The sequence below is a fragment of the Gordonia sp. NPDC003424 genome, from assembly GCF_053588655.1.
In genome coordinates this window covers 126,481-184,151 of the sequence record NZ_JBSFQJ010000010.1, presented here as the reverse complement: position 1 = coordinate 184,151, position 57,671 = coordinate 126,481, and the positions used below count along the sequence as shown (strand labels likewise).

Here is a 57,671-nt window from a genome sequence, read left to right as displayed (position 1 = left end):
CTTGCTACCAAGACTACAGTCTGAGCCAGGTACAACATTGTGGACCTTCAGTCCGATGACGTACGGAATTGAGGAACACTTCGACCAAGTCGTATATCATTCCGTTGACCTTGTGCATCATATGCCGGCGATGCCCTCAGAAGCACTCCTCGAGGCTGAGAAACACCTAATCCATGCCGCGGATCACGTGGTCGCAAGCTCATCAGGCGTGGCCGAGCATCTGGAGTCAGTAGGAGCTACAAGCGTTAGGCTCTGGGAGAATGTGGCCGCCGTAGATATCTTTAGCGCTGCTTTTGGTGTAACGCGGTCGCCGACCGTGCTATTCGCAGGAAACCTCACCCCTACAAAAGTGGACTTCGCACTCCTCTCCGAGGTCGCAAACCAGCCGGGGATTAATCTAAGAATTGCTGGCCCGATCAGCATCGATGGGACGACTGCGGGTCGTCATGTCCGGCTGCTCTTTGAACGGAAAAATGTCGAGTATTTAGGAAATCTTTCCCCGAAAGAGTTGGCAATAGAGTGCGGTCGTGCATCAGTTGGCCTGATTCCATACTTGAGGAATTCGTATTCCGCAGGCGTCTTCCCGCTAAAAGTTTACGAATACTTGGCTGCGGGAATGACTGTCGTATCCACGCGGATTCACAGTTTGCAAGAGCGAAACATTCCTGGTGTCGCGGTTGTTGATGCATGTGAGTTCGCAAATGAAGTGAAGATCCGAGCATTCGCATGGAACGTCGAGCAAGCACGAGCATACTCACAGTTCGCCTCAGATCACTCCTGGCCAAGCCGAATCGAACAAGTCGAAAAACTCATACACAAAACCAGCAGTGACGGATGCTAACGAGCCCTAAAATGTTCACTGACATAAGGGCGGACTAACAGCGTGCAACCTCCATCGAGCTCCAGGAGACTCCGAGCTATTCATTATGCAGAAGGATGGCTAGCGGTGAGAAAAGGCACAACGCATCAAGCACGGCGGCGGGTCGAACGGGAGACCGAGTACTTGTTGCTGACTCTTTTCATTTCAGTGGCTTCTGTGGCGATTGTCTGGCGAGCATTCGTTAACGTGTACTCGCCAGCCACCGTACTTGGGCTCGTAAACTGTTGGCTATCGGCGCTGGGATTATGTCTTGCGTGCAGGAAAGGTAAAGGCGGACCGCTCGCGATCACTTTCTACGCCTTCATTTTTGTTTGGCTCGGCATAGCTCCGCTAGCACAGATAAATGCGAGAAGGCTACCCTGGTCCGATTCTGATGTGTCGACCTACTATTTTGCGGCACAAGCACTGACAACCATAGCAGTGCTTGGTTATTCAGCAGGATACGCAACGGCAATTCGCGGTAACCGTTACGGACGGAAGCGCAAGAAACAGGGGATACCAGATAGGTCATCAACTAACGCGTTTAAGCCAGTTCTACCGCTTGCAATCTGCGGACTGCTCATTCTACCTGTACTCAGTGCTTCAGGAGGTTTAGCGGGACGGTTCGAGACGCGAGACAAGCTTACCGCAACCTTCGAAGCGTCAGGACTCACTATGGAGAATGGAAACTCGATTCTACTTTTTGTCCTTAATAGGCTTCCTGCCGCTGCTGCTTTGGCTGCTCTAATGGTTTCGATATTGGCGGTTAAGAACGCGCGGAACTACAAGGGTCCGGCGCGCACTAGAAGCATATTCGCATGGCTCGGTGTTATGATATCGCTGATATTTTGCTCAATTCTCGCGAACCCATACTCGAGTTCTCGGTACGTGGCGTTCGCGGTGATAATGGTCGCCTTTCTTGCGACAGTCAATCTCGGGACTACAGGGATAAGGCTTGCTTTCAGCGTAATCACCGTAATTGGGCTTATCGTTATCTACCCACTCGCTACGTGGTTTAAGCGAGATAGCCTAAGAGTTGGTAGCCCAGTTAGGCTGAGTGACGCTTTCTACAGTGTAGACTTCGACGGGTTTCAGCAGACAATCAACACGTTTGTGCACGTGGAAGAATCAGGATATGCGTTCGGAAATCATATTCTGTCGGCTGCGTTCTTCTTTATTCCGCGCGGAATTTGGCCGGGGAAGGCGGAGCCGGCGAGCCTGGAGATAGCAGAATCTCGTGGCTACTCGTTCGAGAATCTCTCGCTACCGTTGTGGGCCGAAATATATTTAGACGGCGGGCTGATCCTCGTGGTTATTGCGCTAGTGTCGTACGGATATCTGTCGAGCCGGCTCGACCAAAGATACTATGAAGGTAGTGGCCAGTTTGGCCGAACGATCTGTATCGCGCTGGCGGCGTGTCAGCCGGGAATCATCAGAGGTCCATTAGGTGCTCAAGTGGGCTTCTTGGGAGCAGTCGTGCTTATCACCGTTCTGTCAGTCTATGATGTTCGAAGCTTCGGTGGTCTTGCATATCGCCGTTCACGGACGATGCAAGGGTATGTCAATGTCGACGTCTAATAGGTTGAGTCTCGATGGACTCGTAGTAAATGTGGGTATCCGGAGAATTTCCTTTGGAGATGGCGTGGGAGGAATGGAACGGGCAGCCAACCGCCATCTGCGAGGATTGATTTCTGCGGGAGCGACGGTGCGTTTGTTTACGGATGCCGTGACCATAACCGGTGATCTCATTCCCGACGTCGAAGTAGTTCACGTTCCATGGCCGCGGGGTCTTTCAAGGGGAGGGGGCGTCAGCTTTGGACTGGCGTACGCCATGTGGGCGAATAGGCTCGCAAAAATTCTCCAGCTGACTGTCCACCCTGGAGACGTAATTCATTTACACGGGGCTGCCGCAGGCGCGCTGATGTCGGAAGAACTGCGCCGTTCATATATCACGGTTGTGAACCCCCATGGGATGGAAGAATTTGGTGCATTCTCGGCCAAACGTCTATCTAACAGGTTATTCACTCGCAAGATGGTCCGCGCCGGGCGCCACGGCGACCGTATTATTGCCACTGATCTCAGTCTCGTTAGTCGTATCGAAAGAGCGATTAGGCCGATGCCTGGGACCGTAGCAATAATTCCGAATGCAGTAGACGTGAGCGCTCTTGCGAAGCAGGCTGCCAGTGCAAGGCCGGTAGCACTAGAAGGAGTGGATTATACAATCGTCTCGATCGGACGTTTGGTGCAGAACAAAGGATATGATCTTCTCGCCGAGGCGATTGTAGATCTTAGTTTACGAGCGAGGTTGCCGCGAAGAGTCGGCTGGGTTCATTTCGGCGTTGGACCGGAGCGCGCAAAAGTCGAGCGGATCATTGGGCGGCTGCGTGGGCGTGTGTTTTTCGATGTTATCGGCGACGCCTCGGACGACATTGTGCAGTCTACGCTTGCCGAATGTGATCTCTTTGTTCAGCCATCGCGTTATGAAGGTAGTAGTCTCACCACCCTAGAAGCCATGAGTCATGGACGGCAAATCGTGGCGACTGCTGTGGGTGGCATTCCTGAGAAGATTGTCCATGGTAAGACCGGGTACTTAGCGCGAACCGCGACGGTTAGCGACATAACGTCGTGCATTCTGACTGCCCTTCTCGATAAGCGTTCGACCGGCGTCGCTGCCCGTGAACTCGTTACGGAAAGGTTTGGCGTAGACAGCGAACTTCGATCTTATATTGATCTATACCTTGCGCTTTCAAGAGACAATACGAAGGTCCAAGGGGCGTGAGGCGCGGCGTATGGCGGTTAATCTCGGGGGGGTTGCTCGGAAAATTCTTGGGTCTCTTTCGTGAGGTAGTTGTCGCATTCCTTTACGGCACGTCCGATGTAGCCGCCGCTTCCCGGGTAGCGCAGGCTGCAGTGCTGTCTCCGATGAATATCGCGACGACGGATGTCCTAAGTGGTGCTTTTCTCCCGGAACATGCGCGCCAACGTACTATTGACCGAGCACAGGCCTCTTGGCTCTATCGTGGAATTAGAAGTTGCCTACTCTTGTTAGGTGTCTGCTCGGTAGTTCTATATATTGCGTGCGCTCCGCAGATCGTTGGTCTTCTTGTTGCGCGCCCTTCTGACGATTTCTCGGCTATCGCTATTTCTTTGATATCTGCGATGGCTCTGGGTCTTCCATTTTATCTTTATTATATAGTGGGTAGCTATTTGGCGCTTTCTCATGGTGACTATATTCCTAGTACGATAAGGGCGACGGGCCAGAGCGTTGGGTTGATTGTCGGGGCCGTGTTGGCCTACTTGCTGCATCTGCCAGCGCTCATCCTTGGTGGCTTTTCTGGAGCTTATTTTGTTCTTACGATGTGGCTCGCCGTTCGGATCAGGAGAAAAGAATACCTGGTTTTGGACGACCAAGATCGGAAATTCTCATATCGTAGAGCGTTTGGTGCGCTCAGGCTTCTTACGAAGCCTAGTCTAGCGTTGATGTGGATCCCACTCTTCGCCCAGGCGGAAGTGTTGTTCGAAAAACGTGAGGCGAGCACGCTCGGAACTTCAGCAATAGCCGCTGTTGATTATGCTCGCATTATCGCGGAGACGGGAATACTTATTCTCGCTATGCCTATTGGGATGACTGCGCTCGTTGTTTATCCGACGCTTAGGAATGATCAATTTAGAGCTAGTATTTCGAATATCCTTTCCGTATTCTTGCCGGCTTCAATTGCTGGGAGCATCTTGTTGTTCTCTCTGTCGGACCTCGTGGTTAGGACTTTATTCGCCCGTGGCGCTTTCGACACCAGTGCTGTGTCTGAGACCTCGTCTATCCTTCGGGGCTATAGTGTAGGACTATGGGCGCTTCTTGTGAACTATACGATGGTGAAGGCCCTTAATGCGCGGTTCAGAAATTTTGAGGCGATTTTGGCCGTTGCATTGCAATGCGTGGTAACTATTACGATCCGACCTTATGCTGTTTCACACCTCGGTCCGTTTGGGCTTGGACTGTCCCTCTCCGTTGGCGCCTTGGTTGCTCTTCTCTTCGGCCTGTGGCGCGTCGGCGGTTCCACTATTCTTGGGCGTTCTTTGTTATTTCTCTTGCCGTCACTAGGAGTTTTGATAGTTGGTGAGGGTCTAGTCGCTGGCGGAATACCGCGAAGCCTAATGGCGGTTCTTGTATGTTTCACTGCAACGATCAATCTGGTTTTGATACCAACAGTCCGGTCGCTGGTTATCGGACGTATGTTTGCGGACTGGAGGAATAGGTTCCACGGTTCGCACACGGATTCTGATGGCGGGCGCGAATGATTTGTTTACTTCTTGGGACGTTGCGGTCTCGGTGTCGTGGCGGCCCCATCGTGGAGGACTCCAAGTCACGCTCGTGTAATCGTTCATCGGCGACAACTTGTCGAGATTCTCTCGAGGTGGGTCGTCCTGTTCCCTCGATCACGACTACAGGTGCGCGTGTCCGCGGTGGGTCGCTTCTAGCACCGGTTTCGATGATCTTGGCGGACGCGGTGATGGCGGCGCTTCTATCCGAGGGCGCAGCTGGTTTGGGAGTTTTGATCTTATGAGATTCGGTCGTCGCGATGTTTTGCGTTTGGGTGGTCTTGCTGCTGTTGCCTTGGCAGTCTCGACGGACGGAGATTTGCCATTGGAGGTTGAAATAGATCAGGACGTCGATATCCGCGTTTTTCACACTTCTCGTACTACATCGACCGCTGACCTCAATAGATCGCTTTTCTGGAATCGCGGTAAATACGTGGCGTTGCGCGGCGTTCACCTGTGCACCGCCCCGATCCGGATTCATTCCGGTACCACGCTGGATCTATCCCGTTGTCACCTTATTCGTTCCCATAATGGCGAAGGCGATGCTGGGGGTACATTGGTGAATTCAGATCAGGCGGGGGGAAACACCTGTATACGGATACTCGGCGCTCGTCTATCTGCGCCAGATGGATTTAGCGGCAAGCATATAGGTTTCGTGCGGGTAGAGAATGTATCGATAGAGGGTCTCATTATCGATTCGTGCTGTGGGGATTTTATGGCGGTCTTTAGGAACTGCGCTGACGTTCTTGTAAAGGAAGTCAGATGGTCGGGGAGTTCGTATCACGGAGAGGATGGACTCCATCTTTATGGCGTAGTTGGATGTCTTGTGACCGGTTGCATTATTTCTTCCGGTGATGACGCTATCTCCCTCACCGCGAAGGCTAAGGATATAGGTCGGCTGGAAAAGATTAGAATTGAAAAATGTTGCTTGGAATCTGCGATGGCTTCTGCCATCAAGATGCACGTTTTACCGAGTGCGCCGAACGCGTGGATTGACGACGTCGAAATTGTGGACTGTGTTGCGATCGTGGCGGTGGGTTCCGACCCTCATGACGGGTTCAGGCTCCTTGACGCGACGTCTGGCCCGTCGCGAATTGGGTCGGTGCGAGTTGCGAACGTGGATATATTCCTGCAGGGCAACCGCGGTTCTGGGATTCGTGTCCGCGGGATTGATAACCTGGTGCTGCAAGATGTTCGCCTTTCGGGTTTTATTGGTGTAGGAATCTGGATAGCCGGTCAGGGTCTTGGTTCGTCAATGTCTGGTCCAATAGAACTGGATCGAGGGCGTGTTTTTGGATCAGTCGACGCGGATCGCGAGAGCTTCATCCTTCGTCGACTTTCTGAGGTTTTGATCACTGATTGTTCTTCGTTTCATTCCCGTGGGGCAGGCATGTTATTGGACGAGTGTGATTCAGTCTCGATATCTTCTTGCCTTGTATCACAATCAATAGGTCCTTGTGTTCTAGTTAGGGAGTCGACTGGTGTTGTGGTTCGCGATAGCCTCTTTGTGAGCTGCGGTGGAAGTGTGTATCTGGGGAGGGATTCCTATTCAGCCGGTAATTTCGAATCTTCCAATACGATTTCACCTATACAATAGGGTGTTTAGTCGAGTGAGGTTATCTTTCTTGTTGTTTTTCTGAGGTTGCGTAGATCCCGTGGCTCACCCGGGCGTTTTGTAGATGTACTGTCATATAGATGGAGGTAGATAGATGGATGAAGAATTCGTTTCTTCCCGCGCTGTACTCGGGGAGTTGAAAGACTTGTTTTCACGAGGCTGGTGGATCTTGGCCTTGGGGGGGCTTGTCGGAGCGGTCGTTGCCGCAGGCTGGAGTCTCAGTGAGCGCCCGGTCTACCGCTCGGTAGCTACGTTGTACGTCACTTCTAGCCTTGACGGGGCTTCGGCGAGTGCTGCATATCAGGGTTCGATGGCGTCGCAGCAGCGGGTCCTTTCTTACAGTCGGTTGGTGTCTTCGGACGCGGTTGTGCGCAGTGCCCTAGCTGAGTCTGGCCTCTCTATGACTCTCGATACGGCCCTGACCTCTTTGTCGGCGTCGGGTGCGCCTAACACAGTCCTGTTGAACATCTCAGCCACGAGCACCGATCAAACGACCGCGATGCGCTTGGCCAACGGGGCGGCTGTGGCCATGGAGAAGTATGTAAGGGTTCTTGAGACTCCGTCTGGTGGTGGTGAACCGTTGGCGAAGTTGACCGTGGTTACCCCAGCACAGTTGAGTGTTAATCCTGTTTCGCCGCGTACAGGTAGAAATGTTGCGGTAGGGCTTGGAGGAGGTGTTTTCGTTGGTATAGGCGTGCTTATCCTCAGACAGCGTCTTGACCTGAAGTTGCGATCTCAGGAGGATCTCGACGAGATTTCCAGTCTTCCTGTCTTGGGGACACTTCCCGATGATACCGGGCTTTCAGGGCATTCGGTCATTGACTTCGGCGCAGGTGCTAATCCTGTCGCGGAAGCGCTTCGTCGGGTCCGTACGAACTTAGAGTTTGTTAGCGTTGATAGGCCTTTGAGGACTCTTCTTGTGACCAGCCCTGCCGCTGGCGAAGGCAAGACAACTACCTCGGTTAATTTAGCCTCCGCGTTCGCTGAAATGGGAAGGCGTGTTTTGATCGTCGATGCGGATCTTCGGCGCGGATCGATTGGGGAGCTATTTTCTGTTAATTCTCGCGTGGGAATTTCTGACGTTCTGCTTGGCCGTCTTTCGATCCACGATGCAATCCAAGAATCGGATATTCCTGGCCTTTTTGTTCTCTCGCGCGGTTCTGATGTTCCTAATCCTGTGGAATTGTTGAGTTCACAGAGGGCGTCGGATATGTTCTCTCAGGCTTCGGGGCTTTGCGATATTATGCTGATTGATTCGCCGCCCCTCCTTGTGCTTTCTGATTCCGCAGTTCTGTCCACGTATGCGGATGGCGTGGTTCTCGTCGTGCGTGGGAATCAGAGTAAGAAACCAGAGATCGTGTCATCGATTGCCGAACTTGGACGGGCGCATTCAGCCATAGTGGGCGTGATCTTCAATGGCGCGCCTGTTAGCGTTGGGGCATACGGGTCGGAGTACGGCGCACGCGCGGGAGACTCTCTAGATTCTGCCGATGCCGTCAAGAGTTGAACGACCAGTTCTACTGGTCAGGCCGGGTTCCTGCATGATCTTTCAGCGCAAATGCCAGTGTTTCTTCTTTATCTGCGGGTGTCGAAGATCACCTTTTCTAACGACGTCTTCTCTTGTTTTCATTTCTTTTCAATTTGATGCTTCGACTCCGCGGCCGACGGACGTTCGTTGGGTTCAGTGCTTCGACGGCGAGAGCACGGCTGACTCGGCGCCGTGGAAGCGAATCTCAAAGGGGGATTTCCATGTGGCTAACGTGCAGTTCACCGTGGTCGGCAATGTAGCGGTCGAGCAACAAAGGTCTTTGACGATGCTCGGTGTTCCACCAAACGACGCTTGTGCAAGGCGAAGCGCAAGTGGCCCTTCGGTCGGGTGCAGGCACGGCCACTGTGAAGGCGACGTGCCCGCATGCGAGACGTCGAAAATGAGTTGTCGTGACGGTGTCGCGAAATGGAGAAGCGGAGGGAATGTCTCGATACGGGTCGGACTCCCTGCGCTTGCTTGAGGCAGCTCGATCCGCGGAAGGGAGCTTGGACTCGTTGCATTCGGATGCGTCGGCTCGATCGGCAGAATTGGGGGTGCTCCCAGGCGTAGACGTTGAGTCCGTTCGAGCAATGAAGGGGCGCGTGCCTTCGCGCGCGGGGGCTAAAAGTGTTGGGTTAGCGAGAGATGAGGGAGCGGGCTCACGTGGGCGAGCGTACGGATCTATTCAAGATTTTCCGTTCAGCGAGGCACAGAAGTCGTTGTGGCTCATGCAGGAGGCGATACCAGAGCTGCCATTGAACATCGCGCAGTACACCGAACTGGACGGCTACATCGACCCTGACGCGTTCGTCCGATTTGGGAGCGAAGCGGTTAGCAACGCCCAGTTCATGCAGGTCCGATACGAACGCGACGGCGAGAACGTTGTCGGCATCTACGACCCTGCCCTCCACAACACGCCAGATTACTTCGATCTCCGGTCCGAACCCGATCCGCGTTCGGCGGCGGAAGCGCTGATGCTCGAGGACTACTCACGGCCGTTGAATCCGCTCACCGATCGCACCGTCGTTGGATTTCTCATGCGCATCGAGGATGAGAAGTTCATCCTCTACAACCGGGGCCACCATCTCGTCGCCGACGGATTGTCGGCGAAAGACCACATGATCGCGGGTCTGGATGCCTACAGCGCCGGCATCGCCGGTCAACCAGTTGCGCCTTCGGAACCGGTCGACTTTGCGCTCCCCGCCCGCGCCGATGCCGGCTACCGCACATCCAACCGCTTCCAAATAGATCGCAGTTACTGGCGCGAGACGCTCGCAGACATGCCTGCGCCGGCGAGCCTTGCATACCGGAGCGGGACACCGGCCGCAGTCAGCAGACGAATATCAGCTGCGGTTCCAGCCGCGACAATGCAATCATTGACGGAAGCGGCAGAACAGAACTCGACCACGCTCCCTGCACTCATCGCAACAGCACTCTCCGGCTACATAAGCCGGATCAGCGGCAGCGATGACGTGATCATCAACTTTCCGGTCGCCGCCCGGACGACCGCGGCGCTACGCCGCACCCCATTGCCGGTGTCCAATGTGGTGCCACTGCGTACCCACGTCGGGCCCCTAGTCACCGTTTCCGAAGCACTCCGCGGAACCCAATCCGCACTCATGGGTGCACTCCGGCACCAGCGATATCGATATGCAGACATTCGTAACGACCTCGAGGACGCCACCTCGGTCAATCCGCTTGGATCGCGCGGCCTCAACGGCCCAGTCCTCAACCTGATGCTCTTCGACCGCGAATTCCGTTGCGGAGAGGCCACTGCCACCTTTCACGTGCTGACCACCGGCCCGGTCGACGACCTCTCGGTCAACATCTATCCGTCCGCGGGCAGCGGCAACCCGGGCCTCGTCCTCGATATCGAAGCCAACCCCAATCGCTACGATGACGCCGAAGTCGCCGAACATCACCGGCAACTCCTCGCGATGCTGCACACCTTCGCCGACGCCCTCCTAAGCCGACCCGAGAGTTTGATCGACGAACTTCCGCTGGTGGTTTCGCAAGGAGCGCAATCACTCATCGCGCCACGGCCGGCAACGCTTCCGGAACTGCTCGACCAGGCGGTGGCCCGGCACTCGAATGCGCTAGGACTCGACGGGGCAGCGACCGGGGAGGATGTTGGCCTGACATTCGGTGAACTCGATAGCCGGGCAACCGAACTCGCCAGTCGACTCCGGGGGATGGGCGCGCGGCCGGGAACCGTGGTGGCGATCATGGTGGGGCGCGGCGGTGGCCAGATGGTCGCGTGGTGGGCGGTGGCCCGAACGGGTGCGACCATCCTGCTGATCGATCCTGCTCAGCCATCGGCTCGCATCGCGCGAATCCTCGCGACGGCGGAACCGGTGGTGACCATCTCGCGTGACGGCGCTGATCTCGGTGGGTCGATCCTGACACTCGAGGAGCTATCGCGGCGGGAGCCAGCAGTCCTCGATCACGAGCGGCCTCACCTCGACGAGGCCGCGTACCTTGTCTTCACCTCGGGCACCACCGGAGAACCCAAGGGTGTTCCGGTGCCGCACCGAGGGCTGAGCACGTTGGTGGAGGCGTTACGTGGACCGTTCGGCGGCAATGACTCCGGTGGCCGGCTGATCGGGCTCGCATCACCGATGTTCGATGCTGTCCACACCGAACTGCTGGCCTGCGCGACGCTCGGTCTCTGCATGGTGCCGGCACCGGGCCCGACCCCGCAGCTCGGTGACCTCCTGGTCTCCGCGGGCATAACGCACATGATGGCGACTCCGTCGATCATCGCAACCATCCCGGACGCACAGCTACCCGAGCGGGTCATCTCGACGGGGGAAGCATTGCCGCCGGCACTCGCCGCACGCCTCACCGCCGCGCGCACGGCCTACAACCTCTACGGCCCTGCGGAATTCACCCTGTACGCCGTAACCGCAACCCTCGATCCGGGCACGTCATGGGACCGGCCTGTGCCGATCGGATACGCGAACGTGGGTGTTGCCATCCATGTCCTCGACCACCGACTGCGCCCCGTACCGCCCGGGGTGATCGGTGAGATCTACCTCTCCGGACCGCAGACCGCGCGTGGCTATCTCGGCCAGACCGGTTCCACGGCAGCCCATTTTGTTGCGAACCCGTGGGGCGACGGGCAACGTATGTACCGCACCGGTGACCTCGGACGTATCGACCCGACCGCCGGAGCGTTGCATTATCACGGGCGCAACGACCACCAGTTTTCCATCCGTGGTGTCCGCGTCGAGCCGGCTGAGATCGAACGAGCTAGTACAGAGATCAATGGGGTGGCTGAGGTGGTGGCGGTACTCGCCGACACCACCCACGGTCCGGTAATCGACCTCGGCGTCACCACCGACGACAACGCCGACCGGGCGCGGATTCCACACATCCTCCGGCGCCATCTCACCGCGGCTCTGCCGCCGGTCATGTGGCCGCGACGCATCGTCGTTCTCGACGCCATGCCGCTCGGTGACACAGGCAAACTCGATCGCATTGCTGCACGGACCGAGATCGAGAACACCCCCGACGAGCCGACGGCTTATGTTGCGCCGCAAGATGATCTGGAGCGAGTCATCGCCGACGTGGTGGGCGAAGTCCTCGGCATCGAGGATCCGTCCATGGCGGCCGGTCTGCTGGAACTCGGCGCGACATCGATGTCGTTGCTGCACATCGCTGCTCAGTTGAGTTCCGGCGAGAACGTGGAGATCCGGATCGGAGACCTCGCCGTAGCTGCCTCTGTGGCAGAGCTCGCTGACGTGGTTCGCTCTGGTCGTCCTGCCCCGGCTGCGCGAGAAACTCCACCCCGGACATGCTTCCGACCCAGCCGCGCCCAACGCGAGATCTGGCTGCTCAATCGCGTCGAACCGACCTCGCCCGTCTATCACCTGCCGGTCCGCCTCACGCTTGCGGCGGGAATCACCGCGGAGAACGTGCGTGCGGCGCTGCTTGATGTCGCCATCCGGCACGAGGTGCTGCGCAAGGTATTTGCGGCGGATACCGACGGAGAGCCCGTCGGGCGGGTGTTGGACGTCGACCGGGTGGCAGAGAAGCTTCCCGTCAGTGTGGGACGTCTCGATGAGCCCGGGGTGCGGGCTGCCGTGGATGCGCCGTTCGACCTGACGACTGCGCCGCCGTGGCGGGCGGTGATCGATGAGACCCTTCGAGACGCTCGCTCGGCTAGCGCCTCGCGGGCTCCTCAGGAACCGGGGGGCCTGAAGATGGTGTTGGTCGGTCACCACGTGGCGCTTGATGCGTGGTCAATGCCGCTTCTCCTCGCTGACTTCGCCACCGCGGTTCGGGCACGCCAGGCCGGAGTCGAGCCGCAGTGGGCCAGCCCTGCGGACTCGTATGGTGGGCACACCGCAGAGGACTCAGATACCGCTGCGGCAGAAGAGTATTGGGCTGGCGCGCTTGACGGCGCTCCCGAGCACCTCGCGCTGCCCGAACCGGCCGTTCCGGCACAGACTGGGCTCACCGCCGGAACCGCCACCTACATGGAGCGGACGATCGATGCGTCGGTGTGTCGGGCGGCCACAGATCGCGCGACCACTGCGGGAACCACGCTGCACAGCGTGTTGCACGTTGCTCTCGCCGCAACCCTCGCCCAATTCAGTGGGACGGACGACACCGTCGTCGCGGTCCCGATCGCTGGCCGCTCGAGCACCGATACCCTCACTCAGGTCGGAATGTTCGTGCAGACCGTGCCGCTGCGGCTGAGGGGGGTATGTGATCATACTCTCGCCGAATCGCTTGTGGCATCAGCCGATACGCTTGCCGGCGCCGTCCGTCACGCGGACGCCGCGCCGGCAAGTTTGCCGGACGTGATCCTCGCCTACGAGTCCGAGGATCCGCAGCTGGTGGATACCGAGGTGGTCGTGTCGAGCGAACCGTTGCGCACCGGGGTTGCACGCACCGCACTCGAGTTCACCGTCGCCCCTGACGGCGCGAACGGTCTCCACGTAACGGCAACCGTTGCGGAACATCACATTGACGTCCAGGGCGCCACCCAGATACTCGAAACCTTCGTGGCGGCCGTCGCCGGACTGGCGGACGCGGACCCGGAGAGCATGGTTCGGGAGTGCCTGCCAGCTGTCGACCCGCCTCAGGCTGTGGCGCGACAGACTCCGCGCATTGATCCGATCTCTGCGCTCCGCCGGTCTGCCGTCGAGAATCCCAATGCCCCAGCCATTCTCGATGGATCGGGGACGGTGACGTATGCCGAGCTGCTTACGCACGCCGAGGAGGTGGCGACTCGCCTTGCTGCGGTCGGTGTCCAGTGTGGGGACGCGGTGGCTCTGCGTCTGCGCCGCAGCGCCGACACACTAGTTGCGATGGTCGCCGTGCTGATGGCCGACGCAGCCTATGTTCCGATCGACCCGATCTACCCGAAGGCGCGCATCGACACGATTCTGCACGACGTTCGTCCGGTGGTGATCGTTTCTGACGGTGGTGGTCCCGACGACGCGCGACCGGCGGAGGGGACCGCTTCGGGCGGAGCGGAACGCGCTGCTCGACCGGTGTCGAGGTTGAACATCTCTCCGTACCCGCAGCACCAGGCACGACCCGAGCGAGATACCGACCTCGCCTACGTCATCCACACCTCCGGGTCGACCGGCACACCCAAGGGCGTCCGTGTAACCCGCACGAATCTGGCCGCGATGCTCGGCGCGGCGCTCGACGTGGTCGGCGCGCGCGACACCGACGTCTGGAGCTGGGCGCACTCGTACGCTTTTGACTTCTCGGTCTGGGAGATCTTCGGCGCGTTGGCCTCCGGCGGATCGATCGCCGTGATGGACACCGCCACCGTCCGAGACCCGGCGGAATTCGTTACCGCAGTGGAACGACATGGCGTCACGATCCTCTCGCAGACCCCGACGTCGTTCAGCCGGTTCATCGACCCCGAGGTGCGGCGGCACATCCGCGGTACCGAGTCGGCGACCGCCGCGCCATCACTGCGCTGCGTCGTCTTTGGCGGAGAGGCGCTCGACCCCGCGTCGTTGCGATCGTGGGCCCACCGCAATCCCGGGGTGCGGCTGATCAATATGTACGGCATCACGGAGACCACGGTGCACCTCACGTGGAGCGATGTCGATGTCGACGACGAACGAAGCATCATCGGCGTGCCACTTGATGGTGTCGGCCTGCACGTGCTCGATCAGCGCGGGTGGCCGGTCCCGGTTGGTGGCCGGGGGGAGCTGTGGGTCTCCGGAACGCAGGTGGCATCGGGCTATCTCCGGTCGGCCGAGTTGACCGCCGAACGCTTTGTCGCCCAACCGGATGGCACTCGCCGGTACCGTACGGGCGACATCGTTCGGCGTATCGATGGCGAGCGACTGGCGTATCTTGGCCGCTCCGACGACCAGGTGCAGATCCGCGGCCATCGCGTCGATCCGGCTGAGGTGGTGGCCGCGCTCCACGATGTTGACGGGGTGAGTGACGTACGGGTGGTTATCCAGCCGGGTGCGCAGCGCGGTGACGAGCGGCTGGTGGCCTTTGTGCTGGCGGGCGATCACGCGGGCGAAGCACACCTGCTCGCCGAATGTGCCGCGCGGCTACCGGCGCACGCGGTGCCGTCGCGGATCGGTGTCGTGACGCGATGGCCGATGACCGACACCGGGAAACTCGACCGCGCCTCGCTGCTTGCGTCGCTGGGGCAGGTGAGCTCGTCGGCACGTCCGCTGACCGCGCCGGAGGAGATCGTTGCCGCCGCGATGCACACGGTGCTCGGCGACGGAACTCTCGACCTTCTCGGCCCGCACACGAGTTTCTTTGCAGCCGGGGGTAGTTCGTTGTCGGCGGCTCGGTTGGCGGCTCGGCTGTCCAGTGGTGAGCAGCAGGTGTCGGTGGCCGACATCTTCGACAACCCGACCGTCGAAGGCATCGCCCGGCTGCTTCAGGCGACGTCTTCGGGCGATCCAGTTCCGGCTCTGGACGCGCATGAGGTTCTGCCGCAGCATCTTCCGCTCACGCCTGAGCAGGAGGATCTTTGGCTGAGGTGGCGGGCAGATCCGGAGTTCACTGGGTATCTGCTGCCGGTGGCTGTGCCGTTGGGTGATGTTGATCCGGGTCGTGTCCGGCGCGTGCTTGAGGTGATGGTTCGGCGGCATGATGTTTTGCGGACGAGTTTTCCTGAGCGTGAGGGTGTGCCGTATCAGTGGTGGTGGGATGATGCGGCGTTGGGTCGCGAGTTGGCGATGGTGTTGCGTGGTGGGGTTTCGACAACGCCGCCTCGGCTAGCGCCTCGGGGGCTGCTCAACCAGCGGGGGGATGGGGCAGACACCTCGGGTCTCGATCGCCGGGTCCGACAATTGTGCCGGCCTATCGATCTGACGGAGTCGCTGCCGTGGCGGGCCGAGCTCGTCGAGCAAGACGGTGGGCTGTGGCTCCTCGGGGCGATCCACCATATCGCTGTCGACGGTGAGGCTCTCGACATACTTGCCGCCGAGTTCCACGAACTACTCACCACTGAGGGCCATCCCAGCGGTCGGCCGCCGATCGACTACCGCGACTACACACTTTGGCGACAGACCGTCCTCGAGCAGCGTCGGCCGCAGCTCGTCGAGTACTGGTCAACGGTGTTCGACACCCCGCCCGAGCCGCTGCACCTTCCGGAGATGAATTTCGCTGCAGCGCTGGGCAGCAACGACGGTCAGACCGCGCATGAGGTAACCGCGGTGCTGACCGCGGCGGAAACCACCGCGCTCGATGCGCTCGCGGGGGAATGCCGCACCACGCCGTATATCCTGCTGCACACCGTGATCGCCGCGGTCCTCACTCGAACGTCGGGCGCGGATTCCATCACCATCGGAGCGGCCGTCACCGGACGCCTCGACGACCGGCTCGCCGATGTCCCCGGCCTCTTCGCCCGCACCATCCCGCTGCACACCCGCATCGACCTCGACCTCCCGTTCCGACGACTCCTCACCGACGTCACCGTCCAGGACCTCGCCGCCATCGCGCACGCCGACCTCCCGCTCGCCGAGATCGCCGCACTCGCCGACCCCGCGCATACCGGAATCGGTCACGCACTGTTCGACGTCATGTTCGCCTCGGTCAACCCCGCCGTAATGGACCCGCTCGACGGACGACCGAAACCCCCGCCGCTCTTCGGCATCGACATCCAGGAATTCCGCAGCGACATCCGTCAGCACCTGACAATGACCTGCCGCGCCGCCGTCGCCGCCGCACCGACGCTCACAGCGCTCCTCAATCGCACCATCGAGACCCTGCGGGCCGTCCTCGCCGCCCCAGACGCCCCGACGATCACACACCTGACACCGACGCTGCCGACCCTCGCCCCGCCCACACCGTCGACCGTGATGTTGGCCGACCTTCTCACCGCGCACATGTCCACGGCTCCCACAGCGACCGCGATTATCGATGCTGCACAACATTTTCCGGGCCTCGGCGATACGATCACCAACGCCGACCTCGATCGCCTCACCACCGCGCTGGCCCGCCGCCTCGTCGCCATGGGCATCGGACCTGGCGACGTCGTCGCCCTCCACCTGCCCCGGTCGATCCACTCGGTGGTCGCCACGATCGCGGTCGCTCGCGCCGGGGCCGCCTTCGTTCACGTCGAGCCCACCGACCCGGCATCGCGCCGCCACATGCTGATCGCCCGGTCCCGCGCCCGCTGTCTGCTCACCACCAGTGAGCACGATTTTCCACACTCAGATTCGGAAATCGACGTCCTCTTTGCCGACGATCTGACTGCTGACGCTGGGCCCAGCTTCGACTCGGCCGAGCGCAGACGTCCGCTCCACCTCGACGACCTCGCCTACCTGACCTTCACCTCCGGCACCACCGGCACACCGAAGGCCGTCGAGATCACCCACCGCGGGCTCGCCGACTGGGCGCACGCCACCGCGTCGCGCCTCGGGCTCACCGCGACGGACCGCATGCTGCACACTTACGCCCCGACATTCGACGCCTACCTGATGGGTATCGTGCCCGTCCGCGTCGCCGGCGCGACCATCGTCATCTGCCCGCCGGATGTGGTCGCCGACAATGAACTCGGGGACACCCTCGAGCGTATGCAGGTCAACGTCCTCCTGACCACACCATCCGTGCTCGCCACCCTCAACCCCCACGCGCCAACATCGTTGCGACACATCGTCGTCGGCGGAGAAGCGCTCCCACCGAATCTGGTCCGCGACTGGCCGATCCCGATCACCAACGAATATGGCCCCACCGAAACCACCGTCGCCGCCACCTCCGCGACGCTGGTCGCGGGTGGGCCGGTCACGATCGGCACGCCGCTGCCTGGCGTTGGTGCCCTCATCCTCGACGACGCGCTGCGCCCGGTCCCAGACCTCACCATCGGCGAGCTCTATCTCACCGGCAACGGCCTGGCCCGCGGCTACCTCGACGACCCCGCCCGCACCGCAACAGCTTTCGTCGCGTGCCCATGGCAGCCGAGCCACCGGATGTATCGCACCGGCGACCTCGTCCACCGACGCCTCGACGGCACGCTCGTCATTCACGGCCGCAGCGACCATCAACTCAAGATCCGCGGCATCCGCATCGAGCCCGCCGAGATCAACGCCGCCTTGACCACGCTGCCCGACGTCGCGGCAGCCGCAACCACTACCCGAACTACCGCGGCGGGGGAGCAGATCCTCGCGTCGTGGGTCGTTCCGGAATCGGGCCACGACATCCGAACCGATGATGTCCGTCGGGATGTCGCGAATCTATTGCCGCGCAGCCTGGTTCCGGCCATCGTCACCGTAGTGGACTCAATTCCTCGGACATCGTCCGGGAAGATCGACCTCACCGCCTTGCCCGCCCCCGAGTTGGCCGCGGGTCGAGGCATTTCGGGTCCGACCGAAGAATTCGTTGCTCAGTCATGCGCGGAGATGCTCGACGTCGCCGTCGATGAGATCTCCGCCGATACCGACATCTTCATCCTTGGTGTCACCTCACTGAGCGCGTCACGCATCGCCGCACGACTCTCCGCAGAGACAGGTCACGAACTTCCGCTGCGCGAGCTCTTCGACGCCCGCACCGTTGCCGCGATCGCGACCCGCCTGGACGATGCACCATCGACGACGCGCATCGTTCCGGTGCACCGGCCACTGCCGGAACACCTTCCGCTGTCACCGGCCCAGCAGCGCATGTGGATTCACCATCGCCTGCACCCGACCTCGAGCGCCTACCACCTACCGATCGCCGTCCGACTTCGCGGCTTACTCGATGTCGTGCGACTCCAGCATGCTCTGGCGACCGTTGTCGCCGCACACGCCAGCCTGCGAACGGTCTATCCCGATGGCCCGAGCGGACCCGCGCAGGTGGTTCTGGAGGCTGCGGACATTCCGCTCCACACCGTCACTATTGCGCCACAGCACCTGGCCGATGCGGTTTACACCGAGGTCACCACGCCGTTCGACCTCACCCTCGAACCCGGGATCCGCGCGCACCTTCTGACCTCTTCCTCTGATCGGCACGACTCCGTCCTCGTCGTGGTGATGCACCACATCGCCGTTGACGGCTGGTCGACGCGCACGTTGCTCGACGACCTCCTTAACGCCTACGCCGGCCGCGACGTTGATCCGCGCACCGACCTGACCTACGCGGACTTCTCCATGTGGCAACGCGAAGTCCTGGGTGATGCGGGTGACCCGCAGAGTCGACAGGCTGAGGAGATCAATTACTGGGCAAGCGCTTTGGCGGGCGCATCGCCGGTTCGGTTCCCGGGCGTTGACGATGGACGTGGTGTCGATGCCCGTTCGGGTCGGATTACGCGGACCCTGGACTCGCAGGTCACCGCTGAGGTGACGCGGGTCACTGCCACGCGATCGGCGACGCTGTTTCATGCGGTGCATGCGGCGTTGGCCGAAACGCTCAGCCACCTGAGCGGGGATTCCGACATTACGGTCGGCGTCCCGGTCCGCGGCCGTCCTGACCCGGCATGGGACGACGTGGTCGGCATGTTTGTGAACACCGTTGCGGTGCGAACCCATGTCGACTTCGGCGCACCCATCGTCGATGCGATCAGCGACAGTCGCAACGGTATGTTGGTCGCCGACGCGCACAGTCTGGTGCCGTACGACGACGTGGTGCGCGCTCTGTTCCCGGCGTCGCGCACGGCTGCGGGGGAGGACCCGCTGATTTCGGTGCTGCTGGTGAGCCAGGACGTCGTGCCCAGCCTGGGTGGCGATTTTGAGATCGACGGCGGGGTTCGGGCGGAGATCGTCGGATATGTCGCGGATGCCATTGCGGCGAAGTATGACCTCGAAGTTGTTGTGGCGCAGGAGGCTGAGGGCACGACGATTGGCGTTGTGCATTCGGGGAGGGTGTCGCGGGCGACGGCTGGGTTGGTGCTGGATGGGGTGTTGGGGTATTTGGAGGGGGTCGCGGGGGGTCTCGACAGGCCCGGGCTCGCTGCGCTCGCTCGGGCTGCTCGACCGGCGGGGGGTGGGGCTGGTGCTGAAGGTGTGGAGAGTGCGGGTCTCGACACGCCCGGGCTCGCTGCGCTCGCTCGGGCTGCTCGACCGGCGGTGGGTAGGGCTGGTGCTGAAGGTGTGGAGAGTGCGGGTCTCGACACGCCCGGGCTCGCTGCGCTCGCTCGGGCTGCTCGACCGGCGGAGGGGGCGCGGGGTCTCGATGCGCGCGGCTCCTTCGTCGCCGGGCTTACTCGACCAGCGAGCGAGGCGTCTGCTCGACCAGCGGGGGAAGCGCACGTGGGGGCTGTCAGTGCGGCATTCGCAACCGCTCTCAATCTTCCGCCGGAGTCGATCGACGACGGTGCGGACTTCTTCGCGTTCGGCGGTACCTCGCTGTCGGCGGCGCGGGTCGTTTCGGCGCTCAGGACAGCAACCGGCCGGCAGATCCCTGCGCAACTACTGTTCGAGAATCCGACGCCCGATGCGCTTGCCGCCGCGATGGCAGCGGTCACCACGGCGGCGGAACTGCCTGCGCTGCTGTCCTTCTCCGACAGCCCGGATGAGCTGCCGCTGGCACCGACTCAACAACGTATTTGGACCAGCGCCACCCTCTTCCCTGAGGAGGCGACCTATATGGTCCCACTCATTGTGCCGACTCCCGGTCACTCGGTCGTCGAGGCCGAGGAAGCGATCACGGCACTCGTTGCGGCACAACCTGTCCTGCGCACCCGCTATGCCGATAGCGGCGACGGTCCACGCCAGATCCTCGATCACTCCGAGCCGGCGATCTCGCATCTCGCTGTCAAGGGAATCACACCGCATATCATTCAGACGCTGCTGACCACACCATTTGATCTTGCCTCCGCACCACCGATCCGGTTCACCGTCATCACCGACGGCCCGCAAGCGACGGCCGTGGTGATGATCGCCCACCACATCGCCGTCGACGGTGAATCCGTGTCCCTGCTTCAACGGGACCTCACGCGGTTCCTCGAGCGGGAGGTCGTTGCACCGCAATCGATCACGCTGGCCTTCGCCCGGGTCACGCGGTGGCTGTCCGCCGTCGCCGACGCCCGCCGAGACGTCGACCTCCGATACTGGCGCCAGGAACTCGACGGTTACTCCGGCATGCTCGACTTGGTCGGCGATCGTCCGGCCATCGACACTCTCACTGCGGCACATCGGCGAATCACCCTGCCCGACAACATGACCGCGCGCATGGACGCGGTCGTCCGAGAACACCATGTCACCGACTTCCACCTCCTGCATGCAGCGACCGTCCTCGCCCTCGCCGCGCAGGCCGGCACCGACGACGTCGTGGTCGCCACCCCGGTATCGATGCGCCGCGACCCGCAACTCGCCGGTGTCGTCGGCATGCTGGTCGCCACCGTCGCGCCCCGCGTCACGTTCACTCCGCAGATGACCGTCGGCGATCTACTCGCTGCGGTTCGCAGCACCGACCTTGCCGCCCAGGACCATGCTTTCGTCCCATTCGACGACGTGATCGCCGAACTCGACCTTCCCCACACCGTCGACACGGCACCGCTTGCACAGGTCCTTTTCTCCCTTGCCCCGGCCCCGGTCGGGGAGTACGACTCGTTCCTCGGCGGCCAACTACCTCCAGAGCCGGTCGAATTCGACCTGCAGATCACCGCCGCCATCGATGAGGGACGCTGGGTCATCGACCTCGAATACGCCATCGAACTCTTTGACGACGACACCATCACCCATCTCGCGCACCGCATCGAAGCCGCTGTCAGCGCCGTCGCCGACGATCCCAACAGTCGGCTCGGTGACCTCACCCTGTTCGATGCCGAAGAGCGCGAACAACTCGCCGCCCTGGCCGCCGCACGGTTCAGTCCCTCCGCCCCGACGTTGTCGGGCATCTTCGACGAGGCCGTCACCCGTCACGCGAACCGCTTGGCAATCGACGACGGACACCGTCAGATCACCTACCGAGACCTCGACAGCTGGATCGCGGCGACCGCAAACAGGTTGCGCGAGAGAGGCTTCGGCAGGGGAGACCTCATCGCCCTGGTGTTGCCCCGATCCGTCGAATGGGTCGTCGCCATGTGGGCGACCACCCGGATCGCGGCGACCGCCGTGCTGGTCGACGCCTCGTATCCGCAGGCGCGCATCGACGCGATCCTCGCACGTACCGGGGCGAGGTCGATCGCGATCGCCGACGTGCCACCACAACCCGCCGAACCCGTTGTCTGGCAACGAGACCTACGACCCCACCGCGACGACGTCGCATATGTCATCATGACTTCCGGTACCACCGGAACACCCAATGCCGTCGAGGTCACTCACGGCGGCGTGCACCGACTCCTCACCGCAGACGGCGCCGCTGTCGCCGCCGACGCACGCGTCGCGCTGGCTGCCAGCACCGGATTCGACACCATCATCGCGGAACTTCTCGCGCCGCTGCCCTCGGGGGCGACGCTGGTTCCGGTCCCCGCCGAGACGACCGCGGGTGATGACCTCGCCGCTTGGCTGAGCACCGCCCAGATCACCGTGCTCTCATCGACTCCGTCGGTGCTGGCGACATTGGACCCGGCCGCGCTGCCCGCACTCGATCTCGTCGTGGCGGGCGGCGAATCATTGCCGCAAGACCTGGCCGATCGGTGGGCTACTCACACGACGCTGGTCAATTCCTATGGCCCCACCGAGGCCACCGTCGAGGTCACGTTCGACCGGCACGACGTCGGTAAGCGGGTCCGTCTCGGACCACTGTTGGCCGGTGACGGGGGATCTGTGCTCGACCGCAACTTGCGGCCGGTGCGACCAGGGGTCGTGGGCGAGCTGTATCTGTCGGGGTCGGCGCTGGCCCGCGGGTACCGTGACGACCCCGCCCTCACCGCGGCTCGGTTCGTCGCGGCACCGGATGGCCGCCGAATGTATCGCACGGGCGATCTGGTCCGGCTGGTCGGTGATGACCTGTTCTTCGTCGGGCGAGCCGACCAGCAAATCCAGATCCGGGGCCAGCGCGTCGAATTGGGTGAGATCGATGGCGTGCTCCGGCACGCCGGCGCCGTTCGTGCGGCCACGATGGTGCGCGCCGCACCGGCCGGTGAATCGCTTGTCGCGTATGTCGTGCTCGCCGACGACGATCAGTCGTCGATCGGGGGTCTCAAGGCCGCCTGCCGGCGGCAGTTGCCGCGGCACATGCTGCCCGCACAGATCATCGCCGTCGACGAGTTGCCGCTCACGCCATCCGGCAAACTCGACACCCGACTTCTTCCCGACGTCGACTGGTCGACCTCTCAGCGTGCACCCGCCACCGATACCGAGGCGCAGGTCCTGGCTGCGTTCCAGGAGATCCTCGGTGTCGAGATCGGCATGGACGACGACTTCTTCGACGCCGGTGGCAACTCCCTCGCGCTCATCGGACTGCAACAGGCGATCCAGCGGCACACCGGGATTCGCGTGCCCGCAGCATCGCTACTCCTCAACCCGTCGCCGGCCGCGGTCGCCGACCGCACCGTCAACAATTCCGCAACCGAAGCTTGCTGGCCGATCGAGCATCTCATCGACCTTTCGGGAGACGACGCTGCCGACCGGCCGATCCTCTGGTGCATCCACCCGGCCAGCGGCCTCGCCGTCGACTACCGGCCGCTCGCAACCGAACTCTCCGACCTCCGGGTGATGGGTGTGCAAGTGGCACAACCAGAGTCACGTGACGACGGGACCCTGGCCTCGGTCGCCGCCGGTCACCTCGCGGCGATCCGGCAGGTCCAGCCCACCGGTCCCTACCACCTGGGTGGGTGGTCGGCGGGTGGGATCATCGCTCAGGAGATGGCCAGACAGCTCGACGACGCCGGGCAACACGTCGCAACACTAGTCCTCCTCGACGTGCGAACGCCGCAGGAGATCGTCGAGGTCGCCGACGACGAGACCTCCGATGTCGACGATGTGATCGGGGAGGCGTTGACCGATGGGTCGGTGCCCGACGGGATGCGCAGCATGGTCGCCGAGTACCGACGGTCGATTGGTGCGGTGCTCTCGTCGATCGATCGGCATCGGCCGGGCGTCACGCAGGCCGAACGGGTGATAGCGTTCGTCGCCGACGACAATCCGAATCCGGACACCTGGCGCGCCTATGTGCACGGCGAGTGGCATGCCGTCGACGTCGACGCGCATCACGCCGACTTCGGCGAGCCCGACGTGATGGCCCGCATCGGCAGGCAGATAGGAGAACTGTGGTGACTGAATCCGAGAACCCGCAGGCGACCGTGCGTCGCCGCAGGTGGATCCGGCCACTGCTATGGGGCCTGCTGGTAGTCGCGGTGCTCGCAGTCTGTGCCGGTGGTTTCATCGGCTATCAGGCGGTCCATGCGAAGAGTCAGCTCGAGGAGGCGCGTTCGCACGCCTCGGCAGCGAAATCCTCGCTGCTCTCCGGTGATGCGTCGAGGGCACAAGCAGAGGCGCAAGCGGCGAATTCGGCCGCGACCGAGGCCAACTCGTTGACCAGTGGTTTGGTGTGGAGTGCCGCGGCCGGTATCCCATGGCTCGGTGCGCCGCTGGCCAGCACACAAGACATGACTGCGGCCGTTGCCGATCTCACCTCCGACGTTCTGGTCCCGAGTGCCCAACTCTCCGACACCGTCGGGCTGACAAATCTGTTGGGCGCGGACGACGCACCCAACCTCGCCAGACTTCGAGCTGCGGCTCCGCAACTCGTCGACATCGCGGCCAAGGCCGACTCGATCGATCGTCGCGTCGCGCAGATTTCCGGAACGTGGTTGGGCCCCGTCGCCGACGCCCAGCGGCAGCTGGCAGACCAGACCGCTCAAACCGCGCGGTTCATTGATGGGACAGCCGTTGCCGCGCAGATCGCCCCGGGCATGTTGGGTGTCGACGGACCGCGACATTATTACCTCGCACTGCAGACACCGGCCGAAGCGCGCGCGACCGGCGGATTGGTCGGTGCGGTCGCAGGCTTCACCATCACCGACGGCAAGTTCACCGCCGACTCCGTCTCCGCCAACAGCGATCTGCAGAATCCGCCCCGCCCGCTGGTGGATCTGGGCTCGGACTACAACGACCTCTACGCCTGGACCCACCCCTATACCGACTACCGCAATAGCAACATCAGCCCGAACTTCCCCGACGCCGCCCGGATCTGGATCGCGAACTGGCAGCACCAGACCGGTGACCGCCTCGACGGCGCGGTGGCGCTCGATCCCATCGCGCTGAGCTACATCCTTGATGTGACGGGGCCGGTCACTCTGCCCGATGGGGAGAAGATCACCGGCGAGAATGTCGTACCGATCACGTTGTCGACCTCGTATCAGCGCTTCGCCGGGGACAACGATGCCCGCAAGGCCTACCTACAGACGATCGCGAAAGCAGCCGTCGACCAGACGGCAAAGTCGCGCTCCAACACGAGCGCCCTGCTGAAGGCGCTCGGCCGTGGGGTGTCGGAACGGCGGATCATGGTCTACAGCACCCGGCCCGACGAGCAGAAGATCCTGACCACAACACAATTGGCGCACCAGCTGCCGGACACCGACGCGCCGCTGGCCGACGTCACGATTGGCAATGTTGCCGGTAACAAGATCGACTACTACCTCAAGCGCGATATCAGGTATGCCGCTGGTGCCTGTTCCGGTGACCGCAGGACCAGCACAATCACCGTGAAGCTCACCAACACCCTGACCGATTTGTCGTTGCCGACATACGTGATCGGCCCAAATGGGTCCCCGGATGCGAATCTTGCCAACGGCACCAACTTCGCCAACGTCCAATTCACCGTCACCAAAGGGGCGACCGTCGAAAAGTTCACTGTCGATGGCGGTCCGGCGCTGTATTGGGAGGGATTGCTTTCTGATCACCCGGTCGCCGTGACCCAGGTAAGGATTCCTGCCGGCCAGACGGCGACGCTTGTTCTCACGCTCTCGGAGCCGACGTCGGCGACTGGTCCGGCGCAGGTGCCGATACAGCCACTGGTGGACGATCCGAAGGTCGGCGTCGATGTGCCCGAGTGCGGGGCCGGGCAATCGGAGGACAACAGCGGTGAGTGAATCCCTGGCGATTCTCTTTGTCTGTACCGGCAACATATGTCGGTCGCCGATGGCCGAACGGATCTGCCTGGACATGGCGTCCACCAATGCGGTGCCGGTGACCGCATCCAGCGCGGGAGTGGGCGCGCTCAACGGTCACGCGATGCATCCGCTGGCCGTCGACGTGCTCAACGAACACGGGGTCGACCCGTCCGATTTCCGGTCTCGTTATCTGCGGCCACCGATGATCTCTGAGAGTGACGTGGTGCTGTGCCTGACCCGTGAGCACCGAGCGTCGGTGCAGCAGGCGCTGCCGGCCCGGTGGAAACGGGCATTCACATTGAATGAGTTCGCCGAGCTGACGTCGGTGGGGAGTCTCGAGGAGATCATGGGTGCCCGAGGCCGGATCGATACCAATGCCGAGTCGCTCGACATTGGTGATCCGATGGGACGGCCACGAGAGGAATTCGAGAGGGTGTTTCGCACGATGGAACCTCAGCTTCGGTGCGTCATCGAGTGGGCCGAAAGGTATCGCTTCTGACTGTTGCCGGGCGGCCTTCGGCCGAGGGAAGGCTGACTCTGCATCGGCTGCGGGCAGTAACGTTTGGTTCAGCGTCAGCGACGGAACTGATATGGCAAGATCGCTACCAGCGCTCCGCGATTACTGTCGATTCACATGTTCGAATTATCGAGGGCTAGCACGGTTGCTTACGCGACTGCAGTCGCGTAAATTTGCGAACTGCAATACTTGATTTGAAGGGCTCAATATGCTGGCCGGTGCCATGAACCGGCAGGCGTGGGCGCTGCCGTACAGATTCAGTTTCGACACTTGGGAGCATGCCCGTGGCGGTACGCGGATCATCCGAGCAGGAAGCTTTTTCGTTGCACCGTGTCCCCCCAGGCGATCGGCGCAGACCACTGAGGCTCGCATCGCAGTACGCTGCGCACCCATGGATCCAGCGCTATCTGACCGTCGTCGCCTGGACTGACGCAGCCGTGGTGACTCTGGCAGTATTCCTTGCGCAATTGATCAGATTTGGGTCGGACCCCACTGACCAGCGATTCGGTGCGGGTTCGCCGGTAACACTCGTGTCGATCCTGCTGATCCTGGGTTGGCTCACGGCACTCCGGGTGTATCAAACCTTGGATCGTCGCATCATCGGTGCAGGGACAGAGGAATACAGCCGTGTCGCCACCGCATGCTTCTCAATATTTGGACTGATGGCCATTCTCGTGCTGGCGCTCCACATCGAGGTCTCGCGCGGATACTTTGCGCTGGCCCTGCCACTGGGCACGGTCGGGGTGCTCGTGTCTCGATGGGGATGGCGTCAGAGGCTTACCCGCGCGCGTGCACGGGGCAAACATCTCGAACGAGTTCTTGTCGTGGGTGATCAGCGATCAGCGTCGCACCTTGTCGAGAGGCTTCGGCAAGCCCCCGAATTAGGTTACGAGGTCATTGGGGCGTGTCTGCCGATTGGGTCGGCGGGCCTGCGTGCCACGCAGGGCGACACAATCCCGGTTCTGGGCGACTTCGACGACGTGTCCACGGCGGTGTCCGCTTCGGGTGCCACGACGGTGGCGGTGACCTCAGCGTCTGCATTGGGCCACGAAGCGATGCAAGAACTGTCCTGGGACCTGCAAGGCATGGATGTCGAGATGATGGTGTCGCCCGGAGTCACCGACGTAGCCGGCCCACGGATGATGGTCCGCCCCGTTGCGGGGCTCCCACTCTTGCACATCGACCGACCACGGTTCGAGGGCGCCAACCGCTTCCGGAAGGCGTTCGTCGACCGGGTCGGTTCATCGCTGTTACTTGTCGGGCTGGCACCGGTCCTCATTGCGGTTGCAATCGCGATCAAGATCGATACCCGAGGTCCGGTGTTTTACCGCGCCACCCGAGTCGGCCTCGGTAACAGGGACTTTCAGATGTGGAAATTCCGCTCGATGGTTGTCGATGCTGACAAGCGCAAAGCTGAACTCATCGGAGTGAATGAGGGCTCGGGGCCGATGTTCAAGATGCACGACGACCCACGAGTCACCCGCGTCGGAGCAGTTATCAGGCGGTACAGCCTCGATGAACTGCCCCAGTTATTGAACGTGGTCAACGGCACGATGAGCCTCGTGGGTCCGCGTCCGCCGCTGCCTGAGGAGGTGGAGAAGTACGACGGTCGCGTTGCTCGTCGCATGCTGGTGAAGCCTGGAATGACGGGGCTCTGGCAGGTGTCGGGACGATCGGACCTACCGTGGGAAGAGGCGGTCCGACTAGATCTCTCCTACGTGGAGAACTGGTCAATCATGCAGGATCTGGTGATTTTGTGGCGCACGTTTCGCGCTGTCGTCGGCAAGGACGGCGCGTACTGACCTTCCTCGCGACAAAGACGGCCATCATTCGGGGTGCGTGGCGTTGTCAATTCAGTTCGACGCCGTTGCGTACTTAAGTACTTCCTTACTGACACCTTTGTCGTATGGCGCGATGACGTCGTCCGGAAGCCGAGTGAGGTCGGAGACCCGCATGAAGTCGCGCAAAGATGTGCCCGTGGAGCGTGAGTCGATGTTTCGTGCGCCCCCAAGCTGCTCGACGTCCAGCCGGTGTACCGTTCGGAAATCGACGCTGTACCGAGTACGTCCGGAGCTGTTGGGCACCGACGAGTGCAACTGCGCGCCCGAGAACAGCGTCATCCCGCCCACAGGTGGTATCGGACGGATCTGCGGATCCAACTCGACGGGTTCGAGTGGCTTGGGTTGCACGCGTGTATCCACACCGATTTGATTTGCCGCATTGTGGCGGCTGTCTCGATTCCATAGATAATAGTTATATTGTTCCGAACCATTCTTGACCGGCTGATCAAAATAGCGCGGGTGGAATGCCAATGCGTTCTCGGGGCACACCTCGTAGATCGGCAACCACCAGTTGATCTGCATCATGGGAGCGCTGTACCAGGTGTCCCGATGTGGATGGAACGCGTACGCAATCCCGGTGGTGAGGTAATCATCTGACGTTGATGTCCGCAGCCTGGGGACGTCAAAATATGTTTGATCCGGATCACACCCCTGCTCGGTCAGGATCGATGCCAGGTGTCTTTTTGATTCCGGATGGTGGATGAAACGCGGCTTCAGCTCTGCGAGGATCTGCGCGAATTCCTCTACCGGTAGCTCATATTGTGCGGTCTCAGGGGACCTCCCCGGAAACGCCTCCTCGACAAGCCCCTTAGTGAACGCAACAAAATCTCGCACGGCCTTCGAACCCGTCCGAACGAGCAGGTCGCCTGAATACAGCCGAGCTCGTCGCTCGTCGTCGCGGAGAGAATCGTCAACAAATACATTTGTCATTTGGTCAAGCCTCTGCAGTTGGCCGTAGCCGAGTCGATCGGGCGTCATTTCCGGAATTTCTTAGCACGCTAGTCGGACCAGGCGCGACACGCCAGAGGATCAGTCACCCACCGGCTTGGCACCTTCATCGGTGTCGTCGACAAACCACCTGCCCGCCAACGCCGGGAAGTTGCGGTCGACCTCAGGGTAAAGATCTGGCACCGTGAGCAGGACCCGGTCGGGCATCCGCTCGACAAGCTCGGTCGGCGAGATGATCGGGATGTCCGTTCCCGGCATACGTCGACCCTGTTTACCGGGCGAAGCATCGGCAACGCCGTGCACGAGTGACCTGTCGAGTCCGGCCAAGCAGAAGAGCGACACGGCACGAGACGCCGCGCCGTACGCAAATACCCGGCGGTCGGCGCGCTGCTCCTCCTCGAGCCACAGCCGCAGCTGGTTTACATGGCGGTTGGCGATGCCCTGCAACTCGCCGACCATCGCCGGATCGGTCATACCGGATTCACGCGTAATCAGCGCTCGGACATCGCGTCCGGTATCCGACCCGCCGTGAACTGCGGCGACGAGAATGCTCCCGCCGTAGAGTCCGTATTCCCAAACGGCCACCGGGGTCATTCCCGCTGCCGACAACAGATCCGCCAGAGCAGGCATCGAGTAGTAGGCGAAGTGTCCGTGCCGCAGGGCATTCCACTGGCCTTCCCTGACGATTGTCGCCAGCGAGTGGAACTGGACCAATAGAACGCCGCCCGGAGCCGTTGCTGCGGCCCGGCGCGCGAAGGCGTCACGCTGGTCGGCATCGTGCATGATCCCGAAGCAGTCGAGGACAACGTCGGCAACTTCGGTCTCGATGAACCCGCGTTCCTGGAGTAGCGGAACCCAGGTTCCGCCGTGCGGGCTGCCGAACTCGCGCACGGTGCTACCGCGCAGCCACCCAGCCGCCGCGACGTCGGCGATCGCCTCCCGAGCTTGATCCCGAAGTGCTTGCGGCTCAACGCCGCGCGGCTCGTCGGTCACCGTGTCGTCCTCGGCCAGTTGCGCGAGCCCACACGATGAGCAGAGGTCCATTGCGAGGGGATGGGCGGCTTCGTCAGTACTCACCGGTCGATCGATGGGCGGGAACTGGTCGGCCGGCGGGACGGATCCGAGGTCAAGCACCCGAACGAGGTTGCGACTTTCACACGCCCGGCACGTGCTCATGCGACCATGGCGACGTGCGCATCGAAACCACAGAGTTGGCCGACGTCCTCCTGATGACACCGCAGCCGTTTCGGGACGACCGCGGCTTTTTCACCCGAACGTTTGACGCAGATCTCTTCGACGAATACCTCGACCGTCCCGGCGCTGCCGCCTCGTTCGTGCAGGATTCGCAATCGCGGTCGGGGCAGGGTGTGATCCGCGGGATGCATGGCCGATCTGGTGCGGGCGAGGCGAAACTCGTTCGCTGCGCCCACGGTGCCATACACGACGTCCTCGTTGATATCCGGCCCACCTCGCCGACGTTCGGTTGTCAGCTCGGCGTCGTGCTCGACGACGTCAACTTCCGTCACCTTTACGTCCCACCCGGATTCCTGCATGGATTCCAGGCGATCTCGCCGACAGCGGACACGTGCTACCGCATCGATCGGCCGCACGATCCATCGGAGGATATCGGCGTCAGGTTCGACGATGTCGATCTGTCGATTCCGTGGCCCCAAGAACCGACGGTCGTCTCCGCCCGTGATCGCGCGGCTGGAACATGGGCTGATCTGCTCAGGCATCTGCGGTGATCCATCGCATGGACTGGTCGAGCAGGCCTTCCCGCTGTAGACGCTCAAGGTGACGAAGCCGCGTGAAGCGTTGATCGAAAGCCTCGGCGGTGAGGCCGTTGCCGATGTACTCCTTGTACAACTCCGCCGCGCCCTCAGGAATCGTCCACTGGGCCTCGAAGCCCAATCCTGCTCGTGCGCGGGAGAAGTCGACGCGGTACGAACGCGGGTCAGCTCCACTCTCCCCGGTGATCACAACGGTCGATCCGGGCACCACATCGCCTACCGCATCGGCGATCTCGGCGACGGTGAGATTGTTTCTCTCGGTGCCGATGTTGTAGGCCTGGCAGTGCACATTGTCTCGGGGTGCGGTCAGACAGGTCAGGAAGGCTCGGGCGATGTCTCGGGCGTGTACGAGCGGGCGCCACGGCGTCCCGTCGGAGAGTACCTTCACCTCACCGGACAGCACGGCGTGGCCGACAAGGTTGTTGAGGACAATGTCTGCACGTAGTCGTGGTGAGAATCCGAACGCGGTGGCGTTGCGCAGGAACACAGGTGAGAAGTCCGAATCCGCGATGGCGGCGGTGTCGTCTTCGACCCTGACCTTGCTTTCAGCGTAGGGCGTCAGTGGGCGAAGGGGAGCGTCCTCAGTTACCAGTTCGGCACCGGCCGCTCCGTACACGGAGCAAGTGGACGCGTAGAGGAACCTTCCGACGCCGGCATCCTTCGCCAACCTGGCCAACCGCACCGACGCGTGATGATTGATGCTGTGAGTCACCTCGGGAGCCAACGACCCGAGGGGGTCGTTGGAGAGCGCCGCGAGGTGGATTACCGCATCAAACCCCTCCAGCTGGTCGACGGTGACGTCGCGGAGATCTACTCGTAGCGAAGGTGGCTCGATCGGCGGCGAGCCGAGAACACAGTCGGCGAAGTAGCCGGCGTCAAGACCGGCCACGTCGTGCCCGGCATCCTGAAGGATTGGGACCATTACCGTTCCGAGGTATCCCTGATGCCCTGTCACAAGTACCCGCATCGTCATCGCCTTCCGAAGGAGATCATGGTTTTTTCGGCCACAAAAGCTTCCGCGTATTGATGGTGGCACTGCACGCCGCGTAATCGAGCGAGTCCCAAGAACGCCCTGTCGTCGAACCAATCGTGGTCGACTTGCGACGGGTAGTGCCGGTGCAGCAGTCGAGATTTTTCCTCCGCCACCGCGCCGTCCACAGGATGGTAAACCGTGGGTGTCGGTGTATCTGTCTCCCACTTCAGAATCTCGTACCCCAGGATCAGCTGATCACGAAACTCGGTCGGGACGAGCTCGGCGAGCAGCCGGTGGTCTTGATGCGCGTCGTGTCGTTGGGGCGCGAAGACGAGATCAGGTGCGCACTCCCCACGAAACACATGCAAGGCATCCTTGACGCGCCCCCAGTGATCCGGTGTCCTGCCGTCAGGGAAGTCCAACACAGTCAAACGCAAAGTCGCGCCGGGGCAGAAGGCCGCCAGCGCGGCCTTCTCCTCGAGTTCTCGGTCCGTGTCGGCGCCGGTTAGTACCAGTGCATCAACCGTGAGACCGGGGTGCGCCTGCGCCATCGTCAGAAGCGTCGCGCCCATTCCGATTGCGATGTCGTCGCAGTGCGCACCGAGAACGGCGATGTCGGTGATGTGTCCAATCTCTAGCGACCTCACCGCGTTGACGGGCCTCTCTCCCAGACCGCCCACGGCCTGTCGCCCTTCGCGTATTTCTCGTCGAGTTCGGCCCGCTCCTTGAATGTGTCCGCAGGCTTCCAGAATCCCCCGTACTTGTAGCCGAACAGTCGGCCCTGAGCGGCCAATGCGCCACATACGTCAGCGACGAGATCTCCCCCTTCTGGAAGCAAGTCGAAAATCTCGCGGCGGAGGACGAAGAACCCGCCGTTCTCCCAGATGTTGAGTTCTGAGACCGGCGTGATGAGAGATATCGAACCGTTGTCATCGATGTCTACGCAGTGGAAGGACGACTGTGGTGGAACGATCATCATCGAGGCACCCGCGCCCGAGTCATCGAAGCGCTCGATCATCTCGTCGAGCGGTGCATCGGTGAGAACATCCGCATAGTTGGCAAGGAAAACCTCGTCGTCGCCCAGGAACTGTCGGACCCGGCGTAAGCGTTCGCCGATCGCCGATTCAATTCCCGTGTCAACAAATGTGATCGACCAGTCGCTGATATCGGTCTGCAGCAGTTCGACCTGGCCGTCGCGGATTACGAAATCATTCGACGATGTCTCTCGATACGACAAGAAGAAGTTCTTGATGTGCGAGGCACCATAGCCCAGGCAAAGAATGAAGTCCTTGTGCCCATAATGCGCGTAATACCTCATGACGTGCCAGATCAGTGGTCGCGGACCGACCATCTGCATGGGTTTGGGAACGTCATCGTGCTCGCTGTTCCGCATCCGCATCCCGTAGCCACCGCAAAAGAGGACGACCTTCATTTCACTTCACCCGCCAGTATTTCGGACTTTACGACGTGCAACTCTGGTAACGGATACACGAGTTGTCCACCCCATTCTGAGACAAACGCCAATTGGCGGCTGATCTCCGACTCGAGATTCCATGGCAATACCAGGATCACGTCCGGTCGGTCCCGCTCGATCCTTTCGGGCGCATGGATGGGGATCCGCATGCCTGGTGTGTACCGGCCATGCTTGTACGGGTTGCGGTCGACGGTGTACTCGAGCAAATCCGTTCGGATTCCGCAGTAGTTCAGCAGAGTGTTACCTTTGCCGGGAGCGCCGTAGCCGACCACGCGAGCGCCCTCCGCGCGCCGCGCAAGAAGAAAGCGTAGAAGATCCTGCCGGACCTTCTCGGCACGCGTACGTAGTTCGATGTATCCACTGATGTCGTGCAGCCCGGCCTCTTGTTCGGCGCGCAGCACCTCGACCACCCGATCGCTCGGTGGCCCCGCAACGTCTTCGGGTCTGGCCCAGACGCGGATAGATCCGCCGTGGCTCGCTAGTAATTCGACATCAACCACCTGCAGGCCAGCGGTTGCGAGTGCCCGTGAGGCCGAGAGCACGGTGTAGTACTGAAAATGCTCGTGATAGATGGTGTCGAACTGCCCCAACTGCACAAGATTTTGGGCGTGGTGCACCTCGATGCTCAACCATCCGTCGTCGGCCATCAGGCGGCGCAACCCTGCAGTGAATCCCAGTAAGTCAGGTATATGTGCATATACGTTGTTGGCCACCACCAGGTCGGCTGGGCCATTCTCCGCGCGGACCCTGGCCGCCGTCGCGGGGTTGAGGAACTCGGTCAGGGTCGGAATGCCCTTGTCGCGTGCGGCCTGCCCTACATTCACCGAGGGTTCGATGCCCAGGCTACGAATACCGCGTGCGAGTGCGTGCTGGAGGAGATACCCGTCGTTGCTCGCAACCTCGATCACGAACGAATCCTCGCCCAGTCCGAGTCGATCGGCCGCCCCATCGACGAAGCGTCGCGCATGCTCAACCCAGCTATCGGAGTATGAAGAGAAGTACGCGTACTCCGTGAACGTGTCCTCTGGTGTGATCAGAGCGGGGATCTGGAGCAACAAGCAGTTCGCACAGATACGCAAGTGGAGCGGAAAAGTGGGTTCGGGCTCGTCAAGTTGATCAGCAGTCAAGAACCGCTCGCAGGGCGGCGTGGAACCGAGGTCGAGAACGCTATGCAGGTCATCGGAATCACACAAGCGGCAGCGCATCAGCCATCCCTCCGAAGGGTCGTGGTGCTGTACGGTTTTCGACCCGATGCCCAGCGCAACGTCGGCGCTTGAGTTGGGCACCATCCCGTCACGAGAATAGGCGATTGGTGGCGGTTCCATCTCCGAAGGATGCCAAATTCATCCGATCGTGAGGCCTCGCTGGTTGGCGGCCGATTTGGCCAGTCGAACGAGCTTCGAACTGCGACGCTTGACAACAATCCGTTGTCGCCGAACGAACATACCGGCCACTGCCTTGCGGGCTCGACTCCGCTGTTGTTCGTTCAGATCGTAATCGGGCAGAGCACGTAGGATCTCCCGGCATTGCAGTGTCGTGGCGAAGTGAGCCTGCCACGCGGGCACGTCCAGCTTGCGAGCCAGTTCGGACTGCTTCTCTACCTTCAGGTGTCGTTGGACGAGCACCTCGGGCGTGTGTCCCCACGGTCCGGCCAACGCCATCTTGGTTGCGAATACCTCGTCCTCACGAAGCATGTTGCGGCGCCTGATAACAACTGTGGACGCACGCCTCATCAGCCCGTAAAGGGGGTCGACAAGTGTGGTCTCCTCATTGATCAGTCGCAGCATCTCGGCGAAGCGGGTGATCGGATCATCCGAACGAAGATCGTTGCACTCATAGATGGGAGATTGGGTCGTACCGTTCGGCAGCGTGTACGACACCCCGGACGTCACGAGGATCAAACGCTCATCAGATGCGAACACGGCGAGCGCTCGCGACAGGCAATTCGGTGCAAGTACGTCGTCGTCGCCGATCCATCGGAAAAAGGTGCCCGTCGCCAGACGCATCGTATTCACGTAATTGTTGAAGAGGCCAATATTCGCGTCATTTGAGTGGAAAACAACCCTCTTGTCCTGAGCGGCCAGCTCACGGCACAGATCACCGGTTCCATCCGTGGAAGCGTTGTCGGAAATCACCAATTCAATATTTTCGTGATCTTGTGCGAGAACCGAGCGTACAACGTTTTCGATCCGTTCCACGCCATTACGGACAGGCAGCCCTATCGAGACGCGAATATCGGTGTCCATGGCCGATAGGCTACCCCGCGCAAAGCGGGCATGCATCAAGCCACCGCGCCGAAGACCGAAGCATCAGTCTCCGTTATGAATTCGATCGAAAGCTACACGCGTTCCAGCCAGATTTCCCGCCAGAAGGGAATGAACTCGCGGGGGCAGCTGCCGTGGTAAACGCCCGCGCAAACCACGTTGTCAAGCACGATGCATGGGCTCTTCATCGTCAGTAGCTCGCCAGTTCTCTCGTCGATGCACTTGGTGACGCGTGCTTTGACGCGGGCGGTACTTCCGCAGTATCGAGCCATTTCCTCTTCGAAGCCCATACCGCGGTTGAGGAGATCCTGGTTGAGCGTGGCGACTATCTCCTCCTTGGACTTGATCCGCACCAGCTCACCCGGCTTCAGGTCAAGGTGCGCGGTCGGCGTCTTGCCAACGATTCCTCCCTCGACGAAACCCCAATGCAGTCCGTGACGAAACCGCATCCCTTCGGGTAACACTCTCTTGCTGACATCTTGAACCCTATTGAACAGCACCACTGACAATGCTCTGAGTGATGCGAACGGACGAACGTTTCGAGTTTGCACGTCGGTCACGTATTGACTCAACTGTCGCGATGGCAGGCAGGTTGGCGCGGCCCGAAGCAACTCCGTCGCTTGGCAACGGAATCGCACCTCGCCGTTCGTGCCAGGCGTCCGATGTGTGTTGGTGGAAATCACCGTGAGGTCGAGGTTCCCGCTCGTTGTGGATTCCGAGGCGCTCGCTCTAGCCGGCTTGAGCCAGGCTTCCTTCCAGTAGAACTGGCAAGCAGTTTCGCAGCCGCCGTGCGCCGATCCATCGCAACGCGCTCCAGTGAGGTGAACCGCGCTCTCCATCTTGCGAAGGCCAGTACCGCTGATCGTGTCACATAGTTTGTGGGCAACCTTGTGGACGGTGAGCTGTTGGCCGCAGAACGCCAGCATTTCGGGCATGAAGGGCAAATTGTCGAGCTCGCCCTGCTCGTTGAGAGTAGCAATTATCTCTGCGGCACTTCGGACTTCGACAATGTCGCCGGCGCGAAGGCCCAGGGGCGTAGGGGTCGCTGAAGTACTCACGTGGATGCTCCAATCGGGGATGGAGTTCTCTGAATATATGGGTGTCTACACGGGTTGCAGTGTTGTTGTCTAACGTGACATTTCGGACAAGTCGGGCGGAGCCGGCGCGCGATGCTCCGCCGTTGCCGGGATGCGCTCGATTCGGCACCGTCTCAAGCGCTCGTCCCCGGTGCTGTCGCTAACGAAATATGTTGTCGTGCTTATTAATTGGTTGAGATCGGGTCACGGCGGGGAGTCAACTTTCGCCTTGCGTAACACCTTTCGATGCTTGGCCACGAATGACCTCGATCTGGCGGCGTAGCCAGGGCCACATGATCAAACCGTACGTCGCTACAGCTCCAAATCCGCCGACCAAGAGTTCGGCAACCGGGCTGGTCATCAAGGAACGGGCGGCCAATGCGACTCCGACCGCCGGAAAGGTTGCAACCGTCGGCCACCACGCCGCCCGTATGAGGCTGACGATCCCGGCGCCGGCCGAGCGTAGCGCGACGGCATAGCACGGCATTACGACCACTACCGCGACGACGACGTGAACCCAGCCCGCCCCCACAATTCCGTAGCGCTGTGTCGCAAAGATCATCGCGACAGTAAGGGCGGCTAGCCAGATGGCCTGTACCCAGAGCACGGGCCGAGACCGACCGCGTGCGAGCAAGAACCCTGTGAACAGCTCGAAAATGACACGAATGCTGCCGAACAGTCCCAGCGCGGCAAGCGCGGGTGCAGCCGGCAACCACTTCGGACCGTACACAACCTCGATCAAGGGAGCACTCAGCGCAGCCAAGATTGCACCTATCGGCAGAGCGCCGGCCCAGGCGATCGAAGTGAGCGATGCCAGAGCCGAGGGATCGTCGTCGGCGCGCGAGAAATACGGCAGGGAGATCGCCTTGATTGCGGATGAGAGGGCGCTCGTGGGCCAATTGGAAATGTTGAAGGCAAGTACGTAGTAGCCAAGTGTTGTGGCGCCCGCGACACGTGCGAGCACGACATAGTCGACATTCAGCAAGCCCCACATGAGCAAGGCGGCCCCCGCGACGGGTAGTCCGAACGCAAGCACTGGCCGCACCACGGCCCGATCTATCGAGTACTTCGGCACCTCTCGCGCAACAACGAACTGCATCGTCGATGACACGATCTGACCTGCGACTTTGCCTACTGCCAGGCCGACGACGCCCCACCCGAGGCTGATCAGAAGCAAAGTGACGGCGGTGGACACGACGAAATCGAGGAACAGTACAAGGAATAGCTCACGCTGCTGAAATCGACGCAGGAGCATTGCATACGGGACCACACTGAACCCCGCCAACAGCAGCGTGATTGACAGCACGGCGATTGCGGGAGCAGCTTCGGGACTACCGAGGGTGTTGGCGAGCAGATCGCTGCTCAAGTATGTAATCGTCGCCATGAATGCTCCGCTCATCAGAGCGAGGCTTGCGACAGTCGGGGCGATTCGTTTCGGATCGTCGGTGCGGATGAGATCCGCCGACAATCCCAGATCGGCGAGCGTGATGAGAATGGATTGCACCGTCAGGGCTACGGCATACGCGCCGAATTGCTCTGGTGTCAGGATTCTCGCTAGGGCGATGCCAACGACGAACGTCCCCATCCGCAGTACGACCGTGCCCATAGCGCTCCATGCGGCGCCGTGGGCCAGCCTCGACCCAAGTGTCGGTTCGGTGTCAGCCATGGCTGATACCGAACCGAAATTTGTGCACAGTTGACAAACCTGGCACGCGCCGTTGAGCGAAGGATGCTATCGATGGCACCGCGTATTTATTGAGTTGCCTGTTGGCAAGCCGCATAGCATTCCCTTCCCGATCGCCACAGGTTACCGTGCGGTCGAACGGCTTTGAGATCGGTGACGACTTACCTCGTCAATGCAGCCTTTGTGCATACACTCAGGGAAACAGTCGCCCCGCAGGGGTTCTTGCACGAACGACATGGAATCGGGTGAAATGGGCAGCTCTCGGTCAGTTGCAGCAGCCGCGGTGATCGGGTTCGTCAATACCGTGCCGCCGATGGCAGCGATCGCCGACTTGGACCGCTGATGGCCGAACACAGAAGGTTTGCCCCGGCGAACACCGAATGTGACGTCGCGGTGCTTATAGTCACCTACAACAGCCAGAACGATGTGCTCGACCTCATCGGTGACTTGCGCCGCGAAGCCTCCACTCTTCGGGTGCGCGTTGTGATCGTGGACAACGACTCAACGGACGGGACGGTCGAGATCGTATGTAGCACCGCCGATGATGTCGTTCTGATCAAGAATCCGGCCGGCAATGCAGGGTTTGCGGGCGGAATCAACGAAGGCATTCGCCATGCAGGTCCAGCGACCTACGTCCTCATCCTCAATCCCGATCTTCGCGTCGAAGCCGACGCGATCAGTGAGCTCATCCGCGCCATCGGTGACCATGGGATCGGCGCAGCGGTACCTCGAACTCTGGACGAGGATCGGACGGTGAATCCGTCCCTCCGCAGCGAGCCGAATATTTTGAGGACATTGGGAGAATCTATTTTCGGATCGCGCGTTGCCAGTCGTCCGAAATGGCTGCGAGAGGGCGAATACAATGTGGCAGCTTACGATTCCGCGCATTCCGTTGACTGGGCGACGGGAGCGGCGATATTGCTACGCTCGGATGCGGCAAGCCAAGTCGGCCTGTGGGACGAGCGCTTCTTTCTCTACTCTGAAGAAGTAGATTTTTGCCGCAGACTCCGTGACTGTGGATGGGCAATTCAATACGTTCCTTCGGCCACGGTGGTTCATCGTCGCGGTGGGTCCGGGCTTTCGCCAGAACTCGACACCCTGCTCGCTGTCAACAAGGTGAGGTACATCGAGAAGTGGCATCCTGCCTTCTACGCCCTCGTTTTCCGAGCCGCTGTCCTGCTGGGTGCCAGTGTCCGTGTTCGCAAACGCACGGACCTCGCCATGGTCTTCACGCTTGGCTCTCGGAAGCGGTGGCAGGCCCTACCATCGGCTGTTCCCGCTCGCCGATTCCTCAATCTCGGTTCCGGCGCGGTGATAGTACCCGCCCACAATGAGGAGCGGACCATCCAGGACACTTTGGCGCCACTGAGTAGTGCGGCCGCGCGGGGTGCCATCGAATTGATCGTGGTCGCCAACGGCTGCACCGACCAAACGGTGGCGAGGGCCCGTGAGGTCCCTGGTGTCATCGTCGTCGATCTTGCGGAGGCCTCCAAGCCGGCTGCTCTCAACGCCGGAAACGACCGAGCCTCGTTGTGGCCACGGCTCTACTTGGACGCAGATATCAAGATCACCGAGAGCGCGGTCGCGGACACGTTCAGCGCACTGGGCGTCGGCGATATACGGGCAGCTCGACCGTCAGCGGTGGTCGACACAAAGAAGTCGGACTGGATTGTCCGGCGCTTCTACCGATGTCGAAGTCGAGTGGAATCGTTGAACACCGGACTCTGGGGCGCCGGCGCCTATGCGGTGGATGTAGCCGGAGCGTCGGTCGCTGGTCCATTTCCCCAGTTGACAGCCGACGACCTGTGGATAGACCTGCAGTTCGACAAGAACGAGATTGCGGTGGTCTCGACCGACTCCGTGATCGTGACCGCACCACGGTCAGCGAAGGCGCTCGTCCACACGCTCAAAAGGGTGTATCGCGGCAAACGCGAGTTGAGCGAAGCCAAATCGGCTACGGGAACAGTACGTGACCTGCTCCATTCGATCGCTGGTCCGCAGTCGGCATTGGACGTCTTGACCTATGGCGTCGTGGTAACAATTGCCCGACTCCGGTCTCAGGGCGCACCCCGATCCGCTGCTACCTGGGAGCGGGATGACTCGAGTCGGAGTGAATGAGTCGATTCCGCCGTCCCGGGTGCAGCCCTAGGAGGCCCACAGACTTTTGGGCCAGACCACAGTAGGCCGAACAGGACGAATAACATCATCGCGGCCTGTTGGAAGCTGAACAGATCAAAAGTGAACGTCGAAACCGAGACGCCGACAAAAGCTGCGCCCAGGGCGTAGGTCTGGTCTCTGGCCCGCCGGTTCTCGGCTTGGCTGACACCGACGAAAAGCCCCGCGACACCCGCTGACAGGAGCGCGATAAGCGCGACGATCCCGACGACCCCACCCTGGACGATTGCTTGCAGCCATTGGTTATCCAGCCATCGGAACTCGGGGGGAGGATTACCTCCCAGCCCGATTCCGAGCCACGGATGCTGGTGAAACATCTCCGAGACTGCTGCGTAGTCGTCTGTTCGGGTGGTGATACTGGAGTCAGTGGACGCTCCGAGAATCGAGGCCAACAGCGAGTTCAGGGGGCCGGGATAAACGATTTTGTAGGCCAGGAGTAGCCCCAGCCCGGCAACAGCTGCGGTCGCAAGGAATCGGAGCGACAACGCAAGGCTGTAGACAGCAAGGACCGCGAACAGCACCAGGGCACCCGTCCGCGAAACGGATAGTGGAATGGCCAAGCAGGCCAGCACGGCGGCGACCGCACTCGCCCTGCGCCTCGCTCGGGTCGACGCGTACCGCGTCATATGTAGCGCCAACGGAACGGTGATCGCGGCCAGGACGGCAAACTCGATGGCGTGTTCGGACGTTCCCACCACGCGTACGGAATCGCCCCGCTCGCTCAGCCCTTCGACCGGAAGAATATCGATGAATCCGGGCGGCACGAACGTCGACCTCAAGTCGATCCCGCCGACGCTCTGCAGGATGCCGACGACCATTGCCCACGCCAAACCGATCAAGAGTGCGCCGATGAGGAGCTGCTGCTGCCTGCGAAACCTGACGCGTGTGGTGATATACAAGCCCATCCCGGCGTAGGCGACAGTGACAAAAGCGACTCGTAGCTTGTTGTCCTCTACGTATTCACCGCCAGGAGCAAATGCGCCGGTGAAGAAGGTCAACAGTTGAAGCATGAGGACGATGAGGAGAATCACGGTGCCCGGGTTGAGCCGCGTGTAGTTGTGCCTTTTGTGGATGAAGCCGAGTGCGACCACAACGAACGCGAGGAAGCCCAATAGCCGTGCCGGGGAACCCTGCCCCTTCAATGGGCCAGGCGCAACTGCGATAGCCGGCATCAACGGAATCATCACGCAGAAGACAGCGCCGAGCCACGGAATACCGTCGTCGCGCGCCCTCTCCATGCGGGCGACGGCGACCAGCGAATCCAACGGCCTCGCCACGCTGCGTCACCGACTCCGGCTGAAATCGTCGACTTCGTGAGCGTGGCCGGGGTCGGGGTCGTCGGCGCGGGCATGTGCAGCAGAGAGGTCAGAGGCGTCTCGGTCTTCGTCCGTCTCGACGGGCTCGCCAACCGTGCCGACGTCGTCAGTTCCGTGAGTGGCCTCGTTCTGACGCTTGCGCCGCATCATGGCCACGTCGAACAAGATCGTGATCACGACGCTGAAGAAGAAGCCGACGGCGAGCAACCCGGCGGTGAGCCGTGACCGCCCCGGCGTGAGGGCTGTCGCCTTCTCTTGAGCGCTCACGCCGTACACCACAGCAAACGCGGTTTCTGGGATCTGTGCGTCGGCTTGGACTCGGTCCAGGACAGTCGTGGCCTCTTTGGTTGCGATGTCAAGAGTTCGAATCGCGGTTTGAGGGTCGTCCGCGGTCGATGTCATGCTGACCAGCGGTAACTGCCCACCTGGAACCGCGTACACCTCACACTTGAAGCTCTTGGCGCCAGACTCTGTCACAATGCGATGCACCACATCCGGTTCCTGCAGCCCAAGGTTGGTCAGGTTTGCCAACAGCTGAGTTCCACCGTTGTTGAGGATTCCGTTGCCTTCGGACCCCGTGATCGGGGACGGACTGACGCCGACGACAGCGGTTGCCTGGTAGACCGTCGTGGCAGACAGATACGCGATCCCCGTCGCAACGATCGTTACCAGAAGCAGCGGAACCACGACGTACCACCGACGCCGGCATGCCCGTGCGGCATCAAACAGATCCATTCCTCACCCTTACCCGACTAGCGGTTGCGCGTGCGCTCCAATCGTGGGCCATCCGGCGCACCTGGTGGCCATGTCCATGGCGCACGGGGCGGGAAGGCTGTAAACTGCAACTCGGTGTTTAAAGTACCACGATCCTCTCGCCGAAAATCGCTCGCACTTTTTGTGGCAATCTGTTTCTCAGTAGCCACAGTGGTGTCTGGGTGCTCGTCCGCCCTAGGTAATGATTCAAGCGTCACACGTTTGCCCAGGATCGAATGGGAGGGCGGCCCGTCCTACTGGTCCAGGTTCGCGAACGCTCAAGACTGGACAGATCCTAATTTCTTTCCGATCGGATTGTGGTTTGGATCATTCGATGACGTGACGAACACTCGGTGGGATCGTTCGTACGGAATTAACTTCTATACCGGCGGGCTGTGGAAAAACACTCCTTTCGGCGCCTTGCAGGACGCCGATATGTACTGGGTTGGCGACAGAGTCAATTCGACCTTCGACAAGTCTTCCCGGCATTGGCCCGGACAGTTCATGGACGACGAGGTCGATGGTCGATTCGACCCCGCAGCTGGGCTCAAACATCTGGCTGATTTACGGTCTGAACTCGCGGACCGGCGCCAATTTCTGTACACCAATTTTACAAGGATGGTGGTCGGCCCAGATTTACCGGAAGATGTGAAAGAGCGCTACGTAAATACCTTCGCCGACGTGGTCAGCCTTGATATGTACGCCTACACGATTCCATTTTGCAATGATCCGGCGGATACCTATCGCGGCACAATGTTCGATGTACCGATCCCGTTACAGACCTGCCGATCGTCAGCCACGTACGGACGGATGACCGCTGCGCTTCGCGCTAACGATGCGCTGGACGGAAAATTGGTTCCTATTTGGAACTTCATCGATCTATATGGCGGCGCGGACAACGACGGGAACTTTATCCGATATATCCGTCCCGATGAGCTCCGTGGAGCGGCCATGGCGTCGGTGATCAATGAGGCGCGGGGGATTGTCTGGTTCCAGCAGTCGTTTGGTGGCCCGTGCAAGTCGTCGCAACCGCTCCGTGACGCACAGCGGCAGGGCGCCGCGTTTTGCGGCAATGATCAACTGCTGGCACTGCGCGAGATAAATGCGCTCCTACGCAAAATGGCCCCCGTGCTGAATACGCAAAGCTACCGGTGGTCTGCCGGATCGCACGTTCAGACGATGTTAAAAGTCAAGGACGGAAAAGCGTATCTATTTGCTATGACTGATGGGGGGTCGGGGATCAGGACTTTTACGGTACCGGAGGGGCTTTCTGGTAAGGCGGAAGTGATTGGAGAAGGCAGGCAAATCAGCATCAATGATCGACATTTCAGTGATATGTTTGCGACGGAGTCGACCTATCATCTCTATGAGATTTCGCTCTCGTCCTGATTGAATTCCGAGTCAACGAGGCGCGCTGAGCGGAGTAACTTCAACTGGGCAGGCGCCTCGACGAGATAGCGGCGTGCTAGCCGTCGAGGTTCCTTGACAAGGCGAAATAGCCACTCGCCACCGAGGTTCTGCATCACCTCGGGCGCCCGCTGGACTCGACCGGCCAGAAAATCTGCCGACGCGCCAAACGCAAGGATCACTTTCGCCTCTGAGTCATGCCCGAACTGCTCAATCCACAGCTCTTGAAGAGGCTTTCCGAGACCGACGACAAGGACATCGACCTTTGCATCTGCCACCTCTTGGGCAAGGTGACCCGCGAGGACCGGGTCGGTGATGGTGTCACGCGCGGGCGCCCACATTTGTGCTCCACCGAGCTCAGGCCACCGGTTGGACAGGACGTCCTGTAGCGACCGGTGCATCTCTTCAAAGCCGCCGAGGAAGCCGACCGATGCCCCGTGCTCTGCCGAGAGCGTGAGCACATCCGGGAGCAGATCCGCACCAGTCAGCCGGGGCCAATGACGGCCGCTGAGCCGTCGTCCGCACATTGCGATCGGAGCCCCGTCGGCGAGCATAAGCCAGTTGACTGACCGGCCAGTCAGGCTGTTGCCGCTATTCCTCGCGAAATGATGGAGGTGGTCGAGATTTACTGACGCTATACCCAGTGGGCGGCCGGCGCCTGCCATGAGCCTGGTGCTGACGGCGGTCAGAACGTCTCCGTGCGATGCAAAGTCGACCACCGTGTAGCCGATCTTCATCTTTGGTGGCCGGCCAAGCGCGGTATCGGACATTTCGCCCACCTCTTCGTCGTGAGGCCACCCACGAGTGAGTAGCGTCAGTATCATTGCACATGTCCGAGCGTGCTTTGATGTGAGGAGATGACCAATCCGCAGGCTACAGTTCTCCCGAGAGCAGCCTAACGGTAGCGCCATATGAGCAGGCCTTTTCGCTTCATTGCGCCAATGCCGAGTTGGACGGGTTCGCTTTCCGACTGGCGGAATGAGATTCGCCGTATCGAGGATCTCGGGTTCTCAACGTTGTCGATCTCGGATCATTTCAGTTCGGGATGGTCGATGGACCCGCTGACAGCCCTAACCGCCGCAGCGGAAGTGACAACTCGGATACGCCTACTCACCCTTGTCCTGGCAAACGATTTCCGTCACCCTGTCACAGTCCACAAGTCCTTCGCCATGCTCGACGTGTTGAGCGAGGGACGAGTGGAGATCGGGCTCGGCGCCGGTTGGATGCCCTCCGACTACAGCTCGACCGGCATTGTCCTCGAATCGCCGCGGCGGCGTCTCGCACGATTGGAAGAGTCGGTCGCCATCATCGACGGACTATTCGGCGCGGCACCTTTGAATTTCGAGGGTGAGTACTACCGAATCCAGGATCTGGACGGTCTCCCCAAGACAGTTCAGACACCACGCCCGCCGATACTTATGGGAGGTGGCGGTCGGCTAGCGCTTGACCTCGCTGCGCGAGTCGCAGACATCGTTGGAATACACGCGCGACAGGTGAGTCCGGACCGAAGGGGCGGGGTGGTCGGCGATCTGAGCGCCGAAAGTATAGCCGAAAAAGTCCAATGGGTGCTTTCGGCCTGGCGCGTGTCGGGTCGCGCGGGTGAAGGGCCGGAACTACAGCACTCGGCACATCTCGTTGAGATCACCGATTCGCCGAGGCGAGCACGCTGGTCGATCTCGGCATTCGCCGATGCGCTCGGTGCTGACGACGCCACAGCGTTGGACTCGCCGTCCGTGTTGGTCGGTAGTGTGGAACATTGCATCGAGCGGATACTCGAAGCGCGAGATCGCTTTGGCCTCAGCTACTACAACCTCGGGGGGAACGTCGACATGGTGGCTCCGATAGTCGACAGACTGGCTGGGCAGTGAGCTTGTCCAGCATCTGGCGGTTTTGAGTTCGATTCCGACGAAGCCGACAAACAGGCCGTGACGGGTCGTCGGAACCATTCTTAGAGTGCTACCCGCGTGCTAAAGTTCGCGTCTGAGCTAAGTCGGGTTCAACAGGCGATGGGTGGCGGCGGGAAGATCACGCGCTTGAGGCGCGGCGTCACGAGGAAGTGGACATCGGGTATGGACGCAGTCGATCAGGTCGCTGCTAATGCCGCGAAGGACTCGTCTGTCCAGGCGTTGCGTGGTATTGCAGTCCTTCTGATGGTTGCAGGTCACGTCATTGGATCTTCTGCCGCACGTGGGATGCGGGTGGACGACGATTCCGCCTGGCGTTGGTTTTACCTCTGTTTCGAGGATATACGAATGCCGCTTTTTACGGTCTTGTCCGGTTACGTGTATGCAAGGCGGCCGGTCGCTTCGTTCTCGGGATACCCGGGCTTAGTGCGTGGCAAGAGTCGTCGCCTTCTGGGTCCTTTCGTGACAGTCGGGTTGATGCTGTTTGCGATGCAGTACCTTACTCCTGGGGCGAATTTAAAGATATCACTCAGTGATTTTCCGAAGTTCTTCCTCGCTCCATCCGATTTTGGGCATCTATGGTTTCTGCAGTCACTGTTTCTGATCTTTCTGACGATCGCTGCTCTGGATCCGGCAGGAATCAGCACAACATTTCGGGGCTGGCTCGTCGCAACCATTGTCGCATCCTGTGTCTTTGTTGCCGTTCGAGTCCCGCCGAACCACGACTATCTCAGCATCAATGGGTACTTCCGTCTGCTCCCATTCTTTCTGATCGGTTACGGGATGTACAGATACCGTGTTCTCGATTTGCGAGATAGGGCGCTCGCCATCGGACTATGTCTGTTTGTCACGGCATACGCAGTTCGTATCGTGGATCTGGTAGAGCACTGGCACCTCAGCGATTTTTGGGATCGCGCCATTGCCCTTGCAGTAGGAGTCATGGGCGTTTCACTGATCTTTTCCGGTCGATCCCTGGTCAATTGGCGTACGCTGTCGTGGCTTGGCGGATTCTCCTTTGGAATTTACTTGTTACATGTATTTGGATCCGCCGCCTCTCGAATCGCTCTCAGAAAAGTCGGGATTGATGAAGGTGTGCTCGTCTTCATTGTCGGGCTCTTTGCCGGTGTCGCGGTACCGATAGCGTTTCAATTAATTTTTGGACGATGGAATGCCGTTAGGGTATCTATTCTGGGAGAGAAACCTGTTATCGGGAGGGAAGTCGGCGACGATCATCGGTGGCGAAGCAAAAGGTTCCATCGAATGCAGAGCCTGGATGGGCGAATCTCTTGACGGCGGTCCTGAAGGAAGGGTACGGACCGCAGGGCATCACGACCTGAGACTACGGGCGCCACGTACGCAGTGCCCGACGATCTACTTTCCCCGGGCCGCGCAGCGGGAGTGAGTCGATAACCACGACCTCCCGCGGCGCGGCGTACTTCTCCAGTCGCTCGGCCACAATTCCACGGATTCGATCCGCGTCGACGCTGTGGCCGGGCGCTGGGACCACAAACGCCACCACCCGTTCACTCAGCCGCTCATCCGGCATCCCGACCACGGCGCATTCGGCCACCGACGGGTCCTCGACGATGACCGCCTCCACAACCTGAGGGACGATGGTCAGCCCGCCGCTGGAGATCGCCTCGTCGGCCCGACCCACGATCGACAGCACGCCGTGCTCGTCGACGCGGCCGAGATCGTCGGTGCGGAACCAGCCCGGCTCGGCGAATGCCGGATGCTCCGGCAGATTCCGGTAGCCTTGTGCGACAACGGGTCCACCCAGGAGGACGCGGCCGACTCCGTCGGGGTTCGGGTCGTCGACGCGGACGGTGACGCCGTCGAGGGGGACGCCGTCGTAGACGCAGCCGCCGGCGGTCTCGGACATGCCGTAGGTGCGGACGATCGGTACGCCCTCGTCGGCGGCGCGACGCTGTAGGGGGAGGGGAGTGGCGGCGCCGCCGATCAGCAGACCGTCGAGGTCGCGCAGCGCGCGGACGGCGTCGTCGTGCTCCAGCGCCTTCAGGAGCTGGCCGGGCACCAGCGATGAGTACCGCCTCGGCCCGTCGAGCTTGTCGACCGCACGGGCGAACGCGCCGGGGTCGAAGCCGTCGCGCAGATCGAGCACCGACGGGGTGAAGCCGGCGCGGAGTGAACGCAGCACGACCTGCAGGCCGGCGATGTGATGTGGCGGGAGGGCGAGTAGCCAGATACCCGCTCCGCCGAGATACGCGTGGGTGGCATCGGCCGACGCGGCCAGCGAATCCGCCGTGTGCTGAGCACCTTTCGGGGTGCCGGTGGTGCCGGAGGTGGAGACGACCAACACGAACTCGTCGCCGATGGGGTCGCCAACAGCGAGCGCCTCACTCAGGCGCGCGGTGTGGGTGGGGTCGTCGGGGACGGGCAGGAACGCGGTGCGGCCGGCCAGCGCGTCGCGCAGTGCGTCGACCTGCTCGAGCACTCCGCGATGGGCCGGAAGGGTCAGGGCGTCAAGGGTTTTCAGGACGGACCCTCGGGATCGGGTGAGTCCCACGGATCGAGCGGAGCATCGTCGAACGGCCAGCCGGCGGCCTCGAGATGCGCCCGGACACGGGCGACATCGTCGTCGTGGGGGAGTTCGTGGGTCACCTTGGTGATCTTGACGCCGGCGTCGATCTTGGAGATCGGTTCGGGCGGGGGCGCGGACTCGGCGATGAGTTCGGCGGAGACCTCCTGCACCTCGTCCTCGCTGAGCTGGCGTCGCAGGATGGCGACGAGGGGGATGTAGTCCTCCTGAGGCACCCCGTTGGGATAGCCCGCCCGCAGCCAGTCGACGATGCGACGCAGGAACTGGGGCCGGTCCATGGACGGAAACCCTCCCTATTGCTCAGTCGATCGATCTCCCCGCAGATCGATGTAAACGGGTCAAAGTGTGCGCCACGCCAAGTTTACGGCGATCGGCGCGGGTCAACCGTGGCGCGGTTTCCGGCGCCGCGGTTGACGATGGTGGTGGTCAGACGGTGGCAGCCGATGCAAGTGGCCATCCGACGGCGGCCAGCCGGCTCGCCACCTGGTTGATCTCTTCGGGATTGGGCGCCTCGTTGGTCACCTGAGCGATGGCATCATTGATGCGCTCCGCGGTGACCGGCTCGTTCCCGTGCTCGGTGACCAGGGGCAGGATGGCCTTGGTGATCTGCTCCTCGTCGAGCGTGCGGGCGAGGACCGCCAACAGCGGGAAATAGTCCTTCGGCGGGACTCCGTCCGGGAAGCCGGCGCGCAGCCAGTTGAGGACCGACTCGAATTTGGCGTTGTCAGGCAAGAACTCGACCCCCTACTTCTTGGGTGCCCACGGGAACAGGTTGATGCCCAGGTGGTAGTTGATGCTGGCCCGGGCGATCCACAGCACGGCGATGACGATGATCGCGCCGATGAGGATGAACAGGAACCAGCCCAGATACTTCAGTGCCGGATTCGGTGCGTGCGCGGCACCGCTGGCATCGGTGCCGCCCTCGCCGGCCGCATAGGCGCGCATACCGACCGCAAACAGCGCGGGCAGCCCGGCGCCGAAGATCAGACCGACGACGAGAACCTTGGTGATGGCCTCTAACTCACTCATGAGCGGTGATCCTTTTCGATTCGGTGGTCAGACGCTCTGCGTCGGAGCCGGGTGGTCGTCGTGGCTGCGAACGGTGGCCGGCACCACGCTGTTGGTGCTCTCGTCCCATTCGGCATTGACGTTGGTGGAGTCCACCTTCTGCTGCTGGGCCTTCCAGTACATCGCCGCTGAAAGGGCGACGAGGATCGCGAAGATGACGATCGCACCGGCGGCGCCGCCGATGCCGTTGGCGATCCAGAAGCTCAGCGCTCCGACCACGCCGGCTGACGGCAGCGTGATCACCCAGGCGACGGCCATGCGGCCGGCCACCGACCACCGGACCTTGGCGCCCTTCTTGCCGAGGCCGGAACCCATGATCGATCCGGTGGCGACCTGAGTGGTCGACAGTGCCATGCCGGCGGCGCTGGAGGTGAGGATGATCGCGGCGGACGAGGCCTCGGCGGCCATACCCTGCGGGGACTCGATCTCCACGAGACCCTTGCCGAGGGTGCGGATGACGCGCCAGCCGCCGACGTAGGTGCCGAGCGCGATGGCGATCGCGCAGCTGAAGACGATCCACAGCGGCAGACCCTCGGACACCGAGTCGGCCTGCAGGTGCCCGGTGGTGATCAGGGCCAGAGCGATGACACCCATCGTCTTCTGGGCGTCACCGGTGCCGTGCGCGAGCGCGACCAGCGAGGCCGACGCGATCTGCCCGTAGCGGAAGCCCTGCTCTTTCCGGGATTGGATGATGCTCTTGGTGATCGCGTAGATGAGGTAGGTGCCGCAGGTGGCTACGATGCAGGCGATGACCGGCGCCAGCACACCCGGGATGATGATCTTGTTGAGGATGCCGCTCCAGTTGATGCCCGACGTGCCCAGCGCAGCGATGCCGGAGCCGATCAGGCCGCCGAACAGGGCGTGTGACGAGCTCGACGGCAGACCGAACAGCCAGGTGAGCAGATTCCACAGGATGCCGCCGACGAGGCCGGCAAAGATGATGATCAGGCCCGTCGTCGGGGTGATACCCGGGATGAGCTCGCCCGACTTGGTCTGAACGTTGAGGACGTCCTTGGTGATGGTCGCGGCGACCTGCACGGACAGGAACGCGCCGACCAGGTTCAGGACCGCTGCCAGCGTGACCGCGACCTTCGGCTTGAGTGCCTTGGTGGCGATCGAGGTGGCCATGGCATTGCCGGTGTCGTGAAAGCCATTGGTGAAGTCGAATCCGAGTGCTGTGATCACCAACAGCACCAGGATGAGCATCTCTGCGGTCATGGGAGTAATCATGCTGCGCGACGCGCGCTTTCGGACAATTTTCGAGCTGCCGAAAGTCCCTAATTGACCTGTGAGTTTCCCTGTTTGCGCCAGGTGTTCATCTGTTGTTCACCGAGCCGATTCCCGACGTCTATCCAATGAGGGGTAGGCGTTGTGACCGGGACCACCGAACGGCCGCGCGGGCGCCGAAATCCGTTCGAAAACAGCTGTGGAAGAATCCGCATATGACTGCTGCGATGACGCTGGGGATGCCCATCAACTACGCGGGGGACTTCCGCGAGACGATCAACAATCTGGCCGATTTCGAGAAGGTCGGGGTCGGCCGGATCGCGGTCCCGGAGGCCTACAGCTTCGACGCGGTCAGCCAGCTCGGCTACATCGCGGCCAAGACCGAGACGATGGAACTGCAGACGGCGATCCTCCCGATGTTCTCTCGGACTCCGACCAACCTCGCGATGACCGCCGCAGGCCTCGACTACATCAGCGGCGGCCGCGCGGTACTGGGCATCGGCGCGTCCGGCCCGCAGGTGATCGAAGGCTTCCACGGCGTCAAATACGACTTCCCCGTCGGCCGTGCTCGCGAGCATGCCGAGATCTGCCGGATGGTGTGGCGGCGCGACAAGGTCGAGTACCGCGGCAAGCACTACACCCTTCCGCTCACCAAGGACGACGGCGGCAGCGGGCTGGGCAAGCCGCTGAAGATCATCAATCACCCGGTGCGTGATCGCATCCCGATGCTGTTGGCCGCGATCGGCCCGAAGAACACCGAACTGGCCGCCGAACTGTTCGAGGAGTTCCAGCCGATCCTGTTCCATCCCGAGCAGATCCAGTCGGCGTTCGGTGAGGCGCTGGCCGTCGGCAAGGCCAAGCGGGACCCGTCGCTGGGCGAGCTGCGGATCGTCGTGCAGGCGACCGCACGGATCTCCGAAGATCCCGACGAGATCGAGAAGGCGCTGACCCTGGTGCGTCATCACGCCGCTCTCTACATCGGCGGCATGGGGGCGCGCGGCAAGAACTTCTACAACACCCTCGCCCAGCGGTACGGGTACGTCGAGGAGGCCAAGCTGATCCAGGACCTCTATCTCGACGGCAAGAAGATGGAGGCCGCCGAGGCGGTGCCGGACGACTTAGTGCGGGCGATGTCGTTGATCGGGTCGCGGTCGGAGGTGGCAGAGAGCGCTGAGGCGTTCCGGGAGGCCGGGGTTACCTGCATTCTGGCGTCGCCGGTGGCGGGAACGCACAAAGAGCGGGTGGCGGATATGGAGGAGTTGCGTGGGGTGTTCGGGGGGTAGTTTCTCCCGGGCTCAGTAGTAGTAGGGGAACGCATCCCAGTCCGGCGACCGCTTCTCCAAGAACGCATCTCGTCCCTCGACCGCCTCATCGGTCATGTACGCCAACCGCGTCGCCTCGCCGGCGAACACCTGCTGCCCCATCAACCCGTCGTCGGTGAGGTTGAAGGCGAACTTCAGCATCCGCTGTGCGGTGGGGGACTTACCGTTGATCTTGCGTCCCCACTCGATGGCTGTCTTCTCCAGATCGGCATGGGGGACAACACGATTCACCGCTCCCATCTGGTGCATGGTATCGGCGTCGTAGGCCTCGCCGAGGAAGAAGATCTCGCGGGCGAACTTCTGGCCGACCTGCTTGGCGAGATACGCGCTGCCGTAGCCCGCGTCGAAGGAGCCGACGTCGGCGTCGGTCTGCTTGAACCGGGCGTGCTCGCGGGAGGCGAGGGTCAGGTCGCACACGGAGTGCAGCGAGTGCCCGCCGCCGGCGGCCCAACCGTTGACGACGCAGATGACGACCTTGGGCATGGTGCGGATCAGACGCTGCACCTCGAGGATGTGCAGACGTCCACCCTCGGCCTTCACCCGTGCTTCGTCGACACCCTCCACACCGGCGGCCACGACGTCGGAGTCGTGGCTGGTGGCGTACTGATAGCCGGACCGCCCGCGGATGCGTTGGTCGCCGCCGCTGCAGAATGCCCACCCCCCGTCCTTCGGGCTCGGCCCGTTGCCCGTCAGGAGGACCGTGCCGATGTCGGGGGAGCGGCGGGCGTGATCGAGGGCGCGGTATAGCTCGTCGACGGTGTGCGGGCGGAACGCGTTGCGGACCTCGGGGCGGTCGAAGGCTATGCGGACGATGCCGTATTCGCGGCCTTCGCCGGTGTGTCGGTGATAGGTGAGGTCGGTGAAATCGAACCCGGCCACCGGTCGCCAAGCGGCGGGGTCGAAGGGTTGGTCGGTGGATGCGGGTCCGTCGGCGTGCATGGCACTTACCCTATCGAGTGGTCGATCTGAGACTGTGCAGGCTCACATTTACCAAGGTCCGGCGCTGATTTTCCATCGCAAAGTGTGTTGCACGGGCCTTATTTCTTTGCCACAGTAAGAACATGTCCGGTTGGATCCTTGTCGCGATTGTGCTCAGCCTCTGGGTCACGATTTCGCTTGTGGGTGCGGTCGGTGTCGGGATGGTCATCCGTCGTCGTGAAGAGATGGAGGCTCCGAGACCGGCGCGGACCGACACGCGCTGACCGTGGTCTTTCGTCCCGACCCTCTCGCCCGGCAGTCATGTTTCGGGAAACTTGCGTCGCCAGGGTTTAGCAGTAGAGGTCGCCGCTAGGCTGCACGCCGAGGATGCTCGAGATGCGCAGATAGGCATTGACCCGGCTCTGCACGAGTTCTGGGCGCTTTCCGCCGCACTCCATCGGGCCGTTGATGATTCGAATGGTGTCGGCGAAACTCGCTCCGGCGGGAACCTGACGCCAGAACCACTCGGCGGTTCGCCACGCAAGCGCGCCGTCGCGGCTGACGAGATCGGGATGATTGAGCAGATCGACGCCGAGGTCCTTTCCGGCGGCCTCGTAGTTGTAATTCCAGCTGAGTTGGACAGGGCCACGTCCGTAGTACTGGCGGGCGCCTGCGGGGCACCCGTAGGGGCGGGTCCGGTCGCAGTAGACGCTGCGCCGGCCGGGTTCTTCCTCGATGGCCGTGAGTCCACCGCTTTCGTGATGGACGTTGGCCAGGAACTGCGCTGCCTGCGTGCGAGTGCCGAGATGGACGTATCGGAAGAAGTCGTCGTAGGTGTAAAAGGCCGACCGATTCGGGAAGATGCGGTCGAACTCAGCTCGCGATACCACTGCTGGCTGCGCCGGCGAGGGCGACGCCGCTCCGCACGCCGCGATCATCAGAAATGCCATCAGCATCGGAATCAAGCGCATCTATGCCACCTCCTTCCGAATGGGCGACGACACTGTTGTGCCGCTCCAGTTTGTCCCAGGCCACCGCGGTGCCCTTGATGACCCGGTAGGCCGACGCATAGAGCAAGTAGGCGCGCAACGGTTCATAGATCAAGCGGTAAATCGGAACCACTGCCAGATGCCACCACCGTTCACGTGCCACCACTACGGCGACGATCGAGATCAGCATATGCACAACGAGCACCAGCGCCGAGAACGCCGCAATTCCCTCCCAATCCCCGTTGGCGAGCATCAGCACCGCCACCACGAGCGTGATCGGCAGGAACAGAAGCGGGAAGATCAGCGACAGCGCCGCATACGGAAGCGTGACCATCCCCAGAAGCCCGTGCTTGAGGCGGAACATCATCCGGCGATGCTTCCACAACGACTGGATATTGCCGAACGTCCACCGTTTGCGCTGACGCGCGAGAGTCCGCATCGTTTCCGGTGCTTCGGTGTCGCAGATGGCCTCGTTCTCGTTGAGGACCGTGTACCCGAGCGACTGCAGGGTCAGCGTCGCATCGGCGTCCTCGGCAAGGGTGTCGTCGCAGAATCCGCCGATCCGCTCCAGCGCCTCGCGCCGCCACGCCGAACAGGCACCGGGGACGATGCTGATCGCTCCCATCGTCATCTCGGCCATGCGGGTGACGCAGATGCCCGAGATGTACTCGAGGCTCTGCCAGGCCGTGATCAGGTTGCGCCGATTGCCTACCTTGACGTGCCCGGCCACCGCGCCGACCTTTCGATTGCCCACGAAATGGCGGGCGAGGTTACGGATGGTCTCGCGCCGGAACAAGGTGTCGGCGTCCATGGTGACAATGACCGTCGAGCGTGGGTCCGCGTGGTTGATGCCGTTGTTGAGGGCCGAGGACTTACCGCTGTTGGCCTGATGAACCACCCGGAGCGACGACCACTCCTGCTCATACTCTTGTAGCAACTTCAGGGTGTCGTCGGTGCTGCCGTCGTCGATGGCGATCACCTCGAGGCGCTCGGCGGGGTGGTCGCTGGCCCGGAGGTGATCCAGCGTACGAGTGATGACGGTGCGCTCGTTGTAGGCCGCGATCAACACGGTCACGAACGGCATGTCGGTGCTCGCGATGTCCGGCCACTCACGGCGGCGGGTTCGCCACACGTTGACCAGTGCCAGCAGCAGGTAGATCAGCGACATGACCACCAGCGAGCCGGTGCCCACCCAGAACAGGATCGACAGCAGAATTCCCGGCATTTGCATGATCGCCCACGCAGCGAACCCGGTGGCGTAGTCGGCGAACGACGGCGAGATGTGCTGGGGCAGATACTGCTTCGGCAGTATCGGCGCGAGGGTGGTGAAGGTGTAGCCCTGCGCTTTGGCCTCGGCGATCAGCTTCTTGAGCGCGACCAGCGACCCACTACGATTACCGCCCGCGTCGTGCATCAGAACGACATGCCCCTTGCCGTCGAGTTTGGGCACCGGTACCGGCTTGTGTTCGGCGTCGTAACGCCAATCGTTGGTGTCCATGTCGAAGTCGACCTGGAGGTAGCCCAACGACTGGGCCTCCAATTGCGCCACAGGGTGATGATCGGGGTCGCCGGTCGGTATCCGGAACAAAGGTGTGGCATAGCCGGCGGTCGCACGGATCAACCGATCGTTCGAGACGATCTCGGCCCGGTCGCGCCAGCTCGGGAGATTTCCGAATTTCAGGTGGGACACCGTGTGATTGCCCACCATGTGTCCCTCACGGATCGTTCGCTTCAGCAGTGCGGGATGGTTGGCCACGTTCTTGCCGACCACGAAGAACGTTGCGGGAATGTGTTCCTCAGCGAGGAGATCCAGCACCTGCGGGGTCCAGATCGGGTCCGGCCCGTCGTCGAACGTCAGCATCAGCGTGCGATCCGGAGCGGTGACCGAGTGGTCGACCACGTAGCGGTGGTTACCGATGGTCTCGTCCTCGGAGTCCAGCCCATTCCGGACGTACTCTCCGGTGGCTGCGTCGTACAGCAACACCGTGTTGTCGCTGGTGCGCTCCACTCGCAACAGCCTGGTGAAGACTCCGTTCTGCCAGTCGCCGATGCCCGGGGTGTCGCCTGCCCCGGCGAGGGTCTGCCGCGCGAATCCCGGGTCCGAGTCCGCCGGCCCGACAGGCGCCATCGCGGCCGGAACCGTCCACGCCGTCACGGCGACGACGACCCCGATGAGGGCGAGGACCGTCATGATCACCCGGCGCAGGCGCTTGCCGGTCTTGTCGTAGAAGACGGGCGGTGAGGTGGTCATCGGGTGGTCGCCTGAGCGTCTATAGGGTAGACGTTCCACCAGAATCGGCCGTTGGCCGAAACATAACACGCCACCATCTGTTCGTCGACGGTGATGCGATTGCCGGCCAGCTCTGCCCGGTATCCGGCTTCCCGGAGGACGTTCACGGCATGGCCGATCAGCGCGACGTCTGAAATCAGCAGGGCCACATGCTCGGTCGGCGTGGTGAGAAGCTTGGTCATGCGCGTTTTCTCCTCGTTGAGTTCAGCCAGGAATGTGCTGGGCCTCGGTGAGGAAGTGCGGCAGGAATGCCGCACTGCGGTTGTCGGGCGCAAGAAATGGTGCGATCGTCCAGGAACCGCATGGCGGAGCGAGGCGGACCCAGCGAGTTCTCCCCCTCGATGCCGTGATCGACCCTACGCTCGAAATTTAGCAACTGCAATTTTGCATCCACTGGTAACACTTTGATGCCCTAAGAGCGATTGAGTCTTTTCGAGAGAAAATTTCAACGTGCTTGGATGCACGAAGGGGCTCTTATGTGGCGCGCGTCACGAGCGTCGGTGGCTCCAGCGACCACGTGGGATATCGCGTGGCAGGCGAGGGATGGGCGTCTTCGGTCCGTCGCTCGGGTCGATAGGCTGTCGCAATGACCGATGGCTCCGTGCTCGATGCTTCTCAAGCCGACGACGATCCACACGAAGGCGGCTTCCGCCCCCACTCGGCCATCACCACCGATCGCGGCGGTCCGCGTTACGGCGAGTTCAGCGAGCAAGTCCGAACCCTGATGGACAACGCCCGCTATGCCTGCCCGCCGGACGCGCTCACCGACGAGCTCATCGCCGACCTCAAGGCGATCAACGAGAAACTCGCAGCGGTTCGGATCGACGAATGGCATTCACCGGCCGGTACCCGTATCGACCTGCCGTCGCGCGGCAACATCACGTTGCCGCCGTACGAGGTCGACGAGGTCAACGACCAGGGCGTCATCGCCACCGTCACCTTCCGCGATTTTCACCTCGGTGGCAACAACGCCGCGCACGGCGGGCAGATCGCGGTCGCTTTCGACGACCTCGGCGGCTTCGCGTCGGCGGTGGCCACCGAGGCGGTGTGCCGCACCGGGTATCTCACCGTCCAGTACCGATCGATCACCCCGTTGAACACGCCCCTGCAGATCCACACTTGGGCCGACCACGTCGATGGCCGCAAGGTCTACATCAAGGGCACGCTCAGCGACGGCGAACGACTCTGCGCCGAGATGGAGGCGCTGTTCATCAAGCTCAAGCCGGGGCAGCCGTAAGTCGTTGGCCGGGGACCGTTTCGACTCGATGCTCCGCTGGCGCTCCGCATCGGCTCAACGGGCGGGGTTGGTTCCGTTGGCGTTCCGCATCGGCTTGACGGGTGGGGTTGGTTCCGTTGGCGTTCCGCATCGGCTTGACGGGTGGGGTTGGTTCCGTTGGCGTTCCGCATCGGCTTGACGGGTGGGGTTGGTTCCGTTGT

At 61.7% G+C, this 57,671-nt stretch carries 38 protein-coding genes (1 of these 38 running past the window's edge); 17 read left to right on the top strand and 21 right to left on the bottom strand.

The genetic code is table 11. The features are described 5' to 3' along the window. From ACWDTI_RS16585 to ACWDTI_RS16540, 10 genes are all read left to right on the top strand, one after another. On the top strand, positions 1 to 841 hold the 3' portion of the coding sequence (locus tag ACWDTI_RS16585) for a glycosyltransferase (protein WP_449739193.1). 323 nt of this gene lie to the left of the window's left edge; 841 of the gene's 1,164 nt are visible here — the last part of the coding sequence; the start codon falls outside the window, past its left edge; the stop codon is at positions 839 to 841. Positions 842 to 1,255: 414 nt separating this feature from the next. Next, positions 1,256 to 2,437: a hypothetical protein gene (locus ACWDTI_RS16580; protein ID WP_449739192.1), complete on the top strand. Its 1,182-nt coding sequence runs from the start codon at positions 1,256 to 1,258 to the stop codon at positions 2,435 to 2,437. Positions 2,438 to 2,510: 73 nt separating this feature from the next. After that, complete coding sequence (locus ACWDTI_RS16575; RefSeq protein WP_449739191.1) at positions 2,511 to 3,638, top strand: glycosyltransferase family 4 protein; 1,128 nt, start codon at positions 2,511 to 2,513, stop codon at positions 3,636 to 3,638. Between the two features lie 143 nt (positions 3,639 to 3,781). Further along, positions 3,782 to 5,155, top strand: coding sequence for a lipid II flippase MurJ (locus ACWDTI_RS16570; protein ID WP_449739190.1), 1,374 nt, complete (start codon positions 3,782 to 3,784; stop codon positions 5,153 to 5,155). A 262-nt stretch (positions 5,156 to 5,417) separates the two neighbouring features. Next, the gene (locus ACWDTI_RS16565; protein WP_449739189.1) at positions 5,418 to 6,773 is read left to right on the top strand and encodes a right-handed parallel beta-helix repeat-containing protein; all 1,356 of its coding nucleotides are present in this window, start codon (positions 5,418 to 5,420) and stop codon (positions 6,771 to 6,773) included. A 112-nt stretch (positions 6,774 to 6,885) separates the two neighbouring features. After that, positions 6,886 to 8,298, top strand: coding sequence for a polysaccharide biosynthesis tyrosine autokinase (locus ACWDTI_RS16560; RefSeq protein ID WP_449739188.1), 1,413 nt, complete (start codon positions 6,886 to 6,888; stop codon positions 8,296 to 8,298). A gap of 464 nt (positions 8,299 to 8,762) precedes the next feature. Then, on the top strand, positions 8,763 to 23,900 hold the full coding sequence (locus tag ACWDTI_RS16555; protein WP_449739187.1) for an amino acid adenylation domain-containing protein: 15,138 nt from the start codon (positions 8,763 to 8,765) through the stop codon (positions 23,898 to 23,900). Beyond that, positions 23,897 to 25,717 (top strand): DUF4012 domain-containing protein, encoded by a 1,821-nt coding sequence (locus ACWDTI_RS16550; RefSeq protein ID WP_449739186.1) that lies wholly within the window; start codon positions 23,897 to 23,899, stop codon positions 25,715 to 25,717. The genes ACWDTI_RS16555 and ACWDTI_RS16550 overlap by 4 nt, the downstream gene beginning before the upstream one ends. After that, positions 25,710 to 26,237, top strand: coding sequence for an arsenate reductase/protein-tyrosine-phosphatase family protein (locus ACWDTI_RS16545; RefSeq protein ID WP_449739185.1), 528 nt, complete (start codon positions 25,710 to 25,712; stop codon positions 26,235 to 26,237). Before ACWDTI_RS16550 ends, ACWDTI_RS16545 begins: the two co-directional genes overlap by 8 nt. 296 nt (positions 26,238 to 26,533) lie before the next feature. Next, the gene (locus ACWDTI_RS16540; protein WP_449739184.1) at positions 26,534 to 28,057 is read left to right on the top strand and encodes a sugar transferase; all 1,524 of its coding nucleotides are present in this window, start codon (positions 26,534 to 26,536) and stop codon (positions 28,055 to 28,057) included. Between the two features lie 51 nt (positions 28,058 to 28,108). Here the strand turns inward: ACWDTI_RS16540 and ACWDTI_RS16535 are convergent, their stop codons facing one another. Both ACWDTI_RS16535 and ACWDTI_RS16530 read right to left on the bottom strand, forming a co-directional pair. Beyond that, positions 28,109 to 29,074, bottom strand: a complete 966-nt coding sequence (locus tag ACWDTI_RS16535) for a hypothetical protein (RefSeq protein ID WP_449739183.1) — start codon at positions 29,072 to 29,074, stop codon at positions 28,109 to 28,111. Positions 29,075 to 29,125: 51 nt separating this feature from the next. Then, the gene (locus ACWDTI_RS16530; protein ID WP_449739182.1) at positions 29,126 to 30,220 is read right to left on the bottom strand and encodes a class I SAM-dependent methyltransferase; all 1,095 of its coding nucleotides are present in this window, start codon (positions 30,218 to 30,220) and stop codon (positions 29,126 to 29,128) included. 14 nt (positions 30,221 to 30,234) lie between these two features. On the opposite strand from ACWDTI_RS16530, the gene rfbC reads away from it, so the two are divergent. Then, positions 30,235 to 30,789: a dTDP-4-dehydrorhamnose 3,5-epimerase gene (gene rfbC, locus ACWDTI_RS16525; protein ID WP_449739181.1), complete on the top strand. Its 555-nt coding sequence runs from the start codon at positions 30,235 to 30,237 to the stop codon at positions 30,787 to 30,789. On the opposite strand, the gene ACWDTI_RS16520 is transcribed toward rfbC, so the two are convergent. The 7 genes from ACWDTI_RS16520 to ACWDTI_RS16490 form a co-directional block, all read right to left on the bottom strand. After that, entirely contained in the window at positions 30,773 to 31,801 is a 1,029-nt protein-coding gene (locus tag ACWDTI_RS16520; RefSeq protein WP_449739180.1) for an NAD-dependent epimerase/dehydratase family protein, read from the bottom strand. The two genes, rfbC and ACWDTI_RS16520, sit on opposite strands and share 17 nt — an antisense overlap. A gap of 2 nt (positions 31,802 to 31,803) precedes the next feature. Continuing rightward, positions 31,804 to 32,454 carry a PIG-L deacetylase family protein gene (locus ACWDTI_RS16515; protein WP_449739211.1) on the bottom strand — a complete coding sequence of 217 codons (651 nt, stop codon included), beginning with the start codon at positions 32,452 to 32,454 and terminating at the stop codon, positions 31,804 to 31,806. Then, positions 32,451 to 33,239, bottom strand: a complete 789-nt coding sequence (locus ACWDTI_RS16510) for a glucose-1-phosphate cytidylyltransferase (RefSeq protein ID WP_449739179.1) — start codon at positions 33,237 to 33,239, stop codon at positions 32,451 to 32,453. The genes ACWDTI_RS16515 and ACWDTI_RS16510 overlap by 4 nt, the downstream gene beginning before the upstream one ends. Beyond that, positions 33,236 to 34,486: a methyltransferase domain-containing protein gene (locus ACWDTI_RS16505; protein ID WP_449739210.1), complete on the bottom strand. Its 1,251-nt coding sequence runs from the start codon at positions 34,484 to 34,486 to the stop codon at positions 33,236 to 33,238. The genes ACWDTI_RS16510 and ACWDTI_RS16505 overlap by 4 nt, the downstream gene beginning before the upstream one ends. A 138-nt stretch (positions 34,487 to 34,624) precedes the next feature. Beyond that, the gene (locus ACWDTI_RS16500) at positions 34,625 to 35,527 is read right to left on the bottom strand and encodes a glycosyltransferase family 2 protein (RefSeq protein ID WP_449739178.1); all 903 of its coding nucleotides are present in this window, start codon (positions 35,525 to 35,527) and stop codon (positions 34,625 to 34,627) included. Positions 35,528 to 35,619: 92 nt separating this feature from the next. Then, complete coding sequence (locus ACWDTI_RS16495) at positions 35,620 to 36,603, bottom strand: hypothetical protein (protein WP_449739177.1); 984 nt, start codon at positions 36,601 to 36,603, stop codon at positions 35,620 to 35,622. A 235-nt stretch (positions 36,604 to 36,838) separates the two neighbouring features. After that, positions 36,839 to 38,287 (bottom strand): oligosaccharide flippase family protein, encoded by a 1,449-nt coding sequence (locus tag ACWDTI_RS16490; RefSeq protein ID WP_449739176.1) that lies wholly within the window; start codon positions 38,285 to 38,287, stop codon positions 36,839 to 36,841. A 360-nt stretch (positions 38,288 to 38,647) separates the two neighbouring features. On the opposite strand from ACWDTI_RS16490, the gene ACWDTI_RS16485 reads away from it, so the two are divergent. Beyond that, on the top strand, positions 38,648 to 40,423 hold the full coding sequence (locus ACWDTI_RS16485; RefSeq protein WP_449739175.1) for a glycosyltransferase: 1,776 nt from the start codon (positions 38,648 to 38,650) through the stop codon (positions 40,421 to 40,423). On the opposite strand, the gene ACWDTI_RS16480 is transcribed toward ACWDTI_RS16485, so the two are convergent. Both ACWDTI_RS16480 and ACWDTI_RS16475 read right to left on the bottom strand, forming a co-directional pair. Next, a complete protein-coding gene (locus ACWDTI_RS16480; RefSeq protein WP_449739174.1) occupies positions 40,363 to 41,745 on the bottom strand; it encodes an O-antigen ligase family protein in 1,383 nt (460 codons plus the stop codon). The two genes, ACWDTI_RS16485 and ACWDTI_RS16480, sit on opposite strands and share 61 nt — an antisense overlap. Positions 41,746 to 41,763: 18 nt before the next feature. Beyond that, the gene (locus ACWDTI_RS16475; protein WP_449739173.1) at positions 41,764 to 42,531 is read right to left on the bottom strand and encodes a hypothetical protein; all 768 of its coding nucleotides are present in this window, start codon (positions 42,529 to 42,531) and stop codon (positions 41,764 to 41,766) included. 357 nt (positions 42,532 to 42,888) lie between these two features. On the opposite strand from ACWDTI_RS16475, the gene ACWDTI_RS16470 reads away from it, so the two are divergent. Next, entirely contained in the window at positions 42,889 to 43,938 is a 1,050-nt protein-coding gene (locus ACWDTI_RS16470; RefSeq protein WP_449739172.1) for a hypothetical protein, read from the top strand. On the opposite strand, the gene ACWDTI_RS16465 is transcribed toward ACWDTI_RS16470, so the two are convergent. Then, the gene (locus tag ACWDTI_RS16465) at positions 43,914 to 44,726 is read right to left on the bottom strand and encodes a WecB/TagA/CpsF family glycosyltransferase (RefSeq protein ID WP_449739171.1); all 813 of its coding nucleotides are present in this window, start codon (positions 44,724 to 44,726) and stop codon (positions 43,914 to 43,916) included. The two genes, ACWDTI_RS16470 and ACWDTI_RS16465, sit on opposite strands and share 25 nt — an antisense overlap. 141 nt (positions 44,727 to 44,867) lie before the next feature. Between ACWDTI_RS16465 and ACWDTI_RS16460 the strand changes: the two genes are divergently transcribed. After that, a complete protein-coding gene (locus ACWDTI_RS16460) occupies positions 44,868 to 45,824 on the top strand; it encodes a TIGR03621 family F420-dependent LLM class oxidoreductase (protein WP_449739170.1) in 957 nt (318 codons plus the stop codon). Between the two features lie 201 nt (positions 45,825 to 46,025). Beyond that, positions 46,026 to 47,150 carry an acyltransferase family protein gene (locus ACWDTI_RS16455; protein WP_449739169.1) on the top strand — a complete coding sequence of 375 codons (1,125 nt, stop codon included), beginning with the start codon at positions 46,026 to 46,028 and terminating at the stop codon, positions 47,148 to 47,150. Positions 47,151 to 47,199: 49 nt separating this feature from the next. Here ACWDTI_RS16455 and menE read toward each other — a convergent pair whose 3' ends face one another. The 5 genes from menE to ACWDTI_RS16430 form a co-directional block, all read right to left on the bottom strand. Next, positions 47,200 to 48,357 carry an o-succinylbenzoate--CoA ligase gene (gene menE, locus ACWDTI_RS16450; RefSeq protein ID WP_449739209.1) on the bottom strand — a complete coding sequence of 386 codons (1,158 nt, stop codon included), beginning with the start codon at positions 48,355 to 48,357 and terminating at the stop codon, positions 47,200 to 47,202. Further along, positions 48,354 to 48,698 carry a DUF3349 domain-containing protein gene (locus tag ACWDTI_RS16445; RefSeq protein WP_449739168.1) on the bottom strand — a complete coding sequence of 115 codons (345 nt, stop codon included), beginning with the start codon at positions 48,696 to 48,698 and terminating at the stop codon, positions 48,354 to 48,356. The genes menE and ACWDTI_RS16445 overlap by 4 nt, the downstream gene beginning before the upstream one ends. Before the next feature lie 148 nt (positions 48,699 to 48,846). After that, positions 48,847 to 49,152, bottom strand: a complete 306-nt coding sequence (locus tag ACWDTI_RS16440; RefSeq protein WP_449739167.1) for a DUF3349 domain-containing protein — start codon at positions 49,150 to 49,152, stop codon at positions 48,847 to 48,849. A gap of 12 nt (positions 49,153 to 49,164) precedes the next feature. Next, positions 49,165 to 49,449 carry a hypothetical protein gene (locus ACWDTI_RS16435; protein WP_449739166.1) on the bottom strand — a complete coding sequence of 95 codons (285 nt, stop codon included), beginning with the start codon at positions 49,447 to 49,449 and terminating at the stop codon, positions 49,165 to 49,167. 27 nt (positions 49,450 to 49,476) lie between these two features. Continuing rightward, complete coding sequence (locus ACWDTI_RS16430; RefSeq protein ID WP_449739165.1) at positions 49,477 to 50,706, bottom strand: anion permease; 1,230 nt, start codon at positions 50,704 to 50,706, stop codon at positions 49,477 to 49,479. 236 nt (positions 50,707 to 50,942) lie between these two features. On the opposite strand from ACWDTI_RS16430, the gene ACWDTI_RS16425 reads away from it, so the two are divergent. Then, the gene (locus ACWDTI_RS16425; RefSeq protein ID WP_449739208.1) at positions 50,943 to 51,998 is read left to right on the top strand and encodes an LLM class F420-dependent oxidoreductase; all 1,056 of its coding nucleotides are present in this window, start codon (positions 50,943 to 50,945) and stop codon (positions 51,996 to 51,998) included. 12 nt (positions 51,999 to 52,010) lie between these two features. Here ACWDTI_RS16425 and ACWDTI_RS16420 read toward each other — a convergent pair whose 3' ends face one another. The 4 genes from ACWDTI_RS16420 to ACWDTI_RS16405 all read right to left on the bottom strand — a co-directional run bounded on the left by ACWDTI_RS16420 (position 52,011) and on the right by ACWDTI_RS16405 (position 56,416). Further along, positions 52,011 to 52,976, bottom strand: coding sequence for a 1,4-dihydroxy-2-naphthoyl-CoA synthase (locus ACWDTI_RS16420; RefSeq protein ID WP_449739164.1), 966 nt, complete (start codon positions 52,974 to 52,976; stop codon positions 52,011 to 52,013). Positions 52,977 to 53,305: 329 nt separating this feature from the next. Continuing rightward, positions 53,306 to 53,845, bottom strand: coding sequence for a chitinase (locus ACWDTI_RS16415; RefSeq protein WP_449739163.1), 540 nt, complete (start codon positions 53,843 to 53,845; stop codon positions 53,306 to 53,308). Continuing rightward, positions 53,829 to 56,195, bottom strand: a complete 2,367-nt coding sequence (locus ACWDTI_RS16410) for a bifunctional polysaccharide deacetylase/glycosyltransferase family 2 protein (RefSeq protein ID WP_449739162.1) — start codon at positions 56,193 to 56,195, stop codon at positions 53,829 to 53,831. Before ACWDTI_RS16410 ends, ACWDTI_RS16415 begins: the two co-directional genes overlap by 17 nt. Beyond that, positions 56,192 to 56,416, bottom strand: coding sequence for a hypothetical protein (locus ACWDTI_RS16405; RefSeq protein ID WP_449739161.1), 225 nt, complete (start codon positions 56,414 to 56,416; stop codon positions 56,192 to 56,194). Before ACWDTI_RS16405 ends, ACWDTI_RS16410 begins: the two co-directional genes overlap by 4 nt. Positions 56,417 to 56,820: 404 nt before the next feature. On the opposite strand from ACWDTI_RS16405, the gene ACWDTI_RS16400 reads away from it, so the two are divergent. Further along, positions 56,821 to 57,471, top strand: coding sequence for a PaaI family thioesterase (locus ACWDTI_RS16400; protein WP_449739160.1), 651 nt, complete (start codon positions 56,821 to 56,823; stop codon positions 57,469 to 57,471). Positions 57,472 to 57,671 lie beyond the last annotated feature (200 nt).

Coding starts and splice junctions, on each gene's coding strand:
- ACWDTI_RS16410 (WP_449739162.1), bottom strand. CDS start 56,195: ATGACCACCTCACCGCCCGTCTTCTACGACAAGACCGGCAAGCGCCTG.
- ACWDTI_RS16510 (WP_449739179.1), bottom strand. CDS start 33,239: ATGAAGGTCGTCCTCTTTTGCGGTGGCTACGGGATGCGGATGCGGAAC.
- ACWDTI_RS16565 (WP_449739189.1), top strand. CDS start 5,418: ATGAGATTCGGTCGTCGCGATGTTTTGCGTTTGGGTGGTCTTGCTGCT.
- ACWDTI_RS16530 (WP_449739182.1), bottom strand. CDS start 30,220: ATGAGCACGTGCCGGGCGTGTGAAAGTCGCAACCTCGTTCGGGTGCTT.
- ACWDTI_RS16555 (WP_449739187.1), top strand. CDS start 8,763: ATGTCTCGATACGGGTCGGACTCCCTGCGCTTGCTTGAGGCAGCTCGA.
- ACWDTI_RS16485 (WP_449739175.1), top strand. CDS start 38,648: ATGGCCGAACACAGAAGGTTTGCCCCGGCGAACACCGAATGTGACGTC.
- ACWDTI_RS16575 (WP_449739191.1), top strand. CDS start 2,511: ATGGAACGGGCAGCCAACCGCCATCTGCGAGGATTGATTTCTGCGGGA.
- ACWDTI_RS16475 (WP_449739173.1), bottom strand. CDS start 42,531: ATGGATCTGTTTGATGCCGCACGGGCATGCCGGCGTCGGTGGTACGTC.
- ACWDTI_RS16430 (WP_449739165.1), bottom strand. CDS start 50,706: ATGACCGCAGAGATGCTCATCCTGGTGCTGTTGGTGATCACAGCACTC.
- ACWDTI_RS16505 (WP_449739210.1), bottom strand. CDS start 34,486: ATGCGCTGCCGCTTGTGTGATTCCGATGACCTGCATAGCGTTCTCGAC.
- ACWDTI_RS16535 (WP_449739183.1), bottom strand. CDS start 29,074: ATGACGCCCGATCGACTCGGCTACGGCCAACTGCAGAGGCTTGACCAA.
- ACWDTI_RS16420 (WP_449739164.1), bottom strand. CDS start 52,976: ATGCACGCCGACGGACCCGCATCCACCGACCAACCCTTCGACCCCGCC.
- ACWDTI_RS16445 (WP_449739168.1), bottom strand. CDS start 48,698: ATGGACCGGCCCCAGTTCCTGCGTCGCATCGTCGACTGGCTGCGGGCG.
- ACWDTI_RS16540 (WP_449739184.1), top strand. CDS start 26,534: ATGCCCGTGGCGGTACGCGGATCATCCGAGCAGGAAGCTTTTTCGTTG.
- ACWDTI_RS16560 (WP_449739188.1), top strand. CDS start 6,886: ATGGATGAAGAATTCGTTTCTTCCCGCGCTGTACTCGGGGAGTTGAAA.
- ACWDTI_RS16520 (WP_449739180.1), bottom strand. CDS start 31,801: ATGCGGGTACTTGTGACAGGGCATCAGGGATACCTCGGAACGGTAATG.
- ACWDTI_RS16455 (WP_449739169.1), top strand. CDS start 46,026: ATGGACGCAGTCGATCAGGTCGCTGCTAATGCCGCGAAGGACTCGTCT.
- ACWDTI_RS16400 (WP_449739160.1), top strand. CDS start 56,821: ATGACCGATGGCTCCGTGCTCGATGCTTCTCAAGCCGACGACGATCCA.
- ACWDTI_RS16460 (WP_449739170.1), top strand. CDS start 44,868: ATGAGCAGGCCTTTTCGCTTCATTGCGCCAATGCCGAGTTGGACGGGT.
- ACWDTI_RS16500 (WP_449739178.1), bottom strand. CDS start 35,527: ATGGACACCGATATTCGCGTCTCGATAGGGCTGCCTGTCCGTAATGGC.
- ACWDTI_RS16435 (WP_449739166.1), bottom strand. CDS start 49,449: ATGAGTGAGTTAGAGGCCATCACCAAGGTTCTCGTCGTCGGTCTGATC.
- ACWDTI_RS16405 (WP_449739161.1), bottom strand. CDS start 56,416: ATGACCAAGCTTCTCACCACGCCGACCGAGCATGTGGCCCTGCTGATT.
- ACWDTI_RS16490 (WP_449739176.1), bottom strand. CDS start 38,287: ATGGCTGACACCGAACCGACACTTGGGTCGAGGCTGGCCCACGGCGCC.
- ACWDTI_RS16570 (WP_449739190.1), top strand. CDS start 3,782: ATGAATATCGCGACGACGGATGTCCTAAGTGGTGCTTTTCTCCCGGAA.
- ACWDTI_RS16465 (WP_449739171.1), bottom strand. CDS start 44,726: ATGTCCGATACCGCGCTTGGCCGGCCACCAAAGATGAAGATCGGCTAC.
- ACWDTI_RS16425 (WP_449739208.1), top strand. CDS start 50,943: ATGACGCTGGGGATGCCCATCAACTACGCGGGGGACTTCCGCGAGACG.